This window comes from Kluyvera sichuanensis (genome assembly GCF_040930405.1).
Lineage (GTDB): Bacteria > Pseudomonadota > Gammaproteobacteria > Enterobacterales > Enterobacteriaceae > Kluyvera > Kluyvera sichuanensis.
In genome coordinates, this window is record NZ_CP162271.1 from 3423301 (window position 1) to 3480971 (window position 57671).

General features: G+C 55.3%; 45 protein-coding genes, 1 tRNA gene and 1 pseudogene (1 of these 47 running past the window's edge). 17 read left to right on the forward strand and 30 right to left on the reverse strand.

The window, feature by feature from the left end:
* Positions 1-70: 70 nt before the first annotated feature.
* The gene (locus AB2B48_RS16545) at positions 71-685 is read right to left on the reverse strand and encodes a LysE family translocator (protein WP_368299635.1); all 615 of its coding nucleotides are present in this window, start codon (positions 683-685) and stop codon (positions 71-73) included.
* Between the two features lie 115 nt (positions 686-800).
* Between AB2B48_RS16545 and AB2B48_RS16550 the strand changes: the two genes are divergently transcribed.
* Positions 801-1694: a LysR family transcriptional regulator gene (locus AB2B48_RS16550; protein WP_368299636.1), complete on the forward strand. Its 894-nt coding sequence runs from the start codon at positions 801-803 to the stop codon at positions 1692-1694.
* Here AB2B48_RS16550 and AB2B48_RS16555 read toward each other — a convergent pair whose 3' ends face one another.
* Positions 1695-2966, reverse strand: coding sequence for an acid phosphatase (locus AB2B48_RS16555; protein ID WP_368299637.1), 1272 nt, complete (start codon positions 2964-2966; stop codon positions 1695-1697). It lies immediately after the preceding gene.
* Positions 2967-3159: 193 nt separating this feature from the next.
* Between AB2B48_RS16555 and AB2B48_RS16560 the strand changes: the two genes are divergently transcribed.
* Positions 3160-4002, forward strand: a complete 843-nt coding sequence (locus AB2B48_RS16560) for a 23S rRNA (adenine(2030)-N(6))-methyltransferase RlmJ (protein ID WP_333012722.1) — start codon at positions 3160-3162, stop codon at positions 4000-4002.
* A 104-nt stretch (positions 4003-4106) separates the two neighbouring features.
* Positions 4107-5459, forward strand: a complete 1353-nt coding sequence (gorA, locus tag AB2B48_RS16565; RefSeq protein WP_368299638.1) for a glutathione-disulfide reductase — start codon at positions 4107-4109, stop codon at positions 5457-5459.
* A gap of 146 nt (positions 5460-5605) precedes the next feature.
* On the opposite strand, the gene AB2B48_RS16570 is transcribed toward gorA, so the two are convergent.
* A complete protein-coding gene (locus AB2B48_RS16570; protein WP_368299639.1) occupies positions 5606-6346 on the reverse strand; it encodes a MipA/OmpV family protein in 741 nt (246 codons plus the stop codon).
* Positions 6347-6464: 118 nt separating this feature from the next.
* Here AB2B48_RS16570 and AB2B48_RS16575 point away from each other — a divergent pair, with 118 nt between their 5' ends.
* Complete coding sequence (locus AB2B48_RS16575; protein WP_368299640.1) at positions 6465-7409, forward strand: LysR family transcriptional regulator; 945 nt, start codon at positions 6465-6467, stop codon at positions 7407-7409.
* 27 nt (positions 7410-7436) lie between these two features.
* Here AB2B48_RS16575 and fhuE read toward each other — a convergent pair whose 3' ends face one another.
* A complete protein-coding gene (gene fhuE, locus AB2B48_RS16580) occupies positions 7437-9575 on the reverse strand; it encodes a ferric-rhodotorulic acid/ferric-coprogen receptor FhuE (RefSeq protein WP_368299641.1) in 2139 nt (712 codons plus the stop codon).
* Positions 9576-9966: 391 nt separating this feature from the next.
* Here fhuE and AB2B48_RS16585 point away from each other — a divergent pair, with 391 nt between their 5' ends.
* The 4 genes from AB2B48_RS16585 (at position 9967) to AB2B48_RS16600 (ending at position 13685) form a co-directional block, all read left to right on the forward strand.
* Entirely contained in the window at positions 9967-11055 is a 1089-nt protein-coding gene (locus AB2B48_RS16585) for a YncE family protein (RefSeq protein WP_368299642.1), read from the forward strand.
* A gap of 375 nt (positions 11056-11430) precedes the next feature.
* Positions 11431-12318, forward strand: a complete 888-nt coding sequence (locus AB2B48_RS16590) for a LysR family transcriptional regulator (protein WP_368299643.1) — start codon at positions 11431-11433, stop codon at positions 12316-12318.
* A 56-nt stretch (positions 12319-12374) separates the two neighbouring features.
* Positions 12375-12794, forward strand: coding sequence for a hypothetical protein (locus AB2B48_RS16595; protein ID WP_185667398.1), 420 nt, complete (start codon positions 12375-12377; stop codon positions 12792-12794).
* Between the two features lie 63 nt (positions 12795-12857).
* The gene (locus AB2B48_RS16600) at positions 12858-13685 is read left to right on the forward strand and encodes a bestrophin family protein (protein ID WP_368299644.1); all 828 of its coding nucleotides are present in this window, start codon (positions 12858-12860) and stop codon (positions 13683-13685) included.
* Positions 13686-13745: 60 nt separating this feature from the next.
* Here the strand turns inward: AB2B48_RS16600 and AB2B48_RS16605 are convergent, their stop codons facing one another.
* On the reverse strand, positions 13746-15338 hold the full coding sequence (locus AB2B48_RS16605; RefSeq protein WP_368299645.1) for an STY4199 family HEPN domain-containing protein: 1593 nt from the start codon (positions 15336-15338) through the stop codon (positions 13746-13748).
* Between the two features lie 136 nt (positions 15339-15474).
* Here AB2B48_RS16605 and AB2B48_RS16610 point away from each other — a divergent pair, with 136 nt between their 5' ends.
* Both AB2B48_RS16610 and AB2B48_RS16615 read left to right on the forward strand, forming a co-directional pair.
* Positions 15475-16020, forward strand: coding sequence for a GNAT family N-acetyltransferase (locus AB2B48_RS16610; protein ID WP_368299646.1), 546 nt, complete (start codon positions 15475-15477; stop codon positions 16018-16020).
* A 53-nt stretch (positions 16021-16073) separates the two neighbouring features.
* Positions 16074-16514: a lysozyme gene (locus AB2B48_RS16615; protein WP_368299647.1), complete on the forward strand. Its 441-nt coding sequence runs from the start codon at positions 16074-16076 to the stop codon at positions 16512-16514.
* Here the strand turns inward: AB2B48_RS16615 and AB2B48_RS16620 are convergent.
* Together AB2B48_RS16620 and AB2B48_RS16625 are read right to left on the reverse strand one after the other, a co-directional pair.
* A complete protein-coding gene (locus AB2B48_RS16620) occupies positions 16491-17117 on the reverse strand; it encodes a response regulator transcription factor (RefSeq protein WP_368299648.1) in 627 nt (208 codons plus the stop codon). The genes AB2B48_RS16615 and AB2B48_RS16620 overlap by 24 nt on opposite strands.
* Positions 17118-17475: 358 nt before the next feature.
* Positions 17476-18234, reverse strand: coding sequence for an SDR family NAD(P)-dependent oxidoreductase (locus AB2B48_RS16625; protein WP_368299649.1), 759 nt, complete (start codon positions 18232-18234; stop codon positions 17476-17478).
* Between the two features lie 119 nt (positions 18235-18353).
* Between AB2B48_RS16625 and AB2B48_RS16630 the strand changes: the two genes are divergently transcribed.
* The 3 genes and pseudogenes from AB2B48_RS16630 to AB2B48_RS16640 all read left to right on the forward strand — a co-directional run bounded on the left by AB2B48_RS16630 (position 18354) and on the right by AB2B48_RS16640 (position 21895).
* Complete coding sequence (locus AB2B48_RS16630; protein ID WP_185667405.1) at positions 18354-19253, forward strand: LysR family transcriptional regulator; 900 nt, start codon at positions 18354-18356, stop codon at positions 19251-19253.
* 132 nt (positions 19254-19385) lie between these two features.
* Positions 19386-20315 (forward strand): annotated as a pseudogene (gene yhjD, locus AB2B48_RS16635) (inner membrane protein YhjD); the annotation flags it as partial.
* 263 nt (positions 20316-20578) lie between these two features.
* The gene (locus tag AB2B48_RS16640) at positions 20579-21895 is read left to right on the forward strand and encodes an MFS transporter (RefSeq protein ID WP_185667406.1); all 1317 of its coding nucleotides are present in this window, start codon (positions 20579-20581) and stop codon (positions 21893-21895) included.
* 35 nt (positions 21896-21930) lie between these two features.
* Here AB2B48_RS16640 and pdeH read toward each other — a convergent pair whose 3' ends face one another.
* Positions 21931-22704, reverse strand: a complete 774-nt coding sequence (pdeH, locus tag AB2B48_RS16645) for a cyclic-guanylate-specific phosphodiesterase (RefSeq protein ID WP_185667407.1) — start codon at positions 22702-22704, stop codon at positions 21931-21933.
* A gap of 227 nt (positions 22705-22931) precedes the next feature.
* On the opposite strand from pdeH, the gene AB2B48_RS16650 reads away from it, so the two are divergent.
* A complete protein-coding gene (locus tag AB2B48_RS16650) occupies positions 22932-23861 on the forward strand; it encodes a sugar kinase (protein WP_035893927.1) in 930 nt (309 codons plus the stop codon).
* A 174-nt stretch (positions 23862-24035) separates the two neighbouring features.
* Here AB2B48_RS16650 and AB2B48_RS16655 read toward each other — a convergent pair whose 3' ends face one another.
* The 9 genes from AB2B48_RS16655 to bcsR form a co-directional block, all read right to left on the reverse strand.
* Positions 24036-25526: a M16 family metallopeptidase gene (locus tag AB2B48_RS16655; protein WP_185667409.1), complete on the reverse strand. Its 1491-nt coding sequence runs from the start codon at positions 25524-25526 to the stop codon at positions 24036-24038.
* A gap of 273 nt (positions 25527-25799) precedes the next feature.
* The gene (locus AB2B48_RS16660) at positions 25800-27086 is read right to left on the reverse strand and encodes a dicarboxylate/amino acid:cation symporter (protein WP_185667410.1); all 1287 of its coding nucleotides are present in this window, start codon (positions 27084-27086) and stop codon (positions 25800-25802) included.
* Between the two features lie 145 nt (positions 27087-27231).
* Positions 27232-29247: a biofilm formation regulator HmsP gene (hmsP, locus tag AB2B48_RS16665; protein WP_368299650.1), complete on the reverse strand. Its 2016-nt coding sequence runs from the start codon at positions 29245-29247 to the stop codon at positions 27232-27234.
* A 148-nt stretch (positions 29248-29395) separates the two neighbouring features.
* Positions 29396-32704, reverse strand: coding sequence for a cellulose synthase complex outer membrane protein BcsC (gene bcsC / locus AB2B48_RS16670; RefSeq protein ID WP_368299651.1), 3309 nt, complete (start codon positions 32702-32704; stop codon positions 29396-29398).
* Positions 32686-33783 (reverse strand): cellulose synthase complex periplasmic endoglucanase BcsZ, encoded by a 1098-nt coding sequence (bcsZ, locus tag AB2B48_RS16675; RefSeq protein WP_368299652.1) that lies wholly within the window; start codon positions 33781-33783, stop codon positions 32686-32688. The genes bcsC and bcsZ overlap by 19 nt, the downstream gene beginning before the upstream one ends.
* 6 nt (positions 33784-33789) lie before the next feature.
* Positions 33790-36105: a cellulose biosynthesis cyclic di-GMP-binding regulatory protein BcsB gene (gene bcsB / locus AB2B48_RS16680; protein WP_368299653.1), complete on the reverse strand. Its 2316-nt coding sequence runs from the start codon at positions 36103-36105 to the stop codon at positions 33790-33792.
* A 13-nt stretch (positions 36106-36118) separates the two neighbouring features.
* Complete coding sequence (bcsA, locus tag AB2B48_RS16685; RefSeq protein WP_333012732.1) at positions 36119-38737, reverse strand: UDP-forming cellulose synthase catalytic subunit; 2619 nt, start codon at positions 38735-38737, stop codon at positions 36119-36121.
* Positions 38734-39486: a cellulose biosynthesis protein BcsQ gene (bcsQ, locus tag AB2B48_RS16690; RefSeq protein WP_220440665.1), complete on the reverse strand. Its 753-nt coding sequence runs from the start codon at positions 39484-39486 to the stop codon at positions 38734-38736. The genes bcsA and bcsQ overlap by 4 nt, the downstream gene beginning before the upstream one ends.
* Before the next feature lie 10 nt (positions 39487-39496).
* Positions 39497-39697: a cellulose biosynthesis protein BcsR gene (gene bcsR, locus AB2B48_RS16695; RefSeq protein ID WP_185667417.1), complete on the reverse strand. Its 201-nt coding sequence runs from the start codon at positions 39695-39697 to the stop codon at positions 39497-39499.
* Between the two features lie 301 nt (positions 39698-39998).
* Here bcsR and bcsE point away from each other — a divergent pair, with 301 nt between their 5' ends.
* From bcsE to bcsG, 3 genes are read left to right on the forward strand one after another with little or no spacing between them, the layout of a single operon-like run.
* Positions 39999-41558, forward strand: coding sequence for a cellulose biosynthesis protein BcsE (gene bcsE, locus AB2B48_RS16700; RefSeq protein ID WP_185667418.1), 1560 nt, complete (start codon positions 39999-40001; stop codon positions 41556-41558).
* Complete coding sequence (gene bcsF / locus AB2B48_RS16705) at positions 41555-41752, forward strand: cellulose biosynthesis protein BcsF (protein WP_185667419.1); 198 nt, start codon at positions 41555-41557, stop codon at positions 41750-41752. The genes bcsE and bcsF overlap by 4 nt, the downstream gene beginning before the upstream one ends.
* Positions 41745-43418 (forward strand): cellulose biosynthesis protein BcsG, encoded by a 1674-nt coding sequence (gene bcsG / locus AB2B48_RS16710; protein ID WP_368299654.1) that lies wholly within the window; start codon positions 41745-41747, stop codon positions 43416-43418. Before bcsF ends, bcsG begins: the two co-directional genes overlap by 8 nt.
* A gap of 86 nt (positions 43419-43504) precedes the next feature.
* On the opposite strand, the gene AB2B48_RS16715 is transcribed toward bcsG, so the two are convergent.
* The 13 genes from AB2B48_RS16715 to AB2B48_RS16775 form a co-directional block, all read right to left on the reverse strand.
* Positions 43505-43612 (reverse strand): type I toxin-antitoxin system toxin Ldr family protein, encoded by a 108-nt coding sequence (locus AB2B48_RS16715; protein WP_115073682.1) that lies wholly within the window; start codon positions 43610-43612, stop codon positions 43505-43507.
* Between the two features lie 438 nt (positions 43613-44050).
* Positions 44051-44158: a type I toxin-antitoxin system toxin Ldr family protein gene (locus AB2B48_RS16720; protein ID WP_115073682.1), complete on the reverse strand. Its 108-nt coding sequence runs from the start codon at positions 44156-44158 to the stop codon at positions 44051-44053.
* Between the two features lie 424 nt (positions 44159-44582).
* Positions 44583-44690: a type I toxin-antitoxin system toxin Ldr family protein gene (locus AB2B48_RS16725; protein WP_115073682.1), complete on the reverse strand. Its 108-nt coding sequence runs from the start codon at positions 44688-44690 to the stop codon at positions 44583-44585.
* A 385-nt stretch (positions 44691-45075) separates the two neighbouring features.
* Positions 45076-46086 carry a dipeptide ABC transporter ATP-binding subunit DppF gene (dppF, locus tag AB2B48_RS16730; protein WP_368299655.1) on the reverse strand — a complete coding sequence of 337 codons (1011 nt, stop codon included), beginning with the start codon at positions 46084-46086 and terminating at the stop codon, positions 45076-45078.
* Positions 46083-47066 carry a dipeptide ABC transporter ATP-binding protein gene (dppD, locus tag AB2B48_RS16735; RefSeq protein ID WP_185667422.1) on the reverse strand — a complete coding sequence of 328 codons (984 nt, stop codon included), beginning with the start codon at positions 47064-47066 and terminating at the stop codon, positions 46083-46085. Before dppD ends, dppF begins: the two co-directional genes overlap by 4 nt.
* 10 nt (positions 47067-47076) lie before the next feature.
* On the reverse strand, positions 47077-47970 hold the full coding sequence (gene dppC / locus AB2B48_RS16740) for a dipeptide ABC transporter permease DppC (RefSeq protein WP_185667423.1): 894 nt from the start codon (positions 47968-47970) through the stop codon (positions 47077-47079).
* A 9-nt stretch (positions 47971-47979) separates the two neighbouring features.
* The gene (gene dppB, locus AB2B48_RS16745; protein WP_368299656.1) at positions 47980-48999 is read right to left on the reverse strand and encodes a dipeptide ABC transporter permease DppB; all 1020 of its coding nucleotides are present in this window, start codon (positions 48997-48999) and stop codon (positions 47980-47982) included.
* A 160-nt stretch (positions 49000-49159) separates the two neighbouring features.
* Positions 49160-50767, reverse strand: a complete 1608-nt coding sequence (dppA, locus tag AB2B48_RS16750) for a dipeptide ABC transporter periplasmic-binding protein DppA (RefSeq protein ID WP_185667425.1) — start codon at positions 50765-50767, stop codon at positions 49160-49162.
* 761 nt (positions 50768-51528) lie between these two features.
* Positions 51529-53496: a helix-turn-helix domain-containing protein gene (locus tag AB2B48_RS16755; protein ID WP_368299657.1), complete on the reverse strand. Its 1968-nt coding sequence runs from the start codon at positions 53494-53496 to the stop codon at positions 51529-51531.
* Between the two features lie 201 nt (positions 53497-53697).
* Positions 53698-53774, reverse strand: a tRNA-Pro gene (locus AB2B48_RS16760).
* Between the two features lie 80 nt (positions 53775-53854).
* Positions 53855-55546 carry a kdo(2)-lipid A phosphoethanolamine 7''-transferase gene (gene eptB, locus AB2B48_RS16765; protein ID WP_368299658.1) on the reverse strand — a complete coding sequence of 564 codons (1692 nt, stop codon included), beginning with the start codon at positions 55544-55546 and terminating at the stop codon, positions 53855-53857.
* 211 nt (positions 55547-55757) lie between these two features.
* Positions 55758-56960, reverse strand: a complete 1203-nt coding sequence (locus tag AB2B48_RS16770; RefSeq protein WP_220440671.1) for an MFS transporter — start codon at positions 56958-56960, stop codon at positions 55758-55760.
* Positions 56961-57131: 171 nt separating this feature from the next.
* Positions 57132-57671 carry the 3' portion of an autotransporter outer membrane beta-barrel domain-containing protein gene (locus tag AB2B48_RS16775; RefSeq protein ID WP_305067779.1) on the reverse strand. 105 nt of this gene lie beyond the right edge of the window, so 540 of the gene's 645 nt are visible here — the last part of the coding sequence; its start codon lies off the right edge, out of view; it ends in the stop codon at positions 57132-57134.

Genomic DNA, 57671 nt, shown 5'->3' on the forward strand with positions numbered 1-57671 from the left:
CTAAGAAAGAAATGAAGCGCTCAGCGGCGCTTTAGCGATAGATCTAGAATGGGGGATAGTTGGGGGAATTTCAATGATAGTGGGTACTCATTTCACCGACGTTGTAAACAATGCCGAACAGCGCAACCGCCAGTAAAAACAGCGCTGAGAGGCGTTCAAGGCGGAGAGCATACCTTCCCGACAACACGCGCTGAACCGTCAGGATATAGAGCGACAGAACGGTAATATCAAACACCACCCACACCAGCGAGAGCGTCAGCATGCTCAGGGTAAAGTCGTCCGTGACGGCAATAAACTGCGGGAAGAAGGCGACAAAAAAGAGAATGTCCTTTGGGTTTGAAATACCGACCAGAAAGCCCTTCAGCAGGCCGCCGCGCGCGGGTACTGCCTCGACACCCTGCGCTTTGTGCATCAGGCTACTGACGGCACTCCAGCCGATATAAAGTGAGCCAAGAACGCCCAGCAGAGACAGCATGACCGGCGACAACGCCACCACACCGAGCAGCATCAAGGCTGCCAGCACAATCAGCACCAGAGACGCGGCGTTGGTGCCTATCACCGTGATAAACGCCCGGCGACTGCCTTCACGTGCGGCGGTTCCCGTAACCAGCGCCACCACCGGGCCGGGCGTTGCCAGCAGCAATAGTACCGCCAGCATATAGGCGGCAAGTAACGTTAGATTCATGGTTTTTCCCTTCGATGAATAAGCCAGTGCCCGCCATTATTCGGCGGGGTAGGCGCGTTGAAAAACGGAAAAAACTACGCTTCAATGTGAGTAAAACTCACAATAGATAATCACCATGTCGCTACCCCCGCTGTACGCTCTGCGCGCTTTTGAAGCCGCCGCTCGCTTAGGTTCATTCAGCAAAGCCGCTGAATTACTCAACGTCACGCCTGGCGCGGTGAGCCGCCATATCCGCACGCTGGAGCAGTGGTTTGACTGCGCCCTTTTTCAGCGACACGGGCCGCGCGTCACCGTGACCGACGCCGGACAAGCGCTGGCAACGCAGCTCAGCGAAGGTTTTCAAAGTCTGGAGCGGGCCTGTGAGGCCTTTGGCCGCCGTCGCCGCGAGCTTCGCTTAAAGGCGCCCTCCACGCTAACCATGCGCTGGCTGCTGGCAGCGCTGCAACCGCTCACCTCACCGCAAATCGCGCTCTCCAGCGTGTGGATGGATACCGACACGGTTGATTTCAGCCACGAACCCTACGACTGCGCGATTTTACTGGGCGACGGCCAATTTGGTTCCGGGACGCAAAGTCTGTTGCTGTTTGAGGAGTGGCTGGTACCTATCTGCGCCCCTGGGCTCACCGCGCAGGCCAGGGAACATCTCGAGCGCTGCGAGCTGATTCATCCCTCCCCGGATCGCCGTGACTGGCGACGCTGGCTAAAACGAACCGGGCAATTCCCGACGCTGAATACCGCGCGCGGCAAGGTCTTCGATACCCTTGAGCAGGGCTATCTGGCCGCGATTGGTGGACACGGCGTGGCGATTGGCGACTTACTGCTGAGCCAGGAGGCGCTCGCCAGCGGGCTGCTGACACTGCCTTTTAACGATGCCGTGGCCACGGGGGATAGCTACTGGCTGGTGTGGCCACAGGCGTCGTCGCAGACCCCGGATATCGACAGGCTTTATGCGCATATAAAAAAGGCGATACCGCAGCCGGTACCGCCTTCCCTCAATATGCTGCGCTAATCAGTGCGGCTTTTTCGCCATTTCATAGGCGGCAGGCAGGTTCAGACGCTGCCAGAACTGCTGGTCGGCGGTGGTGCCTGAAAGCGGGTAGCCCGCCGGCAGCGCGCTTTTCACCATCAGCGCGCGACGCTGTGCGGCAGAGAGATTCGGCAGCGCCGCCTCCAGCAGCACTTCAGCGCCCTGCGGCACCGTAATGCTCTGTTTTTCACCCTTCTGCTGCGGCAGGTCGTAGGTCATGGTGAAGCGATAGAAGTCACGCATCGCCGGGTCGCGGTACGGGTCATCTTTGCCTACCGTTTTTGCGCACTCCGCAAGCGTCGTACCGCACTCTTTCTCCAGCGCCGCGCGCAGTTGGTCTCGAGCTTCGTTAAACAGTGCGCGGTACTTCGCGTCGTTCAGGTAGTGAGCGACGTTACGCTGCGCCACCATACGGGAGCCCATCACGTCCAGCGGGTAGTGCACGCCGAGCACGATACGCGAGTAACCATAGCGCGCGCCGCGGGTCACCAGCGCGTCAAAACGCTCCGGGATCATCTCCGCCATCAGCAGCGCGTCGGTGTAGCCGGTATTGGTGTGTCCGCTCGGGAACGAGCCGCCGTCGGCGGTATACGGATGGTTATCTTTAATCACCACGTCGTCCGGCACGAGGTGAATGGTGTTGCCCTGAATCAGGAACGGACGCGGATTATTGAAGTGCTTCTTCGCCGCGCTGGTGCTCACTTCGGAGGCTTTAATCAGCGCCGCGGCTTTGCTGAGTTCACCTTTGTCGTAAGCGGCGATAAACGCTTTGCCCAGCCGTGGGCCCATTGCGTCGCTCAGGAAGTAGAGGTGGTTGATGCCTTCCGCATCCGCCAGCGCCTGGTGGCGGGCGGTTTGGGTCGCATCACGGTTAATATCGGTCACCGTTGCCAGGTTCTGCTTCACCACCGTCTCCGGCAGGCTACTGAATGCTGAGAGCAGCGCGATACCCGCCTGCTGGTTAGCTTTGGTCTGGAAGTCATAGCCGCTGGCCTTCAGCCAGGCTTTATCGGCCTGCGTTTTGTTCTGTTTCGCTTTTTCCAGTTGGTCACGGGTGAGCGTCGGCGCGTCCCCTTTCAGCGCCGCGCGCAGCGCCGTCAGTGATTGCCCTTCCAGCGCATCAAACGCCGGGCTGACCGCCGTTGGGGTAACGGTGTTAGCGATAGCCGCCGCCTGATTCACGGACACGTCTTTTGCCAGTACCGGCATCGCCAGCGCCATCGCAGCGGCCAGCAGTGTGATTTGCAGTTTCATTATTTTCCTTTTATTCAAACAATTACCTTGCCTGCCGTTGACGCTAAACCCGTCACTTGACGTTTTTATGACACGTTCATGTTTTGCAACATTATTGCCACAAATGGAAACGACGCCGCGCTACAGCGGTAATCTGCCCGGATCTGCGGTAAACTGTCAGCTATCTTGTTTAATTCCCGGAATATCCGCACCCATGCTCAGTTATCGCCACAGCTTTCACGCAGGCAACCACGCCGACGTTTTAAAACACACCGTTCAGAGTCTGATCATTGAATCGCTGAAAGAGAAAGAAAAACCGTTTCTCTATCTGGACACCCACGCCGGGGCAGGCCGCTATCAGCTGAGTGGCGAGCACGCCGAAAAAACCGGGGAATACCTGGAAGGGATTGCCCGCATCTGGCAGCAGGACGACCTGCCGGAAGAGCTGGTGCCGTACATCTCCGTGGTCAAACACTTCAACCGCACCGACCAGCTTCGCTACTACCCTGGCTCCCCGCTGATTGCCCGCCAGCTGCTGCGTGAGCAGGACAGCCTGCAGATGACCGAGCTGCACCCAAGCGACTTCCCGCTGCTGCGCGCTGAATTCCAGAAAGATAACCGCGCCCGCGTTGACCGTGCCGACGGCTACCAGCAGCTGAAAGCCAAGCTGCCGCCGGTTTCTCGTCGCGGCCTGATTCTTATCGACCCACCGTACGAAATTAAAACTGACTACCAGGCGGTCGTGAGCGGGATCAACGATGGCTACAAGCGTTTTGCCACCGGCACCTATGCCCTGTGGTACCCGGTCGTGCTGCGTCAGCAAATCAAGCGCATGATCCGCGACCTTGAAGAGACCGGCATTCGCAAAATCCTGCAAATTGAACTGGCGGTACGCCCGGACAGCGATCAGCGCGGCATGACCGCCTCAGGCATGATTGTGATTAACCCGCCATGGAAGCTGGAAGCACAGATGAACAACGTACTGCCGTGGCTGCACAGCAAGCTGGTTCCGGCAGGTACCGGGCACACGCTGGTAAACTGGATCGTGCCGGAGTAATCGCAGGCATCGGTGGAACCTATCAGCTTCAGGTATACAATCGCGAGTATTTTGGCGGGTAGCATGATGCTCACCCGCTCAACATTGAACATTCAGGAGCGGCCATGACCAAACATTACGACTACATCGCCATTGGCGGCGGCAGCGGCGGTATCGCCTCCATTAACCGCGCAGCCATGTATGGCCAGAAGTGCGCGTTAATCGAAGCCAAAGATCTCGGCGGTACCTGCGTTAACGTCGGCTGCGTACCGAAAAAAGTGATGTGGCATGCCGCGCAGATTCGCGAAGCGATTCACATGTATGGCCCGGACTACGGTTTCGACACCACCATCAACAACTTCGATTGGGATAAGCTGGTTGCTAGTCGCACCGCCTACATCGACCGTATTCATACCTCTTACGACAACGTGCTGGGTAAGAACAAGGTTGACGTAATCAAAGGCTTTGCACGCTTTGTTGACGCTAAAACCATCGAAGTGAACGGTGAGACGATCACCGCCGATCATATCCTGATCGCCACCGGCGGCCGTCCGAGTCACCCGAATATTCCAGGCGTGGAATACGGTATCGACTCCAACGGTTTCTTCGAGTTGCCGGCACTGCCGAAGCGCGTTGCCGTGGTAGGCGCGGGCTATATCGCCGTGGAACTGGCGGGCGTGATCAACGGCCTGGGTGCTGAAACCCATCTGTTCGTACGTAAACACGCGCCGCTGCGCAGTTTCGATCCGTTAATCGTCGAGACACTGGTTGAGGTGATGAACGCCGAAGGCCCGCAGTTGCACACTAACGCCATTCCAAAAGCCGTGGTCAAAAATGCCGATGGCAGCCTGACCCTGGAGCTGGAAGATGGCCGCAGCCAGACCGTTGACTGCCTGATTTGGGCGATTGGTCGCGAACCGGCGAACGATAACTTCAACCTGGCCGTTACGGGCGTGAAAACCAACGATAAAGGCTATATCGTCGTTGATAAGTTCCAGAACACCAGCGTTCCTGGCATTTATGCCGTGGGCGATAACACCGGTGCGGTAGAGCTGACCCCGGTGGCTGTGGCCGCAGGCCGTCGCCTCTCCGAGCGTCTGTTTAACAACAAGCCGGATGAGCATCTGGACTACAGCAACATCCCGACCGTAGTCTTCAGCCACCCGCCAATCGGCACCGTGGGCTTAACCGAGCCGCAGGCGCGCGAGCAGTATGGCGACGACGCCGTGAAGGTCTATAAATCCTCCTTCACCGCCATGTACACCGCCGTCACCTCGCACCGCCAGCCGTGCCGTATGAAGCTGGTGTGCGTTGGCCCGGAAGAGAAGATCGTCGGTATTCACGGTATTGGCTTCGGCATGGATGAAATCCTGCAGGGCTTCGCCGTGGCACTGAAGATGGGCGCCACCAAGAAAGACTTCGACAACACCGTGGCGATTCACCCTACGGCGGCGGAAGAGTTCGTCACCATGCGCTAAGGCAGATTGCCTGAACGACAAAAAGCCAGACGGATGTCTGGCTTTTTTTATGCGGGCTTTCCCCCAGGGTCGGCGTCAACGCCTCGCCCGGGCTACATGAGCGTGTAGCCCGGCCAAGCGAAGCGCCGCCGGGATTGCATCGAGCACTAAAACCGCCAACTCACCCCAGTCAGCACGGTAAAGCTCCCATCACGATCAACCATCGGGCTATTTTTAATCTCATCAGGCAGCACGCTATAGCTCGCGTTTGCCGTCAGCATCAGGTTATTGGTCAGCGGGTACTTCATCGTCAACCCAACGTACGGCATCCAACTGCTGCCCGGTGACCATTGCGCTAATCCGCTGCGGCGGGATTCCGCACCCGATACGCCGTAGTAATAACGGTTGAAGCTATCGTCATAGTAATAAACCCCCAGCGTAGGGATAATCGCCAGCTTGCCCATTGGCAGCACGCGGAAATAAGAGAGCTCACCGACCCAGCCGTTGCTGTTATCCAGAATATCTGCCGCCGCCGACATCTTCAGGCTGCCCCACTTTTCATGGTGATACCACGTCGCACCGGCCATTGCGGTGCTATTACGCTTATCCAGCAGCTTCATGGCGCTATCGTCGTTATCCGACGGGTCGAAGGTGAGCGGCAGCCAGGAAGCCGTCAGGCTGACTTCATCGCGCTTATTTTTAAATAGCGCATAACCTAACGTGGTTTGACGAATATAAAATGAATCACCTTCATAATTAACGATAGGCACCGCATGAGTATTTTCATTATACCCGCGATAAATAGATTCATTAAATACCGCACCCGCCCCAACCGATAGCGCCGCCGATGATGCACCTGAAATAAAAGAGAGCGATAACAGTAGCGCAGCATTACGCTTAATTGACATTCCCGTTGTTCCAACCTAATATAATATCCTGATGTCAAATATGATAATATTCGTATTAATATTGATGCAATCTCAATATTTATATAGATCTATATCAATTTATATATAGAGCCGGGCAATGAAGAAACTTCAGATTAAGCCTCAGGAATTAAAAATAATTTCGGTGGTGGCCGCCAGCGAAAATATCAGCCACGCCGCTACCGTGCTGGGCATGGCGCAGGCCAACGTCAGTCGCTACCTCTCTGATGTTGAAGCAAAAGTGGGGCTTAAAATCTTTGAGCGTTCCTCGCGTAAGCTCACCCTAACCCGCTTTGGTGAGTCGTTGCTTCCCTACGTTAACGGTCTACTGGAAAAAGAAACCCAGCTTAATAATTTCGTGGCTGACTATAAGCATGAAAAAAATGGCCGCGTCACCATTTATTCGCCGACGATGATTAACGCCTATCTGGCACGTAACGTGGTCAATACCATAAAAGATATCGGCAATATCAGCTTATATTTGAAAACGTTTAATCTGGAACGCAAATCATTTTATGAAGGTTCCGAATTCCCCGATGATTGCGATATTTTAATTTCCTGCGTTCAGCCCAAAAATGAATCCCTGGTGGCGAGTTTTATCGCGAAATATGCGGTCAGCGCCTACGCCAGCACCCAGTATCTGATGGAGCACCCTATCACCTCGCCGGATGACCTCGACAAGCATTCCTGCATTCTGATGGATTCGATGCTGATTAATAATGCCAATATCTGGCGTTTTAGCCTCGCGGGAAGCCAGGAGATCCGCGATTTTCGCGTCACCGGCAACTATATCTGCGATAACACACAGTCGGCGCTGGAGTTAGCGCGCAACGGGCTTGGGATTGTATTTGCTCCGAAAAGTAGCGTACAGGCCGATATTCAATCCGGGGTGCTCGCCCCCTGCTTCGCCGAACAGTACGAATGGTGGCTCGATCTGGTGGCTATCTACCGCAAACGTGAATACCAGCCGTGGCGAGTGCAGTTTATTCTGGATGAAGTTCTGGAGGAACTTCGTCGTCAGGTGGCACAGCCACGACAGGAATAATCCCCGGCACGAAGCCGGGGCGCGATTTTAGAAAGCGTAGGTCATGCTGACCGAGATGTTACGCGGCTCGCCATAAACGGCGGAGTCATCCAGATACGAATAGTATTCGCGGTCAAACAGGTTGTTGACGTTTGCCTGCACCGCCAGCTGTTTGGTGACTTGATACTGCGCGAACAGACTCACCAGCGGGTAGCTGCTCTGGTAGAGGCGCTGGGTGTCGCCGTCCGGCCCGGTCACGTCTTGATAGACCCGATTCTGCCAGTTCGCACCACCGCCGATAGTCAGCTCCGGCATCACCGGCACACGGTAGCGGGTGAACAGCTTCAGCTGCGTCTGCGGCGCAAAGCTGTTATAGCGTCCAGCGTTGTCCGTCGCAACGTAGCGCGTGGCGCTGAAGGTGAGCTGTAGGTTATCGGTGACCGCACCGTTAACCTCGAACTCTGCCCCTTTGCTCACCGCACCGCTGGTCGAACGATACGCTTGTTCACTGGAGCCATTGACGAACTCACCGCTCACCGCTTCTGGCGCGTTGTCCTGCTCAATACGGAATACCGCGAAGTTCGTGGTTAAACGTCCGTCCGCCCAGTCAGCCTTGAGACCCGTTTCATAGTTCTTGCCGGTCACCGGCGACAGCCATGAACCTCCGGCGGAACGTTTGGTCTGCGGCGCGAAAATCGAGGTATAGCTGGCGTAGGCCGACAGGCTTTCGGTCAGGTCATACACCAACCCACCGTACGGCGTGATGTTGTATTTGCGCATATCGCCGCTGCTGCCGTCGGTGCTGTACTGGGTGTAGCGCGCGCCGATAATCAGCGACAGCGGGTCGGCAAGCGAGAGGCGCGCCGCCGTATAGGCCGACTTCTGCCTCACAATATCGTCGGCGTTCTGATACCAATCGCCCCACTCCGGCTGCGCGACGCTGCCGTCCCAGTTATTATCAAAGATACCAATCTGGCTGGCATCCATCGGCCCATCCTGGCTGAAGGTGGCGTTGTGCTGACGGCTGTAGCTCGCGCCAGCCATCAGCTGATGTTGCCGCCCCAGCAGCTTGAACGGCCCGCTGGCGTAGGTATCGAAGGAGTCGACGGTGCGCTTGCCTTTATCTTTACTGCCCCAACCGGTCGCGCCGTCGCCGGTATCCGCATCCGGGTTGCCCATCACGTACAGCAGCGTGTCGTTGAAGGTCTGCTCGCCGTGGGTGCCGTTGAAGCGATACGACCAGCCGTTATCCCATTCGTGGGTCAGGTCGATAAACACCTTGCGGGACTCTACCTGATAGCGCGTCCAGTCTGCCGCCGTGTTGGTGCTGCGGTCATAGTGCGTGCGCGCACCATTGCTGTAAAGGCTCGGCAGGCCGCCCCACGTTGGGTTGCCGGTGTTGGACTTCTGGTAGTCCCAGCCCAGCGACACGGTAGTGCTGTCGGTAAGATCGGCATCCACCACGCCATAGAGGAATTTCTTGGTTTTATGGTAGCGGTCCAGCCAGCTGTCCTGATCCTGATAGCCGGTCACAATACGCCCGCGCAGGCTGCCGTCTGAATTCAGCGGTGTCGAGAGATCGGCAACATAGCGCTGCTTATTCCAGCTGCCGTAGCTAGCGCTGATATTACCGGTTGCCACTTTGCTGTCCGCCCGTTTGCGCACCATATTGACCGTCGCGCCCGGGTCGCCTGCACCGGTCATTAAGCCGTTGGCACCGCGTACGATCTCAATACGGTCATAGATGGCGGTATCCTCCGCCGCATCGCCGTAGTTCCAGGCATCTCCCAGCGAGGTGGGAATATCATCGTAGGAAAAGTTGGTTATCTCAAAACCGCGTGAATAATAATAGCTGCGCTCAGAGTCAATCTGCTGCGATGAGACGCCGGTGGCGTTGGTCAGCACCTCATCTACCGTTTGCAGGTTCTGGTCCTGCATGCGCTGGTGCGTAACCACGCTGACGGACTGTGGGATATCACGCGGTGCCAGATTCATTTTGGTGCCCGCGTGGGTGGTTTTTACCGCATAATCCTGCTGCTCATCGGCCGCACTTTCCCCGCTGCCGTAGACCACCATCTCCTGACTGGTTTCTGCGGCCTGAGCCTGGTGAACAAAGCCGTGAATCGCCAGCGCAAGAAGCGAAACGGTGAGCGGTTTCCCGCTGATTTCCCTGCCATTAAAGAACATATTGGGTCCCATCAGATCTTGTTGTTGTGAGTGAGGTCTTGCCGCTCGCAGCGCCAGGAAATGACGCGCCTTTCCGTAAGCTTTGAGCTGCGTAAAAAAGCGACAATGACAACAAATGAGAATGCCAATGATAATCACTCGCTTTATGCAGCGCAGTTGGTTTTATCGGTTAAATGTAAGTAAATGTATATTTCTTTATTTTCATATCGTTGCCCTGGTTTTACGCCTGTCTTTCCCTGAGTTTTCCACGGCGCTTATGCGTTACCGCGAAAAATGGCTATCGGCGAATTTGTGCATTTGTGATAAATAATTATGATTCTCATTCTTATTAAAATATCCCGTCACCGCACTGCCTCTGCCGGGAACCGCTTATCCAATGATGGAGTTTCGAATGGTATCGTTATTCAGCCCGCGCAAAACGGCGCTCTGCGCCGCACTCGTTGCCGCTTTTACCCTCCACTCGCTGCCTGCTCTTGCTGAAAACGCACAGCCTGCCGAGAGCGCTGCGGCGCTGAAGACGGCTGCGGGCGTCACGCAAAACGCGCTGGGTGATGGTTTGTATGAAATGGCGCTGTTCTCCGGCGAGAAATCGCTGTTTGTGGCCAGCGCGCAGAGCTTTAAGGACGTCAACGGCGGCGTGATTTATCGCGTAGACCCCACTTCGCTGGCTGTCACCGGCACCACCCATACCGACCTGAAAAACTTTGGTATGGCGGTCGATAGCGATGGCAAAACGTTTTACGTCACCAACTCGCTGGACGGCGGCGTGTCAAAGGTTGATGCGAAGAGCGGCAAGGTGCTGCAGCGTCTGATGCTCGATGGCAAAGACAAAGACGGTGACCCGGCAGGCGCGCGTGAAGTGCTGTTCCACGATGGGCTGCTGTTTATCGGCCGTGTCGCCGAGCCGGGTTATATCTCGGTTGTCGACGCCAAAACCATGACCCAGAAGGCGCGAATTGATAACGCGGGCAAATGGGTTACCGGCATCATCTATTCACCGGTGACAAAACGTATTTACGCCACCAACGGCGCTGGCGAAGTGCTGGTTATCAACCCGCAAAGCTATAAGATTGAGCAGCGCTGGACGCCGGGCGACGGCAAAGAGTACCTGCTGCTGAATATGGCGGAAGACCCAAAAACCGGCCGTCTGTTTGTCACTGATGATTCCAAAGCCAAAACCACGCTGGTGTTTGATGAGCATACCGGTAAGGTCATTAAACGCATTGAGGGTGACGCACTGGGCATCAAGTTTGACGCGAAGCGTAACGAACTCTTTATCAGCCAGCGTGAGTCGAAGAAGGTGCTGCGCCTGGATGCCACCAGCTACGCCGTGAAGCAGAGCTGGGACTTCACCACTCACCCGAACAGCCTGCTGCTCTCCGATGACGGCAACACGTTGTACGTGACCCTGAAGCAGGACTTTAATAAAGACTACTCGACGAAGGGGCCGGATAGCGTAGCGCGCATTGTGCTGAACTAACCTGCCGTACTAACCCCATCTGGTACGGTGCGACATCGTACCGGATGGCGATTCTCTTTTCCGGTCTGCATTATTTACGCTTTAGAAACATGCATTTATTATTCGCTTTTTTTTATACCTTTTTTTAACCCCACCATCACCGCCAGGATAATACTCAGCTAAAATAATCATCATTGATTATTTTCATAACCCATTAGGAGCATTCAGTTAATACTTTATTATTGATGCTTATTGCCATGCCGCTCATATCTGAAGTATGTTATTTTGTATATGCAAATAATTAAACAATTCGGTCTTCTTTATTAAACAATCCGGTATATACAGCGCCATGCCCCCTCCGTATAATTTCGCGCTGTCGTACATTAAGGTTAAGTTATGCTCAAGCACGTTCAGGATATGGCGCTTTTTGCGCTTCTCGTAGAAAACGGTTCATTTACCAAAACCGCCGCTGAACTGGGTATGACAAAGTCGCGTATCAGCCAGCGAATGAGTGCTCTTGAGGAATATCTCAACGTCAGGTTGCTGAATCGCACGACGCGAAAAATATCGCTGACCGACGACGGCGAGCGCTATCTGGCCTACTGCCATGAAGTGGTGGACGCCAGCGTACGCGGCGATAAAACGGTGCAGGCGCTGCATAATCAGACCGGCGGCAAGCTGAAGATTATTGCCCCACCGGGATTTATGGCGAGCATTTTACCCGCCGTGCACCATCAGTTCCTGCAAACGCATGCCAACATTGAGCTACAGCTAATTACCGCAGACTCTTTCTATGGCAACGTTGGCAGCGAGTTTGACGTGGCGTACCGTATCGGTAAGCCTTCTGATGACACCTGTATTGGTCGTTTCCTCGGGACATTTAACCGCTTTATCGTCTGTACGCCGCAGTACCAGGCCGCGCACGATATTCAGCACCCTGAGGCGCTGCAGTCCTGTGAACTGATTACGCACCAGACCTGGAAAAGCATTGCGCTATTCCAGCACGATGAGTCTTATGAATTAGCGATGCCGTTGCGCCATACCAGCGACAATCTAACCTATATTTTGCAGCAAACGTTGCAGGGTACCGGGGTAGCAATTTTACCCGAATATATTGTTAAGCCGTATTTGCAAAGCGCCCAACTGGTTACGCTATTACCTCTGTGGGAGGTTCAGAAAATAGATCTCTGGATGATCTACCAAAGCAAAACGCATAACCCTGCGGTGCTTCGCGACTATATTAACTTTGTGACCCAGTATAACGTGATACAAAATGCCATGTAATCTCCCGTGGCGATATTAACTATTTTTCCAACCACTCATCTCGATAAGTTAAGATAATGACTATTTGTACTATTTCGCCAGAAGAAAAATCGCTGCTCATTTTTAATCAGAAAAATAAAATGGACAAATACTGGAATCTCTATTCCATGGAGCTTATCACGCAAATCACCACGACCGGGCGGCAGTATCATCACTATATTCAGCCGAGCGAAAAAGGCCGTCTCTGCGTGTGCGTTTTCGATGGCGTCTACATCAATATTATTCGCACACGCCTTTTTGGCGAAATCGAGATCCATTTCGAAGTGGAATCCGCCGAGCTTGGCCGCATTGAACTTCCATCCGCCTGTATCGACATGCAGGGTAACCTGGACCGCCACATTTCTATTAATGATAAAGCCAGCGTGTTTGCCCATTACCTGGAGCGCCTGCAGGTGGTTTACGACTCTATTTTAGCGCTGTCCCCAGAGAAGGCGTAAACCATGATCGTCAGGCCGGAGCAAACCTGGCTGCGGAAATTATTCTCATGGCGCGGTTCCATCATGAGAAAAATTTCTCCTCAGCTCTGTTTCTTTATCATGCTGAATATCGTCTATCTGTATGTGCTACCGCTCTTAAATCTGCACGGCATCATCGCCAAGGAGAGCTCGTTTTACTTTATCGGTATCTCGATTTCGATATCGGTGTTTATCGGCTTTCGCAACAACACGGCCTGGCTGCGCTACTGGGAAGCACGCAAACTGTGGGGCGATCTGCTCATCGTGAGCCGGTCGCTGATGCGCGAGGTCATCAATACCACCAAGGCGAGCCCAGAAGAAAAAATGGCGGTACTGGACCTGATTGTTACCTATTGCGCCACGTTAAAAGCCAAGCTGCGTCATGGGCCGGTGCCGGTTTCGCGCGCGCTGGACTATCAGCATCTCACCACCCCCTGCAACGCCCTGCTGCAAAATATTGGGCAGTGGCTGTATCTGCATCGGCCCGATGAGTTTATCTATCGCAATTTCAATCATTATCTCAATCAGATGAGTACCATCCAGGGCGGCTGCGAGCGCATCAGCAACACGCCGATTCCCTATGCCTACTCGCTGTTGCTGCACCGGACGGTGGGCATTTTTTGCGCCGTATATCCGCTGCTGCTGATCCATGATTTTGGCTTTATGACCCTGCTGTTTTCTATCTTTACCACCTACGCGCTGCTGGCGCTCGACGCTATCGCGACCGAACTGGAAGACCCATTCGGTACTGAAGATAACGACCTGCCGCTTAACGCGATTTGCAATGCGATTGAGATAGACCTGCGGGAGATGATGAAAGACAGTCTGATACCAACAAAAATGGCGCCGGACGCCAACTACCGGCTGCTTTAAGGTTTCCCCCCTCACCCTGGCCCTCTCCCCACCGGGAGAGGGAGCGGTATGGTCCTGTTTTCAGCGGATCACATCGTAGACCGATTTCTGAATCGTCAGCCACTTTTTGCTTTCAGCATCGCCCGTTGCTTTACTGCGCTGCTGAGCGTTATCCACCGCCAGACGCTGACGCGCCACCACGGCGGGAGTGGTGCAAAACGCCTGTAGATAAGATTTTCGAATCGCGCTGAGCTGAGCGCCGCGCGACAGTTCGAGCGTGAGCGTATTGATAAACCGTCGACAGGGTTTCAGTTCATCCATTTGCAGGTGATAGCGCAGCAGCAGGTTCAGCACCTCTTCGTGCTGGGCCGCCATCGCCGAGTCCGTCCAGGCGAGCTGCCAGGTCATCCCGCCGCGTAAAAACAGCGTCGTTACCTCAAGATCATTACGATCGATAGCCGCCCGCAGCGCATTGCGATCCCATAAGATCCCGCGTCTGGCCAGCAGATCGCGAGGAGAGGCCGTCGTTGTACTCTCTGCTTGTGCCACGGTAACCGGCGGTGGCGGCTCGACGTACGGCCGCGACGTCGGTTCGGAAGTCAACAGGCTGATACCGCCAAGCGCCATCCCCAGCACCGTCACGGCAACCGCTCCCCACAGTACGGCTGCGGCAATTCGCTCATGCGTATCAGAACGTTCACGCGCCTTATGAGACAGGCGTTCAATGCTGTCAGCAATGGGCTTTCCATCAACGCCCCAGGCATGCGCATAATCCTGTGCAAGCGTCCAGTAACGCTGAATTTCACTACCGTCTGCCGCCATCAGGCTAGCGGGATTGACGCGCGTACGCCCTTGCTCGTAGGCGTGCTGTACCGGCGTGGTGACCTGTTCGGTATAGAGCTCTAACAACTGGCACTCAACCTCCGTCAGCGAATGATGCGCCAGCACCTTATTACGCATCCGGCGAACATCTTCGAGAAAGGTATGTAGCGTCAAGCGCTGTTCGGCAAGAAAGGTCAGCGATGCGGCATGGTTAAAAAGCGAAGAGTAGTGGCGGGAGAAGGCCTTTTTATCGACAATCAACAGCGCCAGCTCGCTAAACGTCATGCCATCAAGCACGCTTTCCGTCGGGCTTCGGGAACGCCAGCGCATCACTTCGTGAGAACCAAACTGAACGCTAAGATACTGATGGAGATGCGGAATATCCGGCCAGACCTGCATCACCAGCCCGCGTAGCGTAAGATGGATCGCGCGAATTTGTCGCTCCGCCTGCTCTTGCAGCTGTTCCGCATCGCTGGCGTAGCCGGTGGTAAACATCAGCAGCGGCTGCTGCTGTTTTATCTGTTCCAGCGTCACAACAAAGCGCTCGGCCGCAATCAGCTGATTTTCGGTGGCCGTCTGCCCATGTTCATATGAGGGAATGCCCTGCTGAAGATGACGCAGCTGGAGCATAAATTCGCTCAGCTGGCTGTCGTTAATGTTAAGCCGCTGGGCCACCGCGCCCCAGCCGCCAAGGTTCAATCGCGCCTGATCGAGCTGTTCCAGAAACCACCGGGGATCTTTGCCCTCCGTCACGCGCAGCTTAAGCAGCGTGAGGATCTCCATCGAGGCCTGGCGAATCACGCTCAGGCAATGCTCATACTGCTGGCCAACCTGTCGCGATAACGTCGACATTTTCCCATTCCTTAATCAACAGCAAGGTTTTTTAGCCTTAGGATTAATATGTTACTGCTTTGTTATTTTTGTCGTTACACCATAGAGCAATTCAGGCAAATTAACAGTCCCGCGCCACCTATCAGAATGAGAAATTATGATCGCGCTCACCACCGAACGTTTAAGCTGCACCCTGATTACCGAAAGCGACTGGTCCTTTTTCCTGGCCTTACAGCAGCACCCGCAGGTAATGCGCTATGTGGCAGATAGCCGAAGCGAAGAGGAGATTCGGGCAGCCTTCGACGCACGCCTGCACCCCTGGACGCCGGGAGCCGAACACTGGCTGTGTCTGGTGGTGCGCGACGCCGCACAAACGCCGCTGGGGATAACCGGCTATATCCATCGTGATAGTGACTGCGCCGAGGTTGGTTTTTTGTTTTCCCCACAGGCGCAGGGAAAAGGCTATGGCAGCGAGTCGCTGCGCGCGGTCTGCGACTACGCCTTCCGGCATGGCGGTATACGACGGCTGACGGCGACGGTCACCGCAGGTAATATCGCCTCCCGACGTACGCTGGAAAAGCAGGGCTTTATGCTGGAAGGCGAGCTACGCGAAAGCTACTTCCTGGCCGGGCAGTGGCAAAATGACTGGCTTTTCGGCTTACTGAGTCATGAGTTTGATACGTCCCAGACATCCGGCCAATAGTCCCGTGTGGACGACTCTTTTACACTCCTCATTCCATTGAATGAGGGCCAAAGATGTTACATGTCGCTACGCCAAGCCTGCTGGGGCTGGAACTAATAAAGCAGTATCAGGGGCTGTCGCTGGAAAAGTATCAGGATGCAGATGGGTTGTGGATCGTGGGCTACGGGCATTTGATTCGCGACCAGGAACGTTTTGATGGGCCGATTACGCTCACTCAGGCCGAGCAATTGTTTCAGCAGGACGTGGATTATTATCACCAGGTGCTGCACCGTTGCATGAAGGTGCCATTAAACCAGCATCAGTCCGATGCCCTGATGTCGCTGGCCTTCAGTCTGGGGCCAGAAGCCGTACAGCAGTCAACTATCGTGCGTGAGATGAACCAGGGTCATATGGCGGATGCGCTGGCGCTCTGGCAGCAACAAGGGGCGTCACAGACCAGCCTGGCGACGCAGCGCCAGGCTGAAGCGGCGTTATTCCGTGGCGATATGAGCTGAAGCTTCCCGATTATTCATCAGCATAGCGGCCTGCGTGCGATTTTTAACACCCAGGCGGCGATACAGTGATTCGAGGTGCGCTTTTACGGTGCCAGCGCTAATATTCAGCGTTCGGCTAATTTCCTTATTCGACTCACCATTGGCCAGCAGCGATAATATCTCACGCTGACGCTGACTCAGATTATCCAACCCCTGTTTTTCCTGCTCATATTCCATTCGCCAATCGCCCGGCAGGCAAATCAGACCGCGCATGACGCTTTTGATCGTCTGTACAAATATCTCGACGCTGGCATCCCTGGGGATAATCGCCTGTAGGTTATAGGCCATCATATCGTTCAGCCAGGCACGGTTATAATCATTCACAATGATAATGCCCTTTGACTCCGGAAACTGCTGGTACTTTTCCTGCAGCAGCCACTGACAGAAGCCGTGATCAAGGCCGCCGTCAAGAATCAACAGCGCATCCGGATGCTGTAACAGTTGCCGCCACAGGTCATCGGCCTGACTGACAGCAGAAATATCAATTCCTGGAATATGTTCCTGTAAGCTGATTTTCATTCCATGAATAAATATTGACTGCCTGTCAAACATCACTACCTGCATAATGGATTCCCCATATCAAAATAAAACGAATTCTAATGGCGTGCAGAGTAATCCCCACAACCTTAAATAAGAACTCGCCGTTTGGCCTGGGTCATTTTACGTAGATATCGGGCGATCTAAACATCATAATTATGAATACTTACAACCGTCACACCACCATTACGCATTCACATATGTCATCATATTTTAATTAAGAAATGGATTAGATAAGTGTGTCGCTACGATAATATTAATTAAATGGGAATGTAGGTTATTGCGAGGATAGGCGGAAGTAAAGGGAATAATAATTCCTGATTAAGACTATTTTCCGCACGATAGGTAAATAACGCCTTTGCAAAGCAAAGGCGTTATTGCAGTCTTAGAGGAACATGCCGCCCGAAACTTCGATGCGCTGCGCGGTCATCCAGCGCAGGTTATCGCTCAGCAGCGCGGCAATCGCATCGCCAATATCATCCGGCAGCCCAACGCGACCCAGCGCGGTTTGCGACGCCACGTACTTGTTCAGGTCGTCGTTATCGCGAACGCGGCCACCGCCAAAGTCGGTTTCAATCGCCCCTGGCGCAATGATGTTGACCGAAATCCCGCGCGCCCCCAGCTCTTTTGCCTGATAGCGGGTCAGCACTTCCATCGCCCCTTTCATTGAGGCGTAGGCGGCATAGCCCGGCAGCGCAAAACGCGCCAGCCCGGTCGAGACGTTGAGGATGCGTCCGCCATTTTCCATCAGCGACAGCAGCGACTGAGTCAGGAAGAACGGTCCCTTGAAATGGATATTCATCAGCTCATCAAATAGCGTCTCGGAGGTCTCAGCAAAGGAGGCATACAGGCCAATCCCGGCGTTGTTCACTAAATAATCAAACGTCTCGCGACCCCAGACCTGATTCAGCGCTTCTTTCACCTGCTGAGTAAAGGCCGCAAAGCTGGCAACATCGCTGACGTTCAGCTGTAATGCTACGGCTTTCGCTCCTTTTTGCTCAATTTCGGCCACAACTTCCAGTGCGGCATCACGTTGACTGTTGTAGGTGAAGATAATATCCGTTCCCTGCGCGGCCAGCTTCAGCACCGCATTTTTACCGAGTCCGCGGCTACCGCCGGTCACTAACGCAATACGTTGAGTCATGGGAAACCTCATTTCAGTGGGTGTGTTCGTTGAGAACAAGCTTATTAGGTGATAAAAGAACAATAAATATCCCTGATTACGCTTCACTGTCTCATTCAGAACAACAATAGGGCATGCTGATGGATAAAATTCACGCAATGCAACTGTTCATCCGCGTCGCTGAACTGGAGAGTTTTTCCCGCGCGGCGGATACCCTTGGCCTTCCTAAAGGTAGCGTATCGCGACAAATTCAGGCGCTGGAAAACCATCTGGGTTGCCGCCTGCTGCACCGCACCACTCGACGGGTGCTGCTGACTCAGGATGGGATGGTCTACTACGAGCGCGCTAAAGATTTGCTGAGCAACCTCGACGAACTGGACAGCATGTTTCAGAGCGACCCCAGCAGCGTGAGCGGGCGGCTGCGCGTGGATATGCCGGTAGGTATCGCCCGTAAGGTGGTGATCCCCAAACTGCCCGCTTTTTTGCAGCACTATCCCGGCATTGAGCTTGAGCTCAGCAGCAGCGATCGCTTAGTCGATGTGATTCGCGAAGGATTTGACTGCGTAGTACGCGTGGGGTCGTTGAAAGATTCAGGGCTGATTGCCCGGCCGCTCGGCAAACTGACCATCATTAACTGTGCTAGTCCAGGCTACCTGGCGCGCTTTGGCTATCCCGAGTCGCTGGACGACCTCAGCAACCATGCGCTGGTGCACTACGCCACCAATCTCGGCGTGCGCCCGCAGGGGTTTGAAGTAGCGAAAGAGGGCGGCACCAGGTGGGTCAAAACCGGCGGCGTGCTGACGGTGAACAGCACGGAAACCTATCATGCTGCCTGCCTGGCAGGGCTGGGGATTATTCAGGTGCCGCGCGTTGGCGTGCGCGAAGCGCTGCACAGCGGCGAGCTGGTTGAAATTCTCCCGCAGCATCGGGCCGAGCCGATGCCGGTGTCGTTAATTTACCCGCACCGTCGTAACCTATCGCGGCGGGTACACCTGTTTATGGAATGGTTAACCGGCGTGTTGCAGGGATATGTGGATTGATCCCGGCGGCGCTTTGGGTTGCTTGGACGAGGTGCAACGCACCGACTCCGGGGAACCCTCTATACTTAAGTAAAAGCAATAAAAAGGAAAATCTCCCTGATGACGTCGGAAAACAACGATAAACGTCTACAGCAAAAGGCTAGCAAGGCGCTGGACAGCGTCACCACCACGGCGCAGAAGATTCAGCGCCAGCCGGTCATCGCCCACCTGATTCGCGCCGCTGAGCGCTTTAACGATAGGCTGGGAAATCAGTTTGGCGCGGCTATTACCTACTTTTCATTCTTATCGATGATCCCCATTCTGATGGTGTCGTTCGCCGCCGCCGGCTTTATTCTTGCCTCGCATCCGACGCTGCTACAGGACATCTTCAATAAGATCCTGGCCAACGTCAGCGACCCGACGCTCGCCGCCACGCTCAAAAGCACCATCAACACCGCCGTGCAGCAGCGTACCACCGTCGGCCTGGTCGGCCTGTGTATCGCCCTCTACTCCGGCATCAACTGGATGGGCAACCTGCGCGAGGCTATTCGCGCCCAGTCGCGCGACGTCTGGGAACGCACGCCGCAGGATCAGGAGGCCATCTGGATTAAATACTTGCGTGACTTCGTGTCGCTGATTGGCCTGCTGATTGCGCTGATTGTCACCCTTTCCATTACCTCGGTGGCCGGGTCGGCGCAGCAGCTGATTATCTCAGCGCTCTATCTCGATAGCATTGAGTGGCTGAAGCCCGCCTGGCGCTTGATAGGTCTGGCAATTTCGATCTTCGCCAACTACCTGCTGTTCTTCTGGATTTTCTGGCGACTGCCCCGCCACCGCCCGCGTAAAAAGGCGCTGATCCGCGGCACCTTTATTGCTGCTATCGGCTTTGAGGTGATCAAAATCATCATGACCTGGACGCTACCGACGCTGGTGAAATCCCCGTCCGGCGCCGCGTTTGGTTCCGTGCTTGGCCTGATGGCGTTCTTCTACTTCTTCGCCCGCCTGACGCTGTTCTGCGCCGCGTGGATTGCTACGGCGGAGTACAAGGACGACCCGAGAATGCCGGGGAAAACCCACCGCTAACCGCCCGGTTGGGCTGAAAATTTCAGCCCAACCCACCGAATTAGCATATAAATCCAGCCTGTAACTTTTATTTAACCAAAAACCAGTTTTATCATCTAATTTACGAAAAATGTGAAGCATTTCATGTTTGATAATTTACTGGTATAAAAATTATCCACTTTTTGCCCCTCTTTTCACCATTTTACAATCCTGTTACAGATTGAAATGTCGCTTTTGCTATGTCTAATATGGCCTTTCGTTCGCTATACATATTAGAAAAGACTATGACCAGCACAACACTCGATAACGAACAGGCTTCCGCTCCGGTTAACTCGCGTAATAAGGTCGTCGTGGCCTCACTCATCGGCACCGCCATTGAGTTCTTCGACTTCTATATTTACGCCACCGCTGCGGTCATCGTGTTCCCGCATATCTTCTTCCCACAGGGCGATCCGACGGCGGCAACGCTGCAATCGCTGGCAACGTTCGCTATCGCCTTCGTCGCTCGTCCTATTGGTTCCGCGCTCTTCGGCCACTTCGGTGACCGCGTCGGGCGTAAGGTCACGCTGGTCGCTTCGCTGCTGACCATGGGGATCTCCACCGTGGTTATCGGCCTGCTGCCGAGCTATGCCTCCATCGGCATTATGGCTCCAGTCCTGCTGGCGCTGGCGCGCTTTGGCCAGGGTCTCGGTCTTGGCGGTGAATGGGGCGGCGCGGCGCTGCTGGCGACGGAAAACGCCCCGCCACGCAAACGCGCGCTGTACGGATCCTTCCCGCAGCTGGGCGCACCGATTGGCTTCTTCTTCGCTAACGGCACCTTCCTGCTGCTCTCCTGGCTGCTGACCGACGAGCAGTTCATGACCTGGGGCTGGCGCGTTCCATTTATCTTCTCTGCGGTGTTAGTGATTATCGGCCTGTACGTGCGCGTCTCGCTGCATGAAACGCCGGTGTTCGCCAAGGTCGCTGCCGCTAAGAAACAGGTTAAAGTGCCGATGGGCACCCTGCTCAGCAAGCACGTGCGCGTGACGGTACTTGGCACCTTCATCATGCTGGCGACCTATACGCTGTTCTATATCATGACCGTCTACTCGATGACCTACAGCACCGCCGCCGCGCCGAATGGCCTGGGGCTGCCGCGTAACGAAGTCCTGTGGATGCTGATGCTGGCGGTGATTGGGTTTGGCGTGATGGTGCCGATTGCAGGCCTGCTGGCGGACCGTTTCGGTCGTCGCCCAAGCATGATTGTGATCACCAGCCTGATTATCATCTTCGCGCTGTTCTTCTTCCAGCCGCTGCTGGGCTCCGGTAATCCGGCGCTGATTATGCTGTATCTGCTGGTTGGCCTGAGCCTGATGGGTCTGACCTTTGGCCCAATGGGCGCGCTGCTGCCGGAGCTCTTCCCAACGGAAGTGCGCTATACCGGGGCATCGTTCTCCTACAACGTGTCGTCGATTCTGGGTGCGTCCGTTGCGCCATACATCGCGGCCTGGTTGCAGAGTAGCTATGGGTTATTCTACGTGGGTGTCTATCTGGCAGCCATGGCGGCACTGACGCTGATTGCGCTGCTGCTGACGCACGAAACGCGTCACGAATCACTCTAAAATAATGGAGCTGGCCTACATCACGTAGGCCAGTTTCACACCAGATTGATCATCAAGGATTCCAGCGTCGACATCGGCACTGGTCGAGAAAGGAAATAGCCCTGCGCGGCGGCAGCAGGTGAGTTTTGAATTTCGCGCCACTCTTCCAGCGTTTCAACCCCCTCCACAATCACCCCTTCGCAATAGCGATTCATCAGCTCAATCAGCAGAATAAACAGTTTGCGGCCTTCAGGGGTTTTGCGCAGCATAATGAACAGATCGCGGGCCACTTTAATGTAGTCGTAGCGCACTTCATTCAGCGCCGAGAAGTTAGCCATACCGGTGCCGAAGTCATCCAGCCACAGCGGGCCAAATTCGCACAGCGAGGCCACCGTGGAATCTTGCGGCAGCGCCATGTGCTCCACCAATTCAAAGCGTAGCCAGGGCAGCGTTTCAATCATCGTTTTCAGGATCCGGTCCTGACGCATTTCCAGCAGCGTGGGCGCATCGACGTTGACCGATGCCAGCACCTTATTTTGCTCAAAGAAATGCTTCCTTTTTGCCAGCATCGTCACCTGTTCTTTGATGACATGGATGCGCTGGCCGATAGAAACTGCAGCGAAGTAACGATCCGGGGCAATACGTTTTTGTGGTTGAGAGGGATGGGTCACTATCGTTAACACTTCAATCGCCATCAAGCGGCCCTGAATGGTGTAGATAGGCTGGTAGGTATAGACACGCTCACACTCTTGCCAGTAACGCAGTTGCTGTAGGCTTTCCAGCTCCGCATCAGGTACTCTCGCCCGCTGGTTCACCTGCTTTAACGTCATTTAAGCTTCCTGTGAAGAGAGGGTCAGAGGGTCTAGTGATAAAGTTATCGGCGGGGCAAGTGAGAACTTTATGTTCAGTTTGAGCCATTTTATTTTCACTAAAGAGGATAAATCGGCCGTAACACGCGCTAGCTCAAAAAAAATAATGGAACGTTGTTTTAATATAGTTGACCAACGAATAGCCACAGCGCACACTACGAAAAATTTACCGAATCAGGTTGATGACTATGTCCAAAAAAATTGCCGTGATTGGCGAATGCATGATTGAGCTGTCCGAGAAGGGCGCACAAGTTAACCGCGGCTTTGGCGGCGACACCTTAAACACGTCCGTCTATATTGCTCGCCAGGTCTCTCCTGCTGAACTGAGCGTCAACTACGTCACCGCACTCGGCACTGACACCTTCAGCCAGCAGATGATGGACGCCTGGCAGGCAGAGAACGTCAAAACCGACCTGATTCAACGCATGAGCGACCGTATGCCTGGCCTGTACTACATCGAAACCGATGAGACCGGCGAGCGTACGTTCTACTACTGGCGTAACGAAGCCGCCGCTAAATTCTGGCTGGAGAGCGAGCAGTCTGCCGCCATCTGCGAACAGCTGGCAGGCTTTGACTACCTCTACCTGAGCGGCATTAGCCTTGCTATCCTCAGCCCGGCCAGCCGTGAGAAGCTGATTGCGCTGCTGAAACAGTGTCGCGCTAACGGCGGCAAAGTCATCTTTGACAACAACTACCGTCCGCGCCTGTGGGCCAGCAAAGAAGAAACTCAGCAGGTTTATCAGCAGATGCTGCAGTGCACCGACATTGCCTTCCTGACGCTGGACGACGAAGACGCGCTGTGGGGCGAGAAGCCGGTTGAAGAGGTTATCGCTCGCACTCAGGCCGCAGGCGTGAGTGAAGTGGTGGTGAAGCGCGGTGCAGACTCTTGCCTGGTGGCGATTACCGGCGAAGCGCTGGTTGACGTACCGGCAGTTAAGCTGCCAAAAGAGAAAGTGGTGGATACTACCGCAGCGGGTGACTCCTTCAGCGCAGGCTACCTGTCCGTCCGCCTAACCGGCGGCGACGCGGCAGCAGCGGCGAAGCGCGGTCACCAGACGGCGAGCACCGTAATTCAGCACCGTGGGGCGATTATTCCACGCGACGCGATGCCTGCGTAAGGTTTCGCGGGTATAAAAAAACCTCTTCCGGCTTAGGAGAGGTTTTTTTTCGTCTGTACGTTAAGTGCGGGGGTTTCCCCCCTCACCCCGGCCCTCTCCCCATAGGGGCGAGGGGGAAAACCAAACGGTTCCCTCTCCCTCTGGGAGAGGGTTAGGGTGAGGGGGAAAAACCCGCTACTGCGCCGGCGGAATATCCGTCACATCCTGATGACTCTCTTCCGTCGCCGTGGCAGCTTCTGCCGTCGGTGCCAGCATAATCTTGCCCCACACCTCCTGCAGATCCTTCATATTGAACTCCGGCTCACCGGTTGGCTGCTGAAGGACGAGCGCCATATCCTGCGAAAGCTGCTGGCGCAGATCCTGGTTGAGCATGTCCGGCGTCAGCGACTCGAGGAAGCTCTGACGCAGCTTCTGATACTGTTCCGGGGCGATATCCACCACCTGGTTCTGCAACGAACGCATGCGCTGGCTAATCAACATGTCGGTGTCCATCCGCGCGTAGGTGGCGAACAGTTTTTGCAGCTCCAGCTTCTTCTGCGCAATCAGCGAATCAAACTCATCTTCCGGCAGACCCTTTTCACGAATGGCCGCCAGCTCGCGGGCAACCAGCCCCAGGTTGCTTTCCAGCTTCTCGCCCGGCGATTCCAGGTTGATGCCGCACTGGGCGCGCAGATACAGCACCCGGCAGTCAAAGCCCAGGCCGATATCCTTCATGTTGGTGCGGCTCAGTTTCTGCTGGATATGCCAGAACAGCGCTTCACGCGCCAGGTCGGCACGCCAGTAACGCTGCAGCGCCGCAGACTCACGAATCGGTTGCCACGGCGTGTCCCACATAATAGAGAGACGATCCTGGCGCACCGCGTTGGTCATGATGCTTACCGTTTCCGGTGGAAGCGGCGACAGCGTTGGCACCGCCGCAGGCGTTTCACGTTTCCCCTTCAGCCCACCGAAGGTTTTGCTGATCTGCTCAATGGTGGCACGGCTATCGACGTTGCCGACGATAATCAGCGTCATCGCATCCGGGGTGTACCATTTCTGATAGAACTCGGCGACGTGTTTAGCATCTACCGGCAGTTTCAACGGCTCAGCCGGGTCGTGTCCCAGCATGGTGGAACCCTTCAGACGATAGCGCCACCAGCCCTCTTTGGTATCCTGCGGCCAGGTAGCCACCATATCCTGCACGCCCAGTGCGTAGCTGACGGTGTCCGGTGTAATGCTCAGTTTACCAATTGAGGTCGCGAGCCAGTTCAGCGCCTCTTTCTGTAGGTCGCTGCGGTTGTTCGGCAGGCTCAGGTTAAAGCGGGTGTAATCATAAGAGACAATCGCCGGCGGCAGCGGCCGCTTCGGGTCGATGCTCTGCTGCCACATGGAGCGAGCCTGCATGGTTTGTAGACCGCCATTCTGAGTCAGGGCGATCCGCGGAATAAGGTGGCTATAGCCCGTCTGTTGGGCGCTTTCGTTCAGTGAACCAATATCAATCGAGAGCCGGATTTCTACACGGTCGCTCGGGCGCTGCGGAGTGGCAAGTACCTGCCACTGAAAGCCATTAGACAACGTGCCTTGTTGCCAGGCCGGGTCCGGCTGGAGCGCTTCTGCCTGCACATAGCTGGCTGCTGCCATCATCAGCAAACCACCGGCTAAAAGTCGAATTGTTGTGCCCTGCATGTGAACCCCTGATGAACGTTCCTGGTTATCCCCACCGTCATCCGGGCGACGCGCGCACGGAGGCCAGTGGGTATAAAAGACAACCGCCGCGGGCGATTGCCTAAAATAATGAAGTAAATACGTCAGTTAGACCACACAATCGCAAAAACGTCACATGGCTAAGGAAAATAAAATCTACGGCAACCATAAGCTAACATAGCTAAATAATGACGCCGCCTAATTATGCGCAGGAGCCCGCACTCCAGCAAGGGAGTACGGGCTTAAGTGAGGAGATTAAGAGGATAATTCGTGCGGTTCTTTCGCCGTCGGACGGTTATTGAGCACATCGTCCAGCTGTTTAGCGTCCAGCTGTTTCACGCGTTTCGCCACGACAATGGTCGCCACGCCGTTACCGATAAGGTTAGTCAGCGCACGCGCTTCCGACATAAAGCGGTCGATACCCAGAATCAGCGCCAGACCAGCAACCGGCAGATGCCCCACCGCCGAGATGGTCGCCGCCAGGACGATAAAGCCACTACCGGTCACGCCTGCGGCCCCTTTCGAGGAGAGCAGCAGCACCACCAGCAGCGTCACCTGATGGAAGATATCCATATGGCTGTTGGTCGCCTGAGCGATAAACACCGCCGCCATCGTCAGATAAATCGAGGTGCCGTCGAGGTTAAACGAGTAACCGGTCGGGATAACCAGCCCCACCACCGACTTCCGGCAGCCTAGCTTTTCCATCTTGTCGAGCATACGCGGCAGCGCGGATTCGGAAGAGGAGGTCCCCAGCACAATCAGCAGTTCTTCGCGGATATAGCGGATAAATTTGAAAATGCTGAACCCGGTCGCACGCGCAATCGTACCCAGCACCACCACCACAAATAGAATACAGGTGATATAGAAGCAGATGATAAGCTGGCCCAACTGCACCAGCGTACCCACGCCGTATTTGCCGATAGTAAAGGCCATCGCCCCGAACGCACCAATCGGCGCCAGGCGCATAATCATGTTGATGATGCCGAAGATAACCTGCGAGAAGCTTTCAATAACGTTGAAAATCAGCTGACCCTTGCTGCCCAAGCGGTGCAGCGCAAAGCCAAACATCACCGCAAACAGCAGCACCTGCAGGATGTTGCCGCTGGCAAAGGCACCGATCACGCTGGAAGGAATGATATCCATCAGGAAGGCGATAATACCCTGATCTTTTGCCTGCTCGGCGTACATCGCTACCGCTTTCGCATCCAGCGTTGCCGGGTCAACGTTCATCCCCGCACCGGGTTGCACCACGTTCACAATCACCAGACCGATAATCAGCGCGAGGGTGCTGACCACTTCAAAGTAGAGCAGCGCCACGGCACCGGTGCGCCCCACCGCTTTCATGCTTTCCATACCGGCGATGCCGGTCACTACCGTACAAAAAATAACCGGCGCGATAACCATTTTAATCAGTTTGACGAAGGCATCGCCGAGCGGTTTCATTTGCGCGCCTAATTCCGGGTAATAGTGACCGAGTAGCACACCGATCACTATCGCCGTCAACACCTGGAAATAGAGGCTTTTGAAGAATGAGGTTTTCATAGGATGTCCTTAAGCTATAGCCACAGGAAATGTAGGGATTATTTTTACCTGTTGGCACAAAATAACATCCAAGAAACATTATCGAAATATATGTACGTTAATTTGATACTTAATTGTTAAAACTTTGAGCTGACACGCACAATCGCTAACTCCGATCTCCCGGCAGTAGTGAATTGTCCTTACCGAGATAATCCTGCTCAAAGGTCTCCATCGGGACGGCGCGAGCAAACAGGAAGCCCTGCAAAATATCGACATTCGCCGCCCGCAGCCATGCATATTGCTCTTTATTTTCAACACCTTCAGCAACCATTTTCAGGTTCAGGCTGCGCCCAAGCTGGATGATGGCCGCCACCATGCTGGTGTCTTCCGGCAGGCTGTCGATAAAGATTTTGTCGATCTTCAGAATATCCACCGGCACAGATTTCATATGCTGTAGCTGGCGCAAACCCGCGTAACCCATACCAAAATCATCCAGCGCAATGCGCACACCGGCGTTGCGCAGCGGTCGTAAAATGGCGACAGCGGCTTTCGGGTCGTCAATGCGTCGGCTCTCTGTCACTTCCAGAACCAGTGTACCCGGCGCAATGCGATAGCGGTTGAGCAGGGCCAGCATATCCGACACCATGTCGTGATGCAGAAGCTGCAGCGCCGAGATGTTCACCGACAGCGGCAGCATAATGCCGCGCGACTGCCAGGCCGCCAGCTGTCGGCACGACTCTTCCAGAACCCAGTGCCCCACGGTCACCATCAGGCCGCAGGATTCAATGCTGTCGATCAGATCGTTCGGCAGCGCCCAGCTACCGTCCGGCTGGCGCTGGCGCAGCAGAACTTCCGCGCTGCACACCTTGCCGGTGCTGGTTTCCACCTGCGGCTGGAGCCAGACGGAGAACTGCTCATTGTCCAGCGCGGTCAGGATATCGCTCTCTTCGGTCAGGCGCTTTTGCGCTTTTACCATCTGCTCCGGGTCGAAAAACTCAATCTGGTTTTTCCCTTTGCGTCGTGCGGTAAAGGCCGCCGAGAGCGAGCGGCGATAGAACTGCTCCGCCGTTAACCCGTCGTTATACATCGCAATACCCACGCTGGCGCTCGGGCGCAGCTGAATGCCCTGCAGCGGCAGACGCTCATTAATGATAGTAAGTACTTGCTGACCTAATGTGATGGCATGCCACGGCTCTTTGACGTCATAGGCCAGAATCGCGAAGTCGTAGCCGCTGACCTGCGCCAGCACCATGCGCGGCGAGATCACCTGCTTAATCTTCTCTGCCAGCGTCAGCAGCAGCATTTCACGCTGCTCTTCTTTCAGCACGCCCGCGGTGTCCTGCAAGGTTTCACAGGCGATAGTCAGCAGTGCCACCGGCGTTTTGCGCACCAGGCTCTGTTCGAGCAGCCCTAACAGGAAAGCTTTGTTAGGCAGGTCAGAGACCGGGAAACGGGTCGACTGATTGCTCAGATCGTCATATTGACGTAGTAGCGCCTGCTGATTGCGGTTGTAACTGCGCACCAGCGTACCGATTTCATCATCGTGGTGCAGACGCGGCAGGGAGAGCTGATGCCCGATGCGATCCGCCCCCGGCAGATCGTGAATTTCATAGGCAATGCTGCGCAGCGGCCTGACAATCAGTCGGTTGATGCACCAGGTCAGCGCGACGGTCAGCATTAAAACGAGCAAAAAGTAAGCGGTCACTATCGTTGCCAGCGCGCTCATCACGAACTTATACATACGATAAGGGTCTGCCTGCAGCACCAGGTAGGCCAGCGGCTGCGGGTTAGCAGGCCGTTCCAGCGAATAGAGCGGCAGTGAAATCTGCACCGGGAGTTCAAAAATGCGCGTGATATTGACCGGAACCGGACGTTCCGGAATAAAACTCATGCGTAGCGCCTGAAACTGGTTAGGCAGCACGACATCCGCCCGGCTGACGATGCCGGCAGGCTGAATGCGCCCAAGAATGGCCTCTGCCTCGGGAATATCGGCTTTAAGGATGGCAGCCGACAGCGGCTGACGTACCGAGCGGGCGATGCTCTCTAATTGCACCCCAGTGTTATAGCGATCCTGCTGTACGAAGTGGAACAGTAAAATGAAGCAAAAGACAAATAAAAACAACATGGTAACAACTGCAACCATGGCCATTTGTTTTATTGTAAGGGAACGGCTAACGCGCAAAAGAGCTCTCCACTAATACGAACGTATTGCTCAGGCATTGAGAATAACGAGGCTGGCGGCAAAGTCAAAAGGGACTCCGCCACGATAATTATAACCCGGCAGGGTGCCGGGTTATATAAGACGAATACCTATATTCGGAGCGGTAAAATTACCAGTCTGCGTATGGCGTGAGCGGTTGCGGCGGCATATCGAGGTCGCCCTGCCAGCCAGCGGCGGAATAACGAACGTAGAGCAGCGCGTGGCTTGGGGTGTAATCCTTCGCCTGCTGGATATCAACGCCTGCGCCCACGAACCAGTTGGAACTGACGCGCCGTTCGATAATCGCCCGCGCGGTATAACCAAAGCCCTGGCTGCTGCCCCCGTGGTTTACATCCTCGTGGGCCTTTTTCTTCCAGGTTTGCGGGATCAGGTTCATCAGCGGATAGCGCGGCTCCGTACTGGTGCGCGAATGCGACCAGGAGACCGAACCACCCAGTTCCCATGACCAGTTTTCCGTACGTTCACGCCAGTTAACCGGCACGGCAAACGACACATATTCCTGCGGGCTGTAATAGCCGCCCTGACCGAGGGTATAGCCGCTCAGATCCTTCTGGTAGTGCCAGATCATGTTGTTAAGCCCAACGGTTACCCGGCGGTTATTCTCGTTAATAACCTTGTAGTAATATCCCGTCATCCAGCGAACGCGCCAGTTGTCGTCTACGTTTTTACCTGACAGTTGGTCGCCACCGAGTGAAGCCCATACGCCATTGGCTTCACCTTTGTCGTAGCTCAGGCTAATACCACCGCCGTTAGCGCGGACGCCACCCCAGGTCGTGCCTGTGTGCCCATCCTTGTCATTATCTTTCTGCCCACCAAATGCCAGTAACGAGCTGGAGATCGGACGACGGTGTGCATTAACCGTATAGCCCAGCGGACCGACATCGCTGCTGTAGCTCAGTCCACCAACCACATCCACCACGTTAAAGCCCATCGGGGTGGTGCCAATATCCGCGTTCCAGGTGTCATTTTTCCAGCCAATGGCTACGCTGGCGCCGCTGTCGCTTTGGTGCGTTGACCCGCTACAGGCGGATAAATCACAGGTGCCCCACTGTTTCTTATACTGGTCATTTTTATCGGTGGAGAAACTCCCCGCGTCCATATTCACCAGATCCGAACGGAAGAACATCCGGCCATCAGCCAGCGGCGCATCGACCTGTAACATAGTGGTATGCGCTTTCAGGTCGGAATAACCGCCCGTACCGCTGGAACCCCAGAAATCATGCTGCAAGGTGACGTTCAGGTCCTGCTGACGATAGAGATCCGCCGCGTCACTGCGCACGCCGCGCTTAAGCCAGTCGTCTTTCTCGTCGTTACGCGTCAGGCGGGTAAAGGTATCGTTATCCGCCGGACGCGTTGGGGTGATCTGCGTGGCGACCATCGCATCTTTGTAGGTCTCCAGCGCCTGTTTCGGGTTGCCATCCTGTGCCTGATAGCGCGCGGCATCGCGCAGCACCATCGCCGTATCCATAGACGGCGGCTGGGCTTTGGCCTGAGGAATCAGGGCAGTCATCATTTGCTGTGCCGCCGCAGTATCACCCAGTCTGGCGCTGACCAGCGCAATACGTCGCTGAGTATTGAGCGAACGTTGGCCTTCGGCAGGGAGTTGTGCCAGCTGCTGGCGGGCTGCCAGCGCATTACCGTCAGCGGCATACACTTCCGCCATGCCCAGATGGGCGTCTTCGTCATGCGGGTCTTTTGCCAGCACGGCATTGTATTCAGCCAGCGCCGTAGCATTATCGCCCCGCTGCTGCGCCCAGTCGGCAAGCGTTGAATGAATGCGAGAGGATTCCGGCTGCTGTTTCAGCAGCGCAATTGCCTGCACTTCCTGCCCGCTATCACGCAGGCGGTTGGCCTGAGCAATCAACTGATCGCTGCGCAGACGCTGGTCCAGTTCGCGAATATTATCGGTCCACTGTGCTGTCGGCAGCGCGGCCAGATGCGTCAGCGCTGCCTGATCCTGACCGTTACCGGAAAGATAGAGTCCGTTAGCGTAAACCTGGTCGGCATCGGTCGGCTTTTTACGCGCCAGGTTGAGCATCAGGTTGTCGGCTTCACCGCGCTGTCCGGCGCTCACCAGGTCACGGGAGAGGCGATAGGTTATCCACACATCGTCCGGCGAGAGCGCCAGTCGACGGCGCTGAACTTCCGCTGCCTGCGCCCAGTTTCCCTTATTCTCCAGCGCTTCAGCCTGCTGGGAGAGCCGGTCGTTGGTCAGACTACGTTCGATATCGTCAATGCTGCGACGCTGACTAGCAGAAAGGCTGTTGATAAAGGCGGTGGCTTTCTCCGGCGACTCGGCGCGGTAGATATTTGCCAGACCGCGCACCGCGCTACTGTTGCCGCGATCGAGGCGCAGCGCCTGCTGGTAGAAGCGCTCCGCTGAGGCGCTATCTTTACGCGCCATGGCTACATCACCAAGTCCCAGCACCGCATAGCTGTCGGTGGCATCCAGTTTGCGCACCTGCTGGTAGAAGCTCTCGGCCTGCGCCAGATTATTAGCCTTCAGCGCCGCATCGCCTTTGCGAATCAGCGGCCAGTAGAGTTGCCAGGTCTGCGGCGTGTTGTCCGCTGCCTGCGCTACTTTTTCCTGTTCTACCGCTTTGGCGCGCAGAACCGGGTCCGCCATCTGTTTTTGCTGGTCGGCCAGCATGGCACGAGCGCTGTCCGCCGATTCACCGCTGTTGAAAATCATCAAGTAGCGCTGCAACGCCTGTACGCTGGACGGGCTAGCAGGCTGGTCTTTGATGGCTTTAAACCACAGGTCACTCGCCGGGCCACGCCCGCCCGCCGATTTCGCCATTTGCTCCAGCACGTTAAAGGCTTCATCTCGCTGATTCGCGGCGAGCAGCATATTGGCAAGCGTCATCTGCAGGCCAACGTTGCCAGGGTTCTGCTTGTTCAGCGTTTGCAGGTGTTTGACCGCTTCATCGCGTCGGGCCGGGATTTTCGCTACCGCAGTCCAGTACTCCACCGCGTAGTCGCCGTCCGGCGGCGGGCCGTTGAAGGCTTTTTCGTAGTCGGCCAGCGCTTCCGGAACGTGCCCGGTAGTGGCCAGCAGTCGCGCCTGTTGCAGCGCCTGACGTCCGGCATCGGTGTTCAGGCCAATCTCAATGCGAGAAGCGTTATATTCCGTTGAATTTGGTGCCACCTGCGCCAGCTTTTGCAGCTGCTTTTGCGCACCGGCGGTGTCGCCCTGGCGCAGCAGATAGCGCAGACGCGCCGCCAGCACCTGTGGATTGTTGGGATTAATCAGCTCCAGCCGGTACAGCGATTGCTGCACCAAATCATCCCGTTTGCTGGCTTCTCCAAGACGCACCTGGTTGAGCAGCTGTTCTTCTGCCGAGGTGTCCGCATAGCCCGGCTGTACCAGCGTCAGGCCCAGAGAGAGGGTGATTAAACTTAGTGTGAACTTGCGCATTCCTGGCCCCAGTCAGGTAGTAATTCGCCGCGGGCGCTGAAGCGAAAACGGTGTTGATCCCAGCCCTGACCAAAGAGGGTCAGAACATAATTGTAATAAGCATCCGCGCTGGGAAAATGATCGGCCACACGCTGGCGCTGAACGGCCTGCGCATCGCGATTTTGTAGGAATGGAATCAGCGAAGCTGAAAAACCGACCGGGCCGTCGCCGGTCACCGCCCCGGTGGCAATCGCCACTTTTTCCGGGGGAACGCCCTGCTTCACGGTCTGTGCCGCCATCGCGTTAAAGCGTTTAAGCAGTCGTGCTTTCTGTGGGTCGGCGTCGTGCAGCATGCCCACCCATAAATAGACGCGAATAGCATCGTAGCTGCCCACCACGCTGGCCTCTTTCAGCAACCAGCCCTGTTTCTTGTCGTAGCTCACCCAGTCCGGTGAGAAACCTTTCGGCGCGGTATCAAGCAGCAGCTTCAGGTTGGTATCGCGAAGGGTAGTCCACAGGGCGCCAAATTGGCTGAAATACTGCGCCACCTGCGGTGGGAGATAGCTTGGATTGAAGCGCCAGCGCGTCTCTTCCGCAAAGCCAACGCGGCCGGGTAATAGCATCAGCCCCAGACCGGGAACTTTCACTGTTTCACCCTCAGCAATTTTCGCCAGCAGCGCTTTACCCGTTGCCGTGTAATCGTCATTTTTCCACAGGCGACCGGCTTCCAGCAGCGTCCAGGCAATCCAGACATCCGAATCAGAGGCGGAGTTGCTGTCCAGCACCGTCCACTCGTCATCGCTCTTTTTGCCCCACAGCCAGGCGGGTAGATGCTCGCGCAGCGAACCCTGCGCGAGGTTGTTCTGCGTCCAGCCCAGCAGGCTTGCAAAGGCCTGACGATCGTTCGCGGCGAGGGCAAAGAACAGCGCGTAGCTTTGCCCCTCTGAGGTGGTAATTTTGCGCGCATCGCTAGGATCGATAACGCGCCCTTCCGCGCTGACGTAATCCTGCTTGAACTGCTCCCAGGCAGGCCAGCTACAGGCGGCCTGCGCCTGACCGCCCAGGACACACAGCAGTACTATCCAGCGAAGCATCTTCATCGCGGCTTACTCGTCTTCCGGGTTCAGACGACGGCGGCTGATGATACGCAGCAGACGCCACAGCACCCAGGCCAGCAGCACGATGCTGATGGCGGCAAAGATAGCCAGCAGAACCGGATGGTTAGAGAGCGCGAACCACACGCGTTCGAACCACGGCAGATGACCGACATAGTAGATGTCGCCCACGCGCAGGCTGCTCACGCCGGACTCACGAATCACCGATACTGAGCCAAACATCGCCGCGCGCTTGCCGCTGTCGTTCAGCGCATTGTTCAGCAGGTCATAACCGCTGGCGCTGTCAGCGAGCAGCGCCACGACGCTGCGCTGTTTGTGGTACGGCGATTCGAAACCAACGACGGCAGCCATCGGGCCGGAAGAGGTGATCCCGGTCTGCACGCCAGCCTGACGGTCATCTTCATCAAGATAGATGCTCGGCAGGTCAGTATGGCGCATTGGCGTTTTCACCCAGCTCTGGGTGGCGTCCACCAGCAGGTCGATGTGCTTATCGTCCTTCAGTTTTTGCGGGATAGAGCCAATCAACAGCAGGTCAGCATCCTGGTCCTGAATCTTGCTGCCATCATCGGCGATGGTCATCTTCGAGCCCGCCAGGCCGGTCTGGCCGCCAATCACGCCAACGGCGTTCAGCAGCGTGCTCACCTGCGCTTCAGACGGCTGTTTTGGCATCACGATCACCGTGTCGGAGAGATCCGCCATACGGGTGAACGGGAAGCCTGCATTCGCAAAGGTGCGCAGATCCGGCATCGGCAGGAAGTGATAGTAGTTCGAGAAGTCGATGGTCGAGTCGTCGCCTATCACCACGTGGTTCTGCACCGGCTGGAAGGTCACGCAGTTATCCACCGAGCCGCCCGGCATCGGGTTCATATACTGGAAATCAAAGCGCAGCTGGTTCATTGCACCCAAACGCAGCGCCGGAATGCTGACATCGTTTTTACCGTCCAGCAGGCCTTGTAGCACCGGCAGGCGCAGCATCAGCTTATTCACATCCTGGGTGCTGTTGAGGTTAAACGACTGCAGGAACTGGTCATTCAGGCTGATGTCCATCCGCGAACTGTCTTTGACCGGCGGCATGGTGTAGCGGTACTTCAGATCCATGTCGATGCCGGTACTGCGCATCAGGTAGAGATCCGGCGGCAGATTCAGCGACAGGTTGATGGAAGCCGGTTCCAGCCCGGTGGACTGCAGCTGCTGTTCATAGGTTTTCAGCTCGCCGAAGGTGACCGGACGGTCGGTACGCACCCAGTTTGGCGCGTCGTACGGCGCGCGGGCCAGCAGCGGTTTCACCTCATCCACCGTCACGCTATCGCCGCGGAACAGAATATTGCCCGCCGCGATGCCCTGAGCTGCTTTCAGCAGGTCGTTATCGTCACGACCAAACACCACCAGCAGCTTCATATACGGGTTGTTCGGATGGTCGATCATTTCGATCGTTGGTGCCTTCACCGCCGGATGATCGCGCAGGAAGTCCGGGCGACGATCGTTGGTGGCAAAGACGATGGCATTACGATCCGGCAGCGTATTAAACAGCACCGGGAAGGTCTGGCCACGCCAGCCCGCCTTAGCGCCAAACCACGAAGCCACAATGGCGGCCGCCTGCTGCTGCGGCAGATCCGGTGAGTTGGCAAAGACGATAGGCAGGGTCAGTGCACGGTTATCACGGGCGTCAAAGAACGGCACCGGGAAGTGCGACAGGTCGTTACGCACCTTCAGCGCCTGATAGGTCAAATCCAGCGAGCTGTTGCGCGCCACGTCCAGCCAGACGGTGGTGTTCGCCGGGTTTTCACAGACGTCGCGGTAGTGGCCAATAAACTCAAGGCGCACGCGGTTAAAGTCGGTGATATAGAGCGGGTCGATAGGGATCTGCGTCGAGACCTTTTTACCCAGTTGCTCTTTGGTGACCGGCAGTACACCCATCAGCTCATCGTTCAGATAGACCTTCAGCTGAGACGTCGTCGGTAGCAACGACGGCGACGGCGTATAGGTCAGGTTCAGCATCGCCTTCGACACCACTTCGTCGCTGCGCATGCCAAACTCAATGCCGCCGTCCGGGTTAGATCCGCGCAGCACCATGCTGCCCGGCGGCGGCGCAATCTGGGCAAAAGAAAGCTTTACGTCACGCGACGGCGCATCTTCCACCACCACCGGCGTCGTGGTTGCCGCGTCGGCAGAAGCAGGCGCCGCTGCGTTGTCCTGAACAGTCGGCGCTACCGCCACCTCTGTCGTCGGTTCTGAATGCGTCGTGAGCGGCAGTAAACTGCCCATGCCCACCGCCACTGCACAAATCCAGGAAAGTTTTCTTTTCATCGGTTCATCATCATTATTGTTGAGCCATAGCCGATAGCGGATGCTCGATTACCGCCTCACGTTCTGGACGGCGCGGAATGAACGAAGCCACCCACGCCACCAGCATGGTGAGCGACCGGAAAATCTCTTTTGCCACCGGTGGCGCGAACTCGGCCAGGTGGCGATAGCCACGGAACCCCAGCTTCAGGATATCCATCAGGCTTTCCAGCGGTTTATCTTCCGGGAAGCTGTCCTGCCAGAGCGCCCACGTATCCGCACGCGCAAACGTACACTGTACAAAATCGATATGTTGACGGGTGCTCATCGGCAACAGCTTGAGCCCCACTTCACTACCCAGTACGCGCACGACCTGGGTTGGGAAGACGTACTCCTGCTGGCCGCGTTTGAGCAGCAGATTAACCTTCTGCTCTTCCAGCACCTGAGCGTCACCGTTGATATGAATACCCACGCCGCCGTCAGAGAAGTCATGTACCGTACAGGAGAAGAGATGCCCGTCTTCACGGGAGATCGCCCCCGGCATTTTGATTTCAACACGGTGCGAACGACGCACCTGTTTACTTTCCACCGACACCGCCACCGCACCGCCGAGGATAATCAGGTTATAGAACACCCACACCAGGCTTATCCACACGGTGAGGGTTTCATCCGCCGGGCCGTACATATAGCGCCAGATCCCAAACGCCACGCCCACCAGGTTCAGCAGCACGAGGAAGATATACGGGCGGGAGATAACCCAGTCGACGTACTCCTCTTCCACCAGGCCACCCTTGGCGGTGACGTTGAATTTGCCTTTGTGCGGGTTAAACAGCGCCACCATCGTCGGCGGCGCGATGTACCACGCGAGCACCGTTTCATAGATTTCACTCCAGAAGGAGTGGCGGTATTTGCCCTGAATTTTTGAGTTGGTCAGGCTGGCGTGAATCATGTGCGGCAGCACGAACAGCGCGATCATCAGCGCCGGGGCGTAGATGATGTAGGCGTGCAGCAGCAGGAAGGCCAGCGGTGCGGTGAGGAAGATAAGCCGCGGTACGCCCGACAGGAAGTGGAACATGGCGTTGAGGTAGCACAGCCGCTGCGGTAGCTTCAGCCCTTTACCAAACAAGGGGTTATCCATGCGGAAGATCTGCACCATGCCGCGCGCCCAGCGGATACGCTGGCCGATATGCGCCGACAGGCTTTCCGTCGCCAGCCCCGCCGCCTGCGGCAAACGCATGTAGGCAGAGGTGTAGCCGCGACGGTGCAAACGCAGAGAAGTGTGCGCATCTTCGGTCACCGTTTCCACGGCGATGCCGCCAATTTCATCCAGCGGTTTACGACGAATCACGGCACACGAGCCGCAGAAGAAGGTCGCATCCCACATGTCGTTACCGTCCTGCACCAGCCCGTAGAACAGCGTGCCTTCGTTCGGCGTTTTACGGAAACGGCCCAGGTTACGTTCGAACGGGTCAGGCGAGAAGAAGTGGTGTGGCGTCTGCATCATCGCCAGCTTCTTGTCTTTCAGGAACCAGCCCATGGTCATCTGCAGGAACGAGCGCGTCGGCACGTGGTCGCAGTCGAAAATCGATACAAACTCGCCTTTGGCATACTTCAGCGCGTTGTTGATGTTCCCGGCTTTTGCATGTTCATGCGTGGTGCGTGCTACGTAGTGGACGCCCACGTCTTTGGCAAACTGCTTAAACTCTTCGCGGCCGCCGTCATCAAGGATCCAGATTTGAATCTTATCTTTTGGCCAGTCGATACCGAGCGAAGCGTAAACGGTGTTTTTGACAACGTTCAAATCTTCGTTATAGGTCGGGACGAAGATATCGACCGAAGGCCATTCGTTCATGTCCTTCGGCAGCGGCACCGGATGACGGTTCAGCGGCCAGACCACCTGGAAGTAACCCAGCACCAGCACAATCCACGCGTAGGTTTCGGCAAACAGCAGGATCAGGCCACATACCAGGCTTACCGGGTCGTTCCAGTTGAGCGTTGAGGTATAGCGCCACCAGATGTAGCGACAGGAGACCGTCAGCGAGAGCACGATCAGCATCAGCGCCGAGAAACGCCCCGGAATGCGCCGCACCAGCAGCGCCACGCCCCAGAGCAGCAGCAAGAAGATAAACTGCGAGAGCGGGTTAAACGGTTGGGTAATGCAGACCAGGGCCAGAATTAAGGAGAGCGTAACCACCACGCCAAGGATCAGGCGGCGCAGCTTTGGATTCAGGTGCGCCAGCTCTTTCTTCTCATCGAGATGGCCGGTTTGCGCATTCATCCGGCCTGGCAGCTCATCAGCCCAGCGGTTGTAGCGCTCGCGCAGACGATCGATGCCTGCCAGCGGTCGCCAGGGGCGAGCGCTGCGTTGTTCTGCAGGCTTGGTGGCAATGAGCCAGACCGCCTGTAGCGCAAAGCGCAGCGGATCCAGCGGGCGTGGTCGCGAGAAATTAATGTGCGGGAACAGTTCGTCGTGACGGTCAGTCAGCGCCTGCCAGCGGGCATTTTCCAACGGCAGAAAGAGCCATGCCAGCCCCACCCATAGGCAGGTCAATGTCGCGGAAAGCCAGGACGACCCCGCCTTTCGATAACCAAGATAGCGCTCGCGCAGGCGAGCGTAGACCGGCGGGACGAATATCCAGCTGCCGAGGCGAATCATGCTTCGCGCTCCGCGACCGGACGGCGGCCTGCGTAGTGCATCAGGCACCAGTTGGCGAGCGTAATCATCTCTTCGGCGGCAAGGGAATCGTGGCGGTATTCGCCAAGCGGCTGCTTATTCGCCAGGCTTTCAGCCATCGCTTCATCCAGATGGATAACCACCGGCAGAAGGCGACGCTGGGTTTGCAGCCAGACCTGATAAAGGTCTTCCTGCAGCGGGCTGCTCATGCGTAACCCATTGATCAAAAGGTGGGTATCAGCCGGTAGCGGCTGTTGATGCAGGCGAATATGGCAGTTGGCGTCTGGTTTCAGAATCGTCAGCGTAAAGTGGCTGGCTTCGACCAGCGGCGCAGTCCAGGGATAAAAACCGTGCGGGAGATCCAGCAAGATCCACTGGTAGCGCCCTTCGCGTTCTAAGGTTTCGGCGATATCGGCAATGGTCGATAGCGTATCGCCCAACGCGGCCGCGTTTTGCAACTCACCCGGCTGGAGGTGACCAAACGGCAGCACATCAATCAGTGAAGTGTAACGTAATCCCGCGTCACGCCAATCCTCGCCGTCCAACGCCGCGCGCGCCCAGCCGCTCTGCCGTCCGATCTCATCGTTAAACGACAGACGCAGCATATTGTCAGGGCCAGCATCGATGACCAGCACCGACTCCCCGAGCAGCTGTAACGACCACGCTAATGCCGCCGTGATGGACGTCGTACCCACGCCACCGCGAACGCCCTGTAATCCCAGAATAGCCATTATGGCTTCCTTATTTTTGTTCGGCTTTTTGTTCTGCAAACTCTGCCAGCAGCGGCCAGCGTTTAAACGCCGCAGCTAATTTTTCACGCTGGGAAATATCAGTGTAATCTATATTGGGTAGAGAGAAAGCCCGGCTCAGTGCGAGAAAATCATTCTGGAAAGTGTAGCCAAGTTGAGAATCAGCTGATGTCACTGGTTCATTATCTGACATTTTTTTGCTCCCTCTGAAATCAAAGTACAAATGCGCCCCATCATTCGAAGGGCAACCTTTCCATGAAATTCGTTTATACTCGTCATACTTCTGATTGCAGATGAGTAGTTTTGCTTTTACTCATTTCAACCACATAGTTATGCAGGTTTCAGGGGATTGGCTCACTTATCGCCTGACGATAACGCTAATAAATCAGAGTATACATGCTAAATCTGATGCTATTTAATTTCAATATTAGGTTTATTCTGACGTTTACACTAGTAAACTTATACGCAGGATTATCGTCGATAAGAGGGACACGATGAACCCCATATTTTCTATTGGTATCCAGTCGCTGTGGGATGAAGTGAGTCATATGCCTGCAGGCGGCGTGTGGTGGGTGAATACCGATCGCCATGAGGATGCCGTCAGCCTGCTAAACCAGACGCTTTCAGCACAGCAAGATGCGGCGAAAGTGGCGGTGGTTTGCATGGGTGAAAACCCTAATAACCTTATAGAGTTAAAGGGAAATTCCGGCCCTAAAAAAGTGTCGCTGTTTACCATGCAGGATAGCGTAGATAGTCTATACTTTATGCGCCGCGATTTACTGCGCACGCTCGAACCCAACGATTATTTCGTCATCCTGTTATGCTCACATAACGCCTGGAAAAATATTCCTGCTGATAAAGTTCATGACTGGGTAAACAAGTCTCAAAAATGGGCTAAATACTATGGCTGCACGCTTCTGGTTCTGAATCCAGGCAACAATGCCGACGCTCAAACCTCCGTTTTACTCGGTGAATATCGTGCCCTTTCTGGCCTGGCCAGTTTACGTTACCAGGGTGATAGTCAACTACTGGATATATCTTACTGGTCAAATGAAAAAGGGGTAAGCGCCCGCCAGCAGCTGTTAATTAAACAAAATGACCACGGCTGGCACCTGGCGCAGGACGAAGTTGCGAACGTCCAGCCACGCAGCGATGAAAAAGAAGTGCTTAGTAATATCAATATTCTCGAAGGCGCACCGGCACTTTCAGAGCACTGGACTTTATTTGATACCAATGACGCTGTTTTTAATGCTGCACGTACCGCACAGGCCGCAACCGTCATATTCTCGCTAAACCAAAATAGCCAGGTTGAGCAGCTTGCCCGATATATTCATACTCTGCGTCGACAGCGCGGAAGTGCTTTAAAACTTATTGTCCGAGAGACCACTCCTAGCCTGCGAGCCACCGATGAGCGCCTGCTGTTAAGCTGCGGGGCCAATATCGTTATCTCCGCCAGCGCGCCGCTCTCTCGTAGCCTGACCCTGATTGAAAGCGTACAGACACAGCAGTTTAACCGTCACGTACCGGAAGATTTAGCCACTCTGCTCGCCAACACCGAACCGTTGAAGCTGAAGGGCTACCAGAAGTGGGATGTGTTCTGCGATGCGGTGCAAAAGGTCATCAACAACACGCTGCTGCCCGCGGACAGTAAAGGCGTGATGGTGGCGCTCCGACCCGCGCCGGGGTTACGCGTCGAGCAGGCGCTGACGCTGTGCCGTCCGCACCGTATGGGCGATATTGTGACCATCGCCGATCGTCGCCTGGTGCTGTTCCTTCCCTTCTGCCGCGTTAACGACCTCGACAAAGCGCTCAACCATATTTTCCCCCTGCCAACCGGGGATATTTTCTCTAACCGTATGATGTGGTTTGAAGATAAACAGATTTCCGCCGAGTTGATTGATATGCGTAGCGTGAAGCCGGAGCTGTGGACGCAGCCACTGCGTATCTCACCGAAACCGAAAAACGTGATTAATGCGACCTATGAAGATAACAGCTGGCGCCGTTATCCCGAGCCGTGCCGCCTGTCTACGGATACCGAAGGAACATCGTCATGATGTCGATAAGCGATATTATTCAACTCGTGATTCTCTGCGCGCTGATCTTTTTCCCGCTGGGTTATCTGGCACGTCATCACCAGCGCCGTATTGAGAACGCGTTCCGTCTGATGTTTCTAAAACCGCGCTTTGTTAAACCCGTCGGCGTAATACGCCGGGATCAGGCCGTCAGGGCAAAATCAAAAAATGACTAATTCGACGAAAAACGCCGCCGTTACTCCTTCTCCGCTGTGGCACTACTGGCGGGGCCTCTCTGGCTGGAACCTCTATTTCCTGGTCAAATTTGGCCTGCTGTGGGCGGGATACCTCAATTTCCATCCCATGATGAACCTGGTGTTCATGGCATTCCTGCTCTTCCCGTTGCCGAATAGCCGACTGCACCGCTGGCGCCACTGGATTGCCATCCCGCTCGGTATAGGGCTGTTCTGGCATGATACCTGGCTGCCGGGCCCGGAGAGCATTATGAGTCAGGGCTCGCAGATTGCGGGCTTTAGCGCGGATTACATCTGGGATCTCGTCACCCGCTTTATTAACTGGCAGATGGTCGGCGCTTTCTTCGTGCTCGTGGTCGCCTGGCTGTTTTTAAACCAGTGGATCCGCATTACCGTTTTTGTGGTCGCCGCGATGGTATGGATTAACCTCGGCCCGCTGCTCCCATCCATTAACCTGTGGTCAGCCGGGCAAGCAAGCAACGCTACCGCCGCCGCAACTTCCTCGGCACCCGCCGCAGCGGCAGGCAGCACGACGGCAAACGGCGATCTTCCCGCGCAAACCGCCGCGCCAACGTCAGATAACCTGAACGCCTGGTTAAACAGCTTCTACGCGTCGGAAAGCAAACGCACCACCACCTTCCCGGCGCAGTTGCCGGAAGATGCGCAGCCGTTTGACCTGTTGGTTATCAACATCTGTTCGCTGGCTAACTCCGATATCGAAGCAGCAGGCCTGATGCAGCATCCGCTGTGGTCGCACTTTGATATTCGCTTTAGCAACTTCAACTCTGCGACTTCGTACAGCGGCCCGGCAGCGATTCGTTTACTGCGTGCAAGCTGCGGTCAGCCGTCGCATACCAATCTGTATCAGCCCGCGGGCAACCAGTGCTACCTGTTTGATAACCTGTCCAAACTCGGCTTCACCCAGCACCTGATGCTTGACCATAACGGCGTATTCGGCGATTTCCTCAAAGAAGTACGTGAGAACGGCGGCATGCAGAGCCCGTTGATGGATCAAAGCAAGCTGCCGGTTAACCTGCTCTCCTTCGACGGCTCCCCGGTGTATGACGACCTGGCGGTGCTCGACCGCTGGCTGCAGTCACCGGATATGCCAGCCGGTGGCCGCTCGGCAACCTTCTATAACATCCTGCCGCTGCACGACGGTAACCACTTCCAGGGACAGAGCAAAACGGCGGACTACAAGACCCGCGCGCAGAAGCTGTTTGATGAGTTGGATGCTTTCTTTACCGAACTTGAGAAGTCTGGCCGTCGAGTGATGGTGGTTGTGGTGCCAGAGCATGGTGCGGCGCTGCAGGGCGATAAAATGCAGGTCTCCGGCCTGCGCGATATCCCAAGCCCGTCGATTACCCACGTACCGGCTGCGATTAAATTCTTTGGCATGAAAGCACCGCATCAGGGCGCCGCCATTGATATCAATCAGCCAAGCAGTTACCTGGCAATTTCCGAACTGGTTGCCCGCGCGGTAGACGGCAAAATCTTTACCGAAGATAGCGTCGACTGGTCGGCCTTCACCGGCAACCTGCCGCAGACCGCCGCGGTGTCGGAAAACTCCAACGCCGTCGTCGTGCAATACCAGGGCAAACCGTACGTTCGCTTAAACGGCGGTTCCTGGGTGCCGTACCCGCAGTAAAACGAAAAAGGCCGCAGGGTTTTACCCCTGCGGCCCGGTTCGGGCGCATGCTGCCACTGCGGCGGACAGACGCCCCTCAGCGGGCGTTATTTCCGGTTACGCCACCAGCTCAGAATGGCGCTGGTGATAATTCCCACCGCAATTGGAGCTGCCAGATCGTGCCAGAAAAGCACGCCAAGCTCTGCGAGCGTCATGTAGCCGCCTTGGTTGCAATAGCAACAGTTCGCGGCTATTCTCTTGATGTCTGGTCAAGTGATAGCCCCCGTTATGTTGCTGGTTTATACCAAACAACGTGCGGGGGTTTTCTCTTTCCAGCAACCTATGCCGCCGGGGATCAAGCCCCCGCAACATTGCGCCTCACCGGGAAACCCGGCTTGACGACGATACTACTGCAAACACCCCTTCAGCTCGCCGTCACAGCCCCATTTTCAGAATAGCGCCCGACCTACGCGTAGCCCGGCCGAGCGCAGCGACGCCGGGAATCGATGCCGGGATATGCACCGAGCTGTCCCGGGGGCGGCGTAAACGCCTTGCCCGGGCTACAAAAACGAAAAAGGCCGCAGGGTTTTACCCCTGCGGCCCGGTTCGGGCGCATGTTGCCACTGCAGTGGACAGGCGCCCCTCAGCGGGCGTTATTTCCGGTTACGCCACCAGCTCAGAATGGCGCTGGTAATAATTCCCACCGCAATTGGAGCTGCCAGATCGTGCCAGAAAAGCACGCCAAGCTCTGCGAGCGTCATGTAGCCGCCTTGGTTGCAATAGCAACAGTTCGCGGCTATCCTTTGTTTGCGAGTCAAAGAATGGCCCCCGTTATGTTGCTGGTTTATACCAAACAACGTGCGGGGGTTTTCTCATTCCAGCAACCTATGCCACCGGGGATCAAGCCCCCGCAACATTGCGCCTCACCGGGAAACCCGGCTTGACGACGATACTACTGCAAACAACCTTTCAGCTCGCCGTCACAACCCCATTTTCAGAATAGCACCCGACCTGAACGTAGCCCGGCCGAGCGCAGCGACGCCGGGATGAGCACCGAGCAGTCCCGGGGGCGGCGTAAACGCCTTGCCCGGGCGACAAAAACGAAAAAGGCCGCAGGGTTTTACCCCTGCGGCCCGGTTCGGGCGCATGTTGCCACTGCGACGGACAGACGCCCCTCAGCGGGCGTTATTTCCGGTTACGCCACCAGCTCAGAATGGCGCTGGTGATAATTCCCACCGCAATCGGAGCTGCCAGATCGTGCCAGAAAAGCACGCCAAGCTCTGCAAGCGTCATGTAGCCGCCTTGGTTGCAATAGCAACAGTTCGCGGCTATTCTCTTGTTGTTCAGGCAAGTGATAGCCCCCGTTATGTTGCTGGTTTATACCAAACAACGTGCGGGGGTTTTCTCTTTCCAGCAACCTATGCCACCGGGGATCAAGCCCCCGCAACATTGCGCCTCACCGGGAAACCCGGCTTGACGACGATACTACTGCAAACAACCTTTCAGCTCGCCGTCACAACCCCATTTTCAGAATAGCACCCGACCTGAACGTAGCCCGGCCGAGCGCAGCGACGCCGGGATGAGCACCGAGCAGTCCCGGGGGCGGCGTAAACGCCTTGCCCGGGCTACAAAAACGAAAAAGGCCGCAGGGTTTTACCCCTGCGGCCCGGTTATCGGGTTACGCCGTTTTCTCTGGATTCTCATCCTGATCGACCGCGAAGCATGCCACCAACTGACCACCATACTCTTTCAGCTGCGGTTGCAGCTGGGTGCACTGGCCAAAGCGGCGACGGCAGCGGGCGTTGAAAGCACAGCCCGGCGGTGGATTCAGCGGGCTTGGCAGCTCGCCGGTCAGCTTGATGCGCTCGCGGCGATCGTCCGGATTCAGACGCGGCGTCGCGGAGAGCAGCGCTTGGGTGTACGGGTGACGCGGATTGTTGAAGATCTGGTCCTTCGTCCCTTTCTCCACGCAGCGGCCGAGGTACATCACCATCACTTCATCAGCAATGTGCTCTACGACTGACAGGTCGTGGGAGATAAAGACGTAAGAGAGCCCCAGCTCCTGCTGCAAATCCATCATCAGGTTCAGCACCTGCGCGCGCACGGAAACATCGAGCGCGGAGACCGGTTCGTCGGCAATCACGACGTCCGGATCAAGCATCAGACCACGGGCGATCGCAATACGCTGACGCTGGCCGCCAGAGAACATGTGCGGATAGCGGTCATAGTGCTCGGTTTTCAAGCCCACTTTCGCCATCATCGCCAACGCTTTGTCGCGACGCTGCTCTTTGCTGAGCGAGGTGTTAATCAGCAGCGGCTCTTCCAGAATTTGTCCCACTTTTTTACGCGGGTTCAAAGAACCGTACGGGTTCTGGAACACAATCTGGATTTTCTGCCGACGCAGTTTCTGCGCATGCGGGTCATGCTTGAGCAGATCCTGCCCCTGATAGTAAAGCTCACCGCCGCTCGGCGTTTCGATCATCGTCAGCAGACGGCCCAGCGTCGATTTACCGCAGCCGGATTCCCCGACCACCGCCAGCGTTTTGCCGCGCTCCAGGGTAAATGACACGCCGTCCAGCGCTTTCACCAGGCGTTCCGGGGCGAACATCCCCTTCTTCACCGGATAGTGTTTTTTCAGGTCAATTGCCTGCAACAGCGGCTGTTGCGAGGTGGCCTCGTGCGTACTCATAGTGTGGGCCTCCCGGCATCATCGAGTGGGTAGTGACATTTCGACTGGCGAGCACCGTCAACGGTATTCAGCTCAGGCTCTACGCTGCGGCATTTATCCGTCGCATACGGGCAACGCGGATTCAGCAGACAGCCGTTCGGGCGGTCGTATTTACCCGGCACCACGCCCGGCAGCGAAGCCAGACGCGCTTTATCCTGCGCAAATTCCGGTAACGCACGCAGCAGCGCCTGGGTGTACGGGTGACGCGGGGCGCGGAAAATATCGCCCGCAGCGCCCGTCTCAACCACCTGACCGGCGTACATCACGATGATTTTGTGCGCGGCTTCGGCCACCAGCGCCAGATCGTGAGTGATCAGGATCAGCGCCATGTTCTCTTTCTGCTGAAGCTCCAGCAGCAACTCGATAATCTGCGCCTGAATAGTCACATCCAGCGCGGTAGTTGGTTCATCGGCAATCAGCAGCTTCGGACGACAGGCAATCGCCATGGCGATCATCACGCGCTGGCTCATCCCACCGGAAAGCTGGTGCGGATACACGTCCAGGCGCGAAGCCGGGTCAGGGATACCCACCTGATTTAACAGGTCGATGGCCCGCTGACGACGCGTGCTCTTGTTGCCGCCCTGATGCACCTTAATCGCTTCCATAATCTGGAAGCCGACGGTATAGCACGGGTTAAGGCTGGTCATCGGGTCCTGGAAGATCATCGCCACTTCGGCGCCCACCAGATTGCGACGCTCTTTCTCAGAGATGCGCTTCAGATCCTGGCCGTTAAACAGCAGGCTTTCGGCCATCACGCGGCCGGGATAATCAATCAGCCCCATAATCGCCAGCGAGCTAACGGACTTACCCGAGCCAGATTCGCCGACGATGCCGACAACCTCGCCCTGGTTTACGCTGTAGCTCACGCGGTCTACGGCTTTGAACGGTGTGCCTTCGTCGCCGAAGTGCACCGATAATTTATCTACATTTAATAACGCCATCTCGGTCCCCTTACTGCTTCAGTTTGGGATCGAGCGCGTCACGCAGACCGTCACCCATCAGGTTAAACGCCAGTACCGTCAACAAAATTGCCAGCCCAGGGAAGGTCACAACCCACCAGGCGCTTTGCGCAAATTGCAGTACGTCAGAGAGCATGGTGCCCCACTCCGGCGTAGGCGGCTGTGCGCCCATCCCCAGGAAGCCGAGGGCAGCCATATCGAGAATGGCGTTAGAGAAACCGAGCGATGCCTGAACAATCAGCGGCGCAAGGCAGTTTGGGAAAATGTTGACGAACATCTGGCGCATCGCCCCGGCACCCGCCACGCGGGAAGCGGTCACGTAGTCGCGGTTCACCTCCACCAGAACGGCAGCGCGGGTTAAACGGACGTAGTGCGGCAAGGCGACAAAGGTCAGCGCCAGCGCGGCGTTGCCGATCGACGGGCCGAAGATAGCCACCAGCACCAGCGCCAGCAGCAGGCTTGGCAATGCCAGCATGATGTCGACGACGCGCATAATGATGTTATCGACGAGGCCGCCGAAGTAACCCGCAACCAGCCCCAGTACAATGCCCATCACCAGCGACAGTACCACGACCAGACAGCCAACCAGCAGCGACAGGCGCGCACCGTACATCAGACGGGACAGCACATCGCGGCCCACATCATCGGTACCAAACAGATGCGCCCAGGTGCCACCTTCCTGCCACGCCGGCGGCGCAAGCAGCGTATCGCGGAACTGATCGGCCGGGTTGTACGGCGCAATCCAGTTGGCGAAGATAGCGATAAACAGCACGATAACCACGTAAACCAGGCCGACAACCGCGCCTTTATTGCGCTTAAAGTAGTGCCAGAATTCCTGGAACGGGGTCATCGGCACCGGTGCTTTATTCTCAGTAACTTGTGACATGATGGCCCCTTACTTCTTATGACGAATGCGCGGGTTCACCACGCCGTACAGCAGGTCTACCAGCAGGTTGACGAGGATAATCATCGTCGCCACCAGCAGCACCCCACCCTGCACTACCGGATAGTCACGGCGTTGCAGCGCGTCAATCAGCCAGCGTCCGAGACCCGGCCAGGAGAAGATGGTTTCCGTCAGAATCGCACCTGCCAGCAGCGTACCCACCTGCAGGCCGATAACGGTCACCACCGGCAGCATGGCGTTACGCAGGGCGTGAACGATGATCACGCGCATACGGGTTAAGCCCTTGGCGCGCGCGGTACGGATATAGTCTTCGCCCAGCACTTCCAGCATGGAGGAACGAGTCATACGCACGATCACCGCCAGCGGAATAGTCCCGAGCACGATGGCCGGCAGAACCATGTGCGCCAGCGCATCAATGAAGTTGCCCGGGTCGCCCCAGATGGCGGTATCAATCAGCATAAAGCCGGTCAGCGGGTTGGAGTCGTCAAGGAACACCATATCGCTGACGCGTCCGGAGACCGGCGTCAGGTTCCAGTGCACCGACACCAGCATGATAAGCATCATGCCCCACCAGAAAATCGGCATGGAGTAGCCGGTCAGCGCCAGGCCAACGGCGGTGTGATCGAAGATGGAACCGCGCTTAACCGCGGCCAGCACGCCCACCGGGATACCCACGGCGATGGCGAAAATCATGGCGCAGATACCGAGCTCCAGCGTCGCTTTAAAGCGCGGCACGAACTCGTCCCACACCGGGAGTCGGCTTTTCAATGAAATGCCTAAGTCACCGTGCAGTACGCCCCAGATATAGTGGAGGTACTGTTGCCACATTGGCTTATCCAGGCCGAGTTCGGCCAGAAGCTGGGCATGGCGCTCAGGGGAAATACCACGCTCGCCCGCCATAATCATCACCGGATCGCCGGGGATCATATGCACGAAGGCAAACGTGAGGAGGGTGATACCGATAAACGTCGGGATCACCAGACCCAATCGTTTGAGGATGAACTGCAACATAACCCTGATTCTCTCTAATGACGGCCCGCCTGGTCACAGGTCGTCTGTATTGCTCACAAATCTGCCGCCTTTCTTAAACGCGAGAGGCGCAGATACGGCACAGCTTCCCACCCCAAGGGGGGCAGGAAGCGATGCGCTGCCGGTTAAGGCATCGTCTTTATTATTCGATAGATACGTTGTCGAAGTGGTGCTTGCCTAATGGATCAACCACATAGCCTTTGACTTCTTTACGCACCGGCTCGTATACGGTGGAGTGAGCGATGATCAGCGCTGGAGCCTGATCGTGCATCACCACCTGAGCCTGTTTGTACAGCTCAACGCGTTTGTTGTGGTCATCGGTAGCACGTGCCGGTTGAATCAGATCTTCAAACGGCTTGTAGCACCAGCGAGAGTAGTTAGAACCGTCTTTCGCCGCCGCGCAGCTGAACAGCGTCGCGAAGAAGTTATCCGGATCCCCATTGTCGCCGGTCCAGCCCATCATGACAGCCTGGTGTTCACCGGCTTTCGCACGCTTGAGGTACTCGCCCCACTCGTAGGTCACGATTTTGGCCTGTACGCCGATCTTCGCCCAGTCAGCCTGAATCATCTCGGCCATACGGCGAGCGTTCGGGTTGTACGGACGCTGTACCGGCATCGCCCACAGCTCAACGGTGAAGCCTTTATCCTGGCCCGCTTCTTTCAGCAGCGCCTTGGCTTTTTCCGGATCGTAGCTGTAGTCTTTGACGTCGTCGTTATAGCCCCACATGGTTGGCGGGATCAGGTTCTTAGCCGCAACGCCTGCACCCTGATAAACGGCTTTGATGATCGCTTCTTTGTTGACCGCGTAAGTCAGCGCCTGACGCACTTTCACGTCATCAAACGGTTTTTTCTCGGTGTTGAAGGAGAGGTAACCCACGTTCAGGCCAGCCTGTTCCATCAGGTTGATGCTCTTGTCTTCTTTCATGCGTGCGATGTCAGCCGGGTTCGGGTACGGCATGACCTGGCACTCATTCTTCTGCAGCTTGGCGTAACGCACGGAAGCGTCAGGCGTGATGGAGAAGACCAGGCGATCGATCTGCGGCTTGGTGCCCCAGTAGCCCGGGAAGGCTTTGTACAGAATACGGGAGTCTTTCTGGTACTGAACCAGCTGGAAAGGACCGGTACCGATTGGGTTCAGGTCAACTTTCTCCGGCGTGCCGGCTTTCAGCATGTTGTCAGCATATTCTTTTGACAGAATAGACGCGAAGTCCATCGCCAGGTCTGCCAGGAACGGCGCTTCCGGGCGAGTCAGCACGAACTGAACGGTATGATCGTCGACTTTTTTCACTTCGCTAATCAGGTCCTGCAGGCCCATCCCTTCAAAGTATTCGTAGCTGCCGCCAGAGACTTTGTGGTACGGGTTCTGCGCGTTTTTCTGACGGTCGAAGGAGAAGACGATATCGTCGGCGTTCACGTCACGCGTTGGTTTGAAATCTTTATTATCCTGCCACTTCACGCCCTGACGCAGGTGGAAGGTGTAGGTTTTGCCGTCCGGGCTGATGTCCCACTTCTCTGCCAGACCCGGAATGACTTCCGTGGTGCCGGTTTTGAATTCAACCAGACGGTTATAGATTGGTACGGAGCTGGCATCATAGGTGGTACCAGACGTAAAGAGCTGTGGGTTAAAGCCTTCCGGCGAGCCTTCTGAACAATAAACCAGGGTTTTTGCCTGTACGCTGGCTGCAACGGTCATGGCGACCAGGCTGAGACCCAGCTTCAGCATCCCTGACTTCTTCAAGGAAATACTCATTATTCTGCTCCAATGTGATATGTGTTGTTTTTACCCTTTGCATTGGGTTACACCGCCTGACCTTATTTATTTTTTACCCGGCTTGGTCGGTGCATATAGAGGCGAGGGATTCCTTTCACTGGAACATCTGAGTTGCAGTGCGGATTCTCCATGAAATGCCCCTCATGCCCTACAATCTGTCAATAGAATGTGAAAACGTCAATACAGTTAACCGGGATTTGTATTGAAGGTGAGAATGGATGGGCAAAGATTAAAAAAACCCCGAAGCACTATTTTCAGCAGAGAAATTTATGCTATGGGCAAGAAGGCAGAGTAATCCACTTAATATTTTGCAACATTCAGCGATTAACATTTAGCCGTTATGTGAAAAATTTATTTCGATATGATGATAATCTGAGCGATTAATGCCGCGAACGTTAAAACGCACAGGGGAAAATGCTGAGCTTAGTCATAAGCAGCGAAAAAAAAGATTCGTCTATGCATACGAAAATACAATGGAATATGTCACAAAATTGTGAACAGGTAGGGGAAGCGTTTGTATTGATACATCTGATTGCTGACTCCAGATCCTCGCCGATCGGCTTCATTTGCGGTACGAAGCGTTTAAAGAAGTCGAGGAACGGAAAATGTGGCGTGAAAAACTGCCAGAGCAACGCTGTAAATCCACCATCGCTGTATTGAGGCCGAAGGGAATAGTTTTGAACGCTCCTGGCCGAAACGGCCTAAAGGCCGCCTGCGCCAGGAGTCTACCGATGGTAACCCTAAGCGAGCGTATACCCTTGCCTTGGCGAATTAGGCTTGTTAGGAAATGCCAGCTTCAACTGCTTTGAATCCACCATAGGTTTTAAGTAATTCTGGCGAATACTCTGCGCCTTGCGCCCCAACAATATTTCCATTACCGCGACAGATAAATAGTGCCCATCGCACAACTGGACAAGCAGTTCCTTCATCATCCCGACTTCCAACCGACGATGTTCCCGCGATAGCGCAGCTAATGCTTCAAGTTCATCCCGGAATCCATCGCTCAACGCGTCAAGATCATCAATAAACGGCTTATCTAGCAAGTGACTGATAAACCGACCGTGTTCATCTCTTCCCTGTTGACTATCCACTAACTCTGGATCGCTATGCGTTAAGCTGATGTCACTATGCGTTAAGTTCTGGGTGTTATGCGTTAAGTTTGATGTAGAGCTTAACGCATTGGCGAAGACTTCTTCCGGAGACGGCAATTCCATTCCAGGTAAGCTGTATGATTTATCTCGCTTTTCACCACTAGCGACAAGAAAATCCTTATCCACTAACTTTGGAAATGCTAGGGTAACATCACGAGAATGTCTGCTTGTGAGCTGGCATGCTCTCTCATGGTTTACCCAACCTTCTGTCGCCGCCGTGATAACAATCATTCGTTCGAGATCATCAAGTAGATGAAAACGCTCACCAAATAAATCATCAAGCCGCTTAGTAACCTCGGGGGATACAAGGCTTACCGTTGACAACTCAAGCAGCGTTTGTTCGGAAGGATCCGTTTTCTCATACAACTTTGGTGTGCGCCAGTTTGCCCATTTCCAACCACTCATTATTTTGGGCACGCCAGAGCCTGCTCGTTCACCTGCGCCAATCATTAAGAACATCTGGTGCATGCGACGGTTACGGCAGTCACTTTCCCCACCCTTCACTGCAATTTCCGGGGGTATCCTCATCAATCCGGGATTACGGAAGCCAAAAAGATCCGGCCGCCTAACCACTAAGATAGAGCTTCGGCCCGTGTAATCAGCATGCACCAAGGTGTTAACAAACGCCTCCCGGATAGCTTCATGAACTTTGGTTTCATCCAGTCGAATGCCGTCCTGCAATTCAAAAGGCACCTTAAGGTCGGTAATAAGCTTTCGATATGTCCTGCGGTAAAAATCAAAAATATTGCCTGACCACGAACCATCCGGATAGATGCGGTCGATCCAGCGAGAATCAGGTTGTGTGTCATCCCGCTCACGATAATCAACAAAATAGTTTGGAACCGCATCCTGAATAGCATTCCAGGTACCAAACATCAGGATACCCGCCAGGGTGATACCTTCTTCCCCGCTCTGGCGGTTTTTACGCCAGCCACCGATATTCCGGAATAAATCGATGATATCCAGCTCCAACCAAGGATGCTGAGGCTTCGCAACCGCAAAGAGGTTGCGATATGCACGCAAACTGTCCTGATCGATATCGTTGAAATTAAACCCTGCCAGAATCCGATCATCACGGCTATCCTCAACCTGCTCCGCCAGCATTCTTTTGATTTGCTCTTCAGAACAATGACAGTCCCCTTCATGACGACGGATGTATGTTTCCGTCATCGGCTGGTTATTGAGATAGACGGGCTTTTGCTCACGTCTTGCTACGGGGATCTCGATGACAATGACCGCTTTATTATCAAGATTGATGACCTGTACTGACTTCTCTGTCAGTAAATTGACATTTACTTTTTTCTTATTATTTGCGATATCAAATAGTTGCTTCGTGACAGCAGAAATATTACTGATCCCGTCAACGATGAAGTTCCCTTTCTTTTCCCTAACACCCAGTACGACATAACCACCGCGAGTATTCGCCATCGCGCTGTATGTCCGCCAGAAATCCTCCGGCAGTTTACCTTTACCATCTGCTCCCTGAGCCAGCTTAAACTCCAGTTCAACTGATTCAGAAAGTGTTTGTAAGTCCAACAAATCACTGACAGGAAACATAATCGGATCGGCACCTGTTTAATTTAACAATCCAGGAAGAGAGAAGGGCAACCTGAGCGAGTAGTTGTATTATCAATTCAGGCGCCTGCGAAACATCCAGAATTTCAGTATCCGTCTCAAAACGCATAATACATCATGTTCTCGGAGAAGAAGCCTCGCTATAAACGCAAAAAGCCTGCTCGTTGAGCAGGCTTTCCAAACTGGTCGGTGATAGAGGATTTGAACCTCCGACCCCTTCGTCCCGAACGAAGTGCGCTACCAGACTGCGCCAATCACCGGACGCAGCAGATCTTACTGCTGCGTTTTTTGGTCGTCAATCCCTTATTAATCTCATGCCTTTTGTTCGGTGAAGAACGCGTCACTGCGCCGTTTTTGGGGTTTCCGGCACGTGGCACCAGTTGTTGAACGCATTGATACCACCGTCTGGCGAGGTGTAGCCCAGGCAACCCATGATCGTATCGTACAGCTCCACATGGCGCTTCGGCTGCTTCATCGCCGCCTGCTGTTGCAGGTAAGCGAACGACTTCGCGTGATCCGGATTTTGCAGATATTTATCCGACATCCAGACCATCATCGGCACGCGGAACTGCTCCGGTGGCGCCATCTTACGCGGCGTACCGTGCAGGCGTTCGTGCTCGTTAATCGACTCACCGTGATCCGCGGCAAAGAAGACAATCGCTTTCTTGTCGCGCAACTGATCAAAGACGTTCACCAGGAAGTGATCGACATAGGTAATGGAGTTATCGTAGGAGTTGATAAGCTCCGCCTTACTGCACTTGTCGTCCACGTTCACACACTCCGGTTTCCACTGCGCAAAGTTGCGCGGGTAACGCTGGGTGTAGTTAAAGTGCGAGCCTTTGGTGTGGATAATAATGAGGTGTTTGCCCTTCTCGCTCTGACGGGCGAGCACGTTTTGTAGCTCATCAGCCAGCAGCATGTCGTCCACGCTCTTACCGCGATTACGCGGCTCCGCGCCAATCTGCTCGCGATAGGCAATATTGTTCGCCATCGTGTTGCTGTAGAACCACAGCTCGCTCTGCATCGCCAGCAGATCGCCGGTGAAGCCCAACTGGTGCAGCACCGCAAAGACGTTCTGCTCTTTCAGCGTGCGCTGCGGGTTTTCGCTCGCCCCACCCTGGCGGACAAACATACAGCGCAGCGAAAGCTTGGTGGCGGTATCACAGGAGTAGCCGCGGAACGCGACCAGGTTTTTCTCTTTTGCCAGCCCCGGCGTGGTATTGCGCTCGTAGCCAAACAGGCCCATATGATCCCAGCGGGTGGTTTCGCCGATGATAAACACCATGTAGGTGTCATCGATATCCTTTGGCGCGACATAGGTGAATTTCTTCGCCGGGTCGAACAGTTCACGGGTATCCGTCGACTCATCAACCTGCGTCCAGCCGTAAAGCCCCAGCGCCGCCACCCAGTTGCTCGGCAGGTAAGAGTTTGCCAGCACGCCGCCATAGCTCGGCAGATCCACCTGCGACAGCCGCTCGGTCTCCTTCAGATGGACCTCCATCAGACGAATCGGCCCCCAAACCAGCAGCGCCGACAGCAGCACAATCGCAATACCGCGAAGGCGCTGCCCCGACGTGCGCAGTTGATAAAGCAGCGTATCGCGCGCCTGGTTAATCCAGATGCAGGCCAGCGGCAGGATACTGGTCAGCACCAGCCAGCTGATAAAGTGCCAGCCTACGACCTCCTTCGACAGATCAACATCAGTGGTCATGACCGAAGCCACAATGCCATAGCCAATCACGACGTTCAGGTTGGTCATGTAATAGCTGGCGCCAGCAGAAATCAACACCACCAGCGTTGCCAGCACCTTCCACAACCGACGGCCCCCAATAGAAAGCACGCGGAATAAGAAGAAGGTCACCAGCAGCGTACCAACAAGCTCAATAACGATGAACAGACCTTTCTCGAAACTGAAGTCCTGCAAATACCCCTCAAATCGACGGGACAATACGGAGAAGTTCATAAACCAGCCGATGTAGACCGCCAGCAGAAGACTCAACGTCTGCTGGGACATCGCTTTTATATATCGCATTCAACAAAACCCTGGAAAAAGGGAAAAAGAAAAACTGGTGCCAAATCACATTATTAGCGAACCAATTAATATATGTGTTATGCCATTACAGGCATCACATGCAAGCGCGATAAGTAGACAACAAGAAAGGAGAAAAGTATTCGGAGAGAGTGTGATCTGACCAAACATTTACAATATTTGGTCAGAATCAACTTAAGAGGAAAGGTAATAATTAAGCGTGAGCTTCCTGCAGAACTTCTGTTTTTGGCTGACGAATTGTTGTAGACAGTGCCAGAGAGAGAATCAACAGTGCGAAGATGACGCAGAAGGTGATGTAGAACCCGCCGAACATCGACGCAATCAGGGAACCACAGATGCTGCCGATACCGAAGCCCAGATAAATCACACCGTAGTTTTTCGCCAGGTTGTTCAGGCCAAAGAATTCGCTGACCAGCGATGGGAAGACGGTGATGGTGCCACCGAAGTTAAAGGCCACACAGGCAATCGCCGCAAAGAAGGTCACTTCATTCAGCGGAGCGAACAGCAGCGCCGCCATACCCACCAACGAGATAACCTGGCCGATGGTAATAACACGGATACGCGCAATTTTATCAGACAGAATACCCAGAACCAGACGGCCGCCCAGGTTAGCAATGGAGATAACGGTCACGGCGTTCGCTGCAGTTGCCAGATCCAGGTGTACCATACCCTGCGCGATGTCTTTCGCTACGCCGATAACATACAGGCCGCTCATGCAGGCAGTCAGGAACATCACGGCCAGCATCCAGTACTGCGGTTTACGCATGGATTCTGCCAGGGTGAAATCGTTCGCGACAACGCCGTTGGTGGTGGTGACTTTCTGGTTTGGTGCATCGGTCATCAGCATGGAACCAAAGACAATCATCACCAGTACGATAGCGCCCCAGATCATGAAAGTTTTTTCCAGACCTACCGTTGCCAGCAGTTGGCTATCGATGAATTTAAAACCAAGGCTACCTAAACCATAAGAACCGATCGCAAAGGCGGAGATCAGGCCTTTACGCTCCGGGAACCATTTCACGCAGTTGGAGAGCGTCAGCAAATAACCCGCGCCGTCCGCCAGACCCACAATAACCCCCGCGCTCAGCCACAGCATCATCAGATTGTTCGCATGAGCAGTCATGAAGAAACCGATACCCAGCAGAATACCGGAAGCCATCGTGACGCGTTTTACACCGAAGCGTTCCTGTAATTTACCGGCGACGGAAGAAGAGAGCGCCAGACCTAAACTTAATAAACCGAAGGAGAACGCCACCTGGCTAACGGATGCATCCAGCTTAGTGGACAATGCGCTGTTAAACAGGCTCCAGGTATAAACGGAACCTAATGCGAATTGGGTAATGATGGTGCCGAATAATGTCAGCCAGCGGGTATGATTTTTGGTTGCAGCGTTCATGATGATGATGCCTTCTTAAATTAACTGCTGCCAACGATAACGAAGTTAGCATTTTTGCGGGTTTTAAAAGGCATGAAGTGCATTCAGGACGGAATGAAATGCATCAGCGGCGGAATGAATGGCATTGCGAAAAATCACCTGCCGCTGAATTTTTCAAAGAAACATCGTAGATCAGAAGCGCGCGCTCACGCCCATCATGTAGGAGTAGTTGGTGCCAGCAGACATGTTATCGGCCTGCGAGAGCGCGGCATAGGCGGCCAGATGTGAATTTAATAACATATCAGCCCCCAGAGTCACATCGACCCAGTTGCCATCCTGCGTTGAGGTTGGCGTACGGTTAAGCCCGGACTGCGCTTTCCATTGGTTTTCACCAAACTGTTGGTTGTAGCTCACCTGGGCCCAAGGACGGATCCCTAGCCACGGATGGGTATCCACACGCCATCCCAGCGTACTGACGCTGGCGTGCCACAGCGCATCGGACTGCGAAACGCTGTTCACCGTATCGCCGAACTCATTCCACATGAAGCCCGGCGAGCCGTCATAGTGCCAGGCGGCAACGGGGCCCATCGTCATATTTTCCGTGAGCGGAATATTCAAGCCGATGCTCATGGTTTTAGTCGCATCCAGCGGGGTGTTATCCGGCAGATTCATATTGACCCCGGCCCCCGCCTGCAGCGCCTCAATGCGTTCAGCTAGGATATCGTCATAGCG

What these genes read in the sequence shown, in the direction of transcription:
- AB2B48_RS16630 (WP_185667405.1), top strand. Translation starts at nt 18,354, where the DNA reads ATGGATAAAATTCACGCAATGCAACTGTTCATCCGCGTCGCTGAACTG.
- AB2B48_RS16560 (WP_333012722.1), top strand. Translation starts at nt 3,160, where the DNA reads ATGCTCAGTTATCGCCACAGCTTTCACGCAGGCAACCACGCCGACGTT.
- dppD (WP_185667422.1), bottom strand. Translation starts at nt 47,066, where the DNA reads ATGGCGTTATTAAATGTAGATAAATTATCGGTGCACTTCGGCGACGAA.
- AB2B48_RS16605 (WP_368299645.1), bottom strand. Translation starts at nt 15,338, where the DNA reads ATGTCGACGTTATCGCGACAGGTTGGCCAGCAGTATGAGCATTGCCTG.
- AB2B48_RS16725 (WP_115073682.1), bottom strand. Translation starts at nt 44,690, where the DNA reads ATGACGCTTGCAGAGCTTGGCGTGCTTTTCTGGCACGATCTGGCAGCT.
- AB2B48_RS16620 (WP_368299648.1), bottom strand. Translation starts at nt 17,117, where the DNA reads ATGCAGGTAGTGATGTTTGACAGGCAGTCAATATTTATTCATGGAATG.
- AB2B48_RS16625 (WP_368299649.1), bottom strand. Translation starts at nt 18,234, where the DNA reads ATGACTCAACGTATTGCGTTAGTGACCGGCGGTAGCCGCGGACTCGGT.
- AB2B48_RS16590 (WP_368299643.1), top strand. Translation starts at nt 11,431, where the DNA reads ATGCTCAAGCACGTTCAGGATATGGCGCTTTTTGCGCTTCTCGTAGAA.
- AB2B48_RS16715 (WP_115073682.1), bottom strand. Translation starts at nt 43,612, where the DNA reads ATGACGCTCGCAGAGCTTGGCGTGCTTTTCTGGCACGATCTGGCAGCT.
- eptB (WP_368299658.1), bottom strand. Translation starts at nt 55,546, where the DNA reads ATGCGATATATAAAAGCGATGTCCCAGCAGACGTTGAGTCTTCTGCTG.
- bcsF (WP_185667419.1), top strand. Translation starts at nt 41,555, where the DNA reads ATGATGTCGATAAGCGATATTATTCAACTCGTGATTCTCTGCGCGCTG.
- AB2B48_RS16545 (WP_368299635.1), bottom strand. Translation starts at nt 685, where the DNA reads ATGAATCTAACGTTACTTGCCGCCTATATGCTGGCGGTACTATTGCTG.
- bcsR (WP_185667417.1), bottom strand. Translation starts at nt 39,697, where the DNA reads ATGTCAGATAATGAACCAGTGACATCAGCTGATTCTCAACTTGGCTAC.
- AB2B48_RS16720 (WP_115073682.1), bottom strand. Translation starts at nt 44,158, where the DNA reads ATGACGCTCGCAGAGCTTGGCGTGCTTTTCTGGCACGATCTGGCAGCT.
- AB2B48_RS16655 (WP_185667409.1), bottom strand. Translation starts at nt 25,526, where the DNA reads ATGCAGGGCACAACAATTCGACTTTTAGCCGGTGGTTTGCTGATGATG.
- AB2B48_RS16660 (WP_185667410.1), bottom strand. Translation starts at nt 27,086, where the DNA reads ATGAAAACCTCATTCTTCAAAAGCCTCTATTTCCAGGTGTTGACGGCG.
- gorA (WP_368299638.1), top strand. Translation starts at nt 4,107, where the DNA reads ATGACCAAACATTACGACTACATCGCCATTGGCGGCGGCAGCGGCGGT.
- bcsZ (WP_368299652.1), bottom strand. Translation starts at nt 33,783, where the DNA reads ATGAAGATGCTTCGCTGGATAGTACTGCTGTGTGTCCTGGGCGGTCAG.
- AB2B48_RS16650 (WP_035893927.1), top strand. Translation starts at nt 22,932, where the DNA reads ATGTCCAAAAAAATTGCCGTGATTGGCGAATGCATGATTGAGCTGTCC.
- dppA (WP_185667425.1), bottom strand. Translation starts at nt 50,767, where the DNA reads ATGAGTATTTCCTTGAAGAAGTCAGGGATGCTGAAGCTGGGTCTCAGC.
- bcsG (WP_368299654.1), top strand. Translation starts at nt 41,745, where the DNA reads ATGACTAATTCGACGAAAAACGCCGCCGTTACTCCTTCTCCGCTGTGG.
- AB2B48_RS16550 (WP_368299636.1), top strand. Translation starts at nt 801, where the DNA reads ATGTCGCTACCCCCGCTGTACGCTCTGCGCGCTTTTGAAGCCGCCGCT.
- AB2B48_RS16615 (WP_368299647.1), top strand. Translation starts at nt 16,074, where the DNA reads ATGTTACATGTCGCTACGCCAAGCCTGCTGGGGCTGGAACTAATAAAG.
- dppC (WP_185667423.1), bottom strand. Translation starts at nt 47,970, where the DNA reads ATGTCACAAGTTACTGAGAATAAAGCACCGGTGCCGATGACCCCGTTC.
- bcsC (WP_368299651.1), bottom strand. Translation starts at nt 32,704, where the DNA reads ATGCGCAAGTTCACACTAAGTTTAATCACCCTCTCTCTGGGCCTGACG.
- AB2B48_RS16595 (WP_185667398.1), top strand. Translation starts at nt 12,375, where the DNA reads ATGACTATTTGTACTATTTCGCCAGAAGAAAAATCGCTGCTCATTTTT.
- pdeH (WP_185667407.1), bottom strand. Translation starts at nt 22,704, where the DNA reads ATGACGTTAAAGCAGGTGAACCAGCGGGCGAGAGTACCTGATGCGGAG.
- bcsB (WP_368299653.1), bottom strand. Translation starts at nt 36,105, where the DNA reads ATGAAAAGAAAACTTTCCTGGATTTGTGCAGTGGCGGTGGGCATGGGC.
- AB2B48_RS16555 (WP_368299637.1), bottom strand. Translation starts at nt 2,966, where the DNA reads ATGAAACTGCAAATCACACTGCTGGCCGCTGCGATGGCGCTGGCGATG.
- bcsA (WP_333012732.1), bottom strand. Translation starts at nt 38,737, where the DNA reads ATGATTCGCCTCGGCAGCTGGATATTCGTCCCGCCGGTCTACGCTCGC.
- fhuE (WP_368299641.1), bottom strand. Translation starts at nt 9,575, where the DNA reads ATGTTCTTTAATGGCAGGGAAATCAGCGGGAAACCGCTCACCGTTTCG.
- AB2B48_RS16610 (WP_368299646.1), top strand. Translation starts at nt 15,475, where the DNA reads ATGATCGCGCTCACCACCGAACGTTTAAGCTGCACCCTGATTACCGAA.
- dppF (WP_368299655.1), bottom strand. Translation starts at nt 46,086, where the DNA reads ATGAGTACGCACGAGGCCACCTCGCAACAGCCGCTGTTGCAGGCAATT.
- AB2B48_RS16600 (WP_368299644.1), top strand. Translation starts at nt 12,858, where the DNA reads ATGAGAAAAATTTCTCCTCAGCTCTGTTTCTTTATCATGCTGAATATC.
- AB2B48_RS16585 (WP_368299642.1), top strand. Translation starts at nt 9,967, where the DNA reads ATGGTATCGTTATTCAGCCCGCGCAAAACGGCGCTCTGCGCCGCACTC.
- bcsE (WP_185667418.1), top strand. Translation starts at nt 39,999, where the DNA reads ATGAACCCCATATTTTCTATTGGTATCCAGTCGCTGTGGGATGAAGTG.
- AB2B48_RS16575 (WP_368299640.1), top strand. Translation starts at nt 6,465, where the DNA reads ATGAAGAAACTTCAGATTAAGCCTCAGGAATTAAAAATAATTTCGGTG.
- AB2B48_RS16770 (WP_220440671.1), bottom strand. Translation starts at nt 56,960, where the DNA reads ATGAACGCTGCAACCAAAAATCATACCCGCTGGCTGACATTATTCGGC.
- AB2B48_RS16640 (WP_185667406.1), top strand. Translation starts at nt 20,579, where the DNA reads ATGACCAGCACAACACTCGATAACGAACAGGCTTCCGCTCCGGTTAAC.
- bcsQ (WP_220440665.1), bottom strand. Translation starts at nt 39,486, where the DNA reads ATGGCTATTCTGGGATTACAGGGCGTTCGCGGTGGCGTGGGTACGACG.
- AB2B48_RS16755 (WP_368299657.1), bottom strand. Translation starts at nt 53,496, where the DNA reads ATGTTTCCTGTCAGTGATTTGTTGGACTTACAAACACTTTCTGAATCA.
- AB2B48_RS16570 (WP_368299639.1), bottom strand. Translation starts at nt 6,346, where the DNA reads ATGTCAATTAAGCGTAATGCTGCGCTACTGTTATCGCTCTCTTTTATT.
- dppB (WP_368299656.1), bottom strand. Translation starts at nt 48,999, where the DNA reads ATGTTGCAGTTCATCCTCAAACGATTGGGTCTGGTGATCCCGACGTTT.